This window comes from Campylobacter sp. RM9334, from assembly GCF_020138145.1.
In the GTDB taxonomy this organism is placed as follows: domain Bacteria; phylum Campylobacterota; class Campylobacteria; order Campylobacterales; family Campylobacteraceae; genus Campylobacter_E.
This window is the reverse complement of record NZ_JACGAX010000016.1, coordinates 1-43,240: the sequence shown is the minus strand read 5'-3', so window position 1 is coordinate 43,240 and position 43,240 is coordinate 1. Positions and strand designations below refer to the sequence as shown.

At 28.1% G+C, this 43,240-nt stretch carries 43 protein-coding genes, 1 pseudogene and 1 riboswitch; of the genes and pseudogenes, 31 read left to right on the top strand and 13 right to left on the bottom strand.

Annotated features, from left to right (window positions below; translation table 11 throughout):
• Positions 1–666 precede the first annotated feature (666 nt).
• Positions 667–1,068 carry a putative quinol monooxygenase gene (locus AVBRAN9334_RS07390; RefSeq protein ID WP_214150678.1) on the top strand — a complete coding sequence of 134 codons (402 nt, stop codon included), beginning with the start codon at positions 667–669 and terminating at the stop codon, positions 1,066–1,068.
• A 365-nt stretch (positions 1,069–1,433) separates the two neighbouring features.
• On the opposite strand, the gene AVBRAN9334_RS07385 is transcribed toward AVBRAN9334_RS07390, so the two are convergent.
• Positions 1,434–2,102, bottom strand: coding sequence for an HAD family hydrolase (locus tag AVBRAN9334_RS07385; RefSeq protein WP_336607425.1), 669 nt, complete (start codon positions 2,100–2,102; stop codon positions 1,434–1,436).
• Between the two features lie 112 nt (positions 2,103–2,214).
• Between AVBRAN9334_RS07385 and AVBRAN9334_RS07380 the strand changes: the two genes are divergently transcribed.
• The 7 genes from AVBRAN9334_RS07380 to hemH are packed head-to-tail and all read left to right on the top strand — an operon-like array spanning position 2,215 to position 8,090.
• Entirely contained in the window at positions 2,215–2,613 is a 399-nt protein-coding gene (locus AVBRAN9334_RS07380; protein ID WP_214118266.1) for a MarR family winged helix-turn-helix transcriptional regulator, read from the top strand.
• A gap of 9 nt (positions 2,614–2,622) precedes the next feature.
• Entirely contained in the window at positions 2,623–3,873 is a 1,251-nt protein-coding gene (locus AVBRAN9334_RS07375) for an MFS transporter (protein ID WP_214118268.1), read from the top strand.
• 8 nt (positions 3,874–3,881) lie between these two features.
• Entirely contained in the window at positions 3,882–4,625 is a 744-nt protein-coding gene (gene fabG / locus AVBRAN9334_RS07370; RefSeq protein ID WP_214118270.1) for a 3-oxoacyl-ACP reductase FabG, read from the top strand.
• Positions 4,626–4,680: 55 nt separating this feature from the next.
• Positions 4,681–4,914 carry an acyl carrier protein gene (gene acpP, locus AVBRAN9334_RS07365; protein WP_214118272.1) on the top strand — a complete coding sequence of 78 codons (234 nt, stop codon included), beginning with the start codon at positions 4,681–4,683 and terminating at the stop codon, positions 4,912–4,914.
• A 9-nt stretch (positions 4,915–4,923) separates the two neighbouring features.
• Positions 4,924–6,177 (top strand): beta-ketoacyl-ACP synthase II, encoded by a 1,254-nt coding sequence (locus tag AVBRAN9334_RS07360; protein ID WP_336607424.1) that lies wholly within the window; start codon positions 4,924–4,926, stop codon positions 6,175–6,177.
• A 5-nt stretch (positions 6,178–6,182) separates the two neighbouring features.
• Positions 6,183–7,118 (top strand): acetyl-CoA carboxylase carboxyltransferase subunit alpha, encoded by a 936-nt coding sequence (locus tag AVBRAN9334_RS07355; RefSeq protein WP_214118277.1) that lies wholly within the window; start codon positions 6,183–6,185, stop codon positions 7,116–7,118.
• 42 nt (positions 7,119–7,160) lie between these two features.
• Complete coding sequence (gene hemH, locus AVBRAN9334_RS07350; protein WP_336607423.1) at positions 7,161–8,090, top strand: ferrochelatase; 930 nt, start codon at positions 7,161–7,163, stop codon at positions 8,088–8,090.
• Positions 8,091–9,507: 1,417 nt separating this feature from the next.
• Here the strand turns inward: hemH and AVBRAN9334_RS07345 are convergent.
• The 3 genes from AVBRAN9334_RS07345 to nrfH all read right to left on the bottom strand — a co-directional run bounded on the left by AVBRAN9334_RS07345 (position 9,508) and on the right by nrfH (position 12,309).
• Positions 9,508–9,966: a hypothetical protein gene (locus AVBRAN9334_RS07345; protein WP_336607422.1), complete on the bottom strand. Its 459-nt coding sequence runs from the start codon at positions 9,964–9,966 to the stop codon at positions 9,508–9,510.
• A gap of 184 nt (positions 9,967–10,150) precedes the next feature.
• A complete protein-coding gene (locus AVBRAN9334_RS07340) occupies positions 10,151–11,830 on the bottom strand; it encodes an ammonia-forming cytochrome c nitrite reductase subunit c552 (protein WP_336607421.1) in 1,680 nt (559 codons plus the stop codon).
• 11 nt (positions 11,831–11,841) lie between these two features.
• On the bottom strand, positions 11,842–12,309 hold the full coding sequence (gene nrfH, locus AVBRAN9334_RS07335; RefSeq protein WP_214118286.1) for a cytochrome c nitrite reductase small subunit: 468 nt from the start codon (positions 12,307–12,309) through the stop codon (positions 11,842–11,844).
• Between the two features lie 279 nt (positions 12,310–12,588).
• Here nrfH and napA point away from each other — a divergent pair, with 279 nt between their 5' ends.
• The 10 genes from napA to AVBRAN9334_RS07285 all read left to right on the top strand — a co-directional run bounded on the left by napA (position 12,589) and on the right by AVBRAN9334_RS07285 (position 21,983).
• Entirely contained in the window at positions 12,589–15,360 is a 2,772-nt protein-coding gene (napA, locus tag AVBRAN9334_RS07330) for a periplasmic nitrate reductase subunit alpha (RefSeq protein WP_336607420.1), read from the top strand.
• Positions 15,361–15,365: 5 nt separating this feature from the next.
• On the top strand, positions 15,366–16,118 hold the full coding sequence (gene napG / locus AVBRAN9334_RS07325; RefSeq protein WP_336607419.1) for a ferredoxin-type protein NapG: 753 nt from the start codon (positions 15,366–15,368) through the stop codon (positions 16,116–16,118).
• The gene (gene napH, locus AVBRAN9334_RS07320) at positions 16,118–16,921 is read left to right on the top strand and encodes a quinol dehydrogenase ferredoxin subunit NapH (RefSeq protein WP_336607418.1); all 804 of its coding nucleotides are present in this window, start codon (positions 16,118–16,120) and stop codon (positions 16,919–16,921) included. Before napG ends, napH begins: the two co-directional genes overlap by 1 nt.
• On the top strand, positions 16,918–17,439 hold the full coding sequence (locus AVBRAN9334_RS07315) for a nitrate reductase cytochrome c-type subunit (RefSeq protein ID WP_214118292.1): 522 nt from the start codon (positions 16,918–16,920) through the stop codon (positions 17,437–17,439). Before napH ends, AVBRAN9334_RS07315 begins: the two co-directional genes overlap by 4 nt.
• Positions 17,436–18,263, top strand: a complete 828-nt coding sequence (locus tag AVBRAN9334_RS07310; protein WP_214118300.1) for a hypothetical protein — start codon at positions 17,436–17,438, stop codon at positions 18,261–18,263. The genes AVBRAN9334_RS07315 and AVBRAN9334_RS07310 overlap by 4 nt, the downstream gene beginning before the upstream one ends.
• Complete coding sequence (locus tag AVBRAN9334_RS07305; RefSeq protein ID WP_214118302.1) at positions 18,263–18,574, top strand: chaperone NapD; 312 nt, start codon at positions 18,263–18,265, stop codon at positions 18,572–18,574. The genes AVBRAN9334_RS07310 and AVBRAN9334_RS07305 overlap by 1 nt, the downstream gene beginning before the upstream one ends.
• A 133-nt stretch (positions 18,575–18,707) precedes the next feature.
• Positions 18,708–20,792 carry a carbon starvation CstA family protein gene (locus tag AVBRAN9334_RS07300; RefSeq protein WP_214118304.1) on the top strand — a complete coding sequence of 695 codons (2,085 nt, stop codon included), beginning with the start codon at positions 18,708–18,710 and terminating at the stop codon, positions 20,790–20,792.
• Positions 20,773–20,931: a CstA-like transporter-associated (seleno)protein gene (locus AVBRAN9334_RS07295; protein WP_214118306.1), complete on the top strand. Its 159-nt coding sequence runs from the start codon at positions 20,773–20,775 to the stop codon at positions 20,929–20,931. Before AVBRAN9334_RS07300 ends, AVBRAN9334_RS07295 begins: the two co-directional genes overlap by 20 nt.
• A gap of 178 nt (positions 20,932–21,109) precedes the next feature.
• Positions 21,110–21,487 carry a TM2 domain-containing protein gene (locus AVBRAN9334_RS07290; RefSeq protein WP_336607417.1) on the top strand — a complete coding sequence of 126 codons (378 nt, stop codon included), beginning with the start codon at positions 21,110–21,112 and terminating at the stop codon, positions 21,485–21,487.
• 181 nt (positions 21,488–21,668) lie between these two features.
• A complete protein-coding gene (locus tag AVBRAN9334_RS07285; protein ID WP_336607416.1) occupies positions 21,669–21,983 on the top strand; it encodes a hypothetical protein in 315 nt (104 codons plus the stop codon).
• 180 nt (positions 21,984–22,163) lie between these two features.
• Here the strand turns inward: AVBRAN9334_RS07285 and AVBRAN9334_RS07280 are convergent, their stop codons facing one another.
• On the bottom strand, positions 22,164–22,772 hold the full coding sequence (locus AVBRAN9334_RS07280; RefSeq protein WP_336607415.1) for a LysE/ArgO family amino acid transporter: 609 nt from the start codon (positions 22,770–22,772) through the stop codon (positions 22,164–22,166).
• Between the two features lie 53 nt (positions 22,773–22,825).
• Here AVBRAN9334_RS07280 and AVBRAN9334_RS07275 point away from each other — a divergent pair, with 53 nt between their 5' ends.
• The 3 genes from AVBRAN9334_RS07275 to AVBRAN9334_RS07265 are packed head-to-tail and all read left to right on the top strand — an operon-like array spanning position 22,826 to position 23,735.
• Entirely contained in the window at positions 22,826–23,347 is a 522-nt protein-coding gene (locus AVBRAN9334_RS07275) for a thermonuclease family protein (RefSeq protein WP_250325170.1), read from the top strand.
• 54 nt (positions 23,348–23,401) lie between these two features.
• Positions 23,402–23,557: a CstA-like transporter-associated (seleno)protein gene (locus tag AVBRAN9334_RS07270; RefSeq protein ID WP_214118312.1), complete on the top strand. Its 156-nt coding sequence runs from the start codon at positions 23,402–23,404 to the stop codon at positions 23,555–23,557.
• 46 nt (positions 23,558–23,603) lie between these two features.
• Positions 23,604–23,735: a hypothetical protein gene (locus tag AVBRAN9334_RS07265; RefSeq protein ID WP_275591981.1), complete on the top strand. Its 132-nt coding sequence runs from the start codon at positions 23,604–23,606 to the stop codon at positions 23,733–23,735.
• A gap of 81 nt (positions 23,736–23,816) precedes the next feature.
• On the opposite strand, the gene AVBRAN9334_RS07260 is transcribed toward AVBRAN9334_RS07265, so the two are convergent.
• Positions 23,817–24,737, bottom strand: coding sequence for a bile acid:sodium symporter family protein (locus AVBRAN9334_RS07260; protein WP_336607414.1), 921 nt, complete (start codon positions 24,735–24,737; stop codon positions 23,817–23,819).
• 131 nt (positions 24,738–24,868) lie between these two features.
• On the opposite strand from AVBRAN9334_RS07260, the gene polA reads away from it, so the two are divergent.
• The 4 genes from polA to motB are packed head-to-tail and all read left to right on the top strand — an operon-like array spanning position 24,869 to position 30,169.
• The gene (polA, locus tag AVBRAN9334_RS07255; RefSeq protein ID WP_336607413.1) at positions 24,869–27,475 is read left to right on the top strand and encodes a DNA polymerase I; all 2,607 of its coding nucleotides are present in this window, start codon (positions 24,869–24,871) and stop codon (positions 27,473–27,475) included.
• Positions 27,476–27,486: 11 nt separating this feature from the next.
• Positions 27,487–28,629 (top strand): GGDEF domain-containing protein, encoded by a 1,143-nt coding sequence (locus AVBRAN9334_RS07250; RefSeq protein ID WP_336607412.1) that lies wholly within the window; start codon positions 27,487–27,489, stop codon positions 28,627–28,629.
• A gap of 35 nt (positions 28,630–28,664) precedes the next feature.
• Positions 28,665–29,438 carry a flagellar motor stator protein MotA gene (gene motA / locus AVBRAN9334_RS07245; RefSeq protein ID WP_214118320.1) on the top strand — a complete coding sequence of 258 codons (774 nt, stop codon included), beginning with the start codon at positions 28,665–28,667 and terminating at the stop codon, positions 29,436–29,438.
• Between the two features lie 2 nt (positions 29,439–29,440).
• Positions 29,441–30,169: a flagellar motor protein MotB gene (motB, locus tag AVBRAN9334_RS07240; protein WP_336607411.1), complete on the top strand. Its 729-nt coding sequence runs from the start codon at positions 29,441–29,443 to the stop codon at positions 30,167–30,169.
• Between the two features lie 287 nt (positions 30,170–30,456).
• Here motB and thiD read toward each other — a convergent pair whose 3' ends face one another.
• From thiD to AVBRAN9334_RS07215, 5 genes are read right to left on the bottom strand one after another with little or no spacing between them, the layout of a single operon-like run.
• Entirely contained in the window at positions 30,457–31,212 is a 756-nt protein-coding gene (gene thiD, locus AVBRAN9334_RS07235) for a bifunctional hydroxymethylpyrimidine kinase/phosphomethylpyrimidine kinase (RefSeq protein ID WP_214150600.1), read from the bottom strand.
• Positions 31,181–31,735 (bottom strand): hypothetical protein, encoded by a 555-nt coding sequence (locus tag AVBRAN9334_RS07230; RefSeq protein WP_336607410.1) that lies wholly within the window; start codon positions 31,733–31,735, stop codon positions 31,181–31,183. Before AVBRAN9334_RS07230 ends, thiD begins: the two co-directional genes overlap by 32 nt.
• Positions 31,711–32,328, bottom strand: a complete 618-nt coding sequence (thiE, locus tag AVBRAN9334_RS07225; RefSeq protein WP_336607409.1) for a thiamine phosphate synthase — start codon at positions 32,326–32,328, stop codon at positions 31,711–31,713. Before thiE ends, AVBRAN9334_RS07230 begins: the two co-directional genes overlap by 25 nt.
• Positions 32,312–33,091 carry a hydroxyethylthiazole kinase gene (gene thiM, locus AVBRAN9334_RS07220; RefSeq protein ID WP_336607408.1) on the bottom strand — a complete coding sequence of 260 codons (780 nt, stop codon included), beginning with the start codon at positions 33,089–33,091 and terminating at the stop codon, positions 32,312–32,314. Before thiM ends, thiE begins: the two co-directional genes overlap by 17 nt.
• Positions 33,069–34,202, bottom strand: a complete 1,134-nt coding sequence (locus AVBRAN9334_RS07215) for a cytosine permease (RefSeq protein WP_336607407.1) — start codon at positions 34,200–34,202, stop codon at positions 33,069–33,071. The genes thiM and AVBRAN9334_RS07215 overlap by 23 nt, the downstream gene beginning before the upstream one ends.
• A gap of 43 nt (positions 34,203–34,245) precedes the next feature.
• A riboswitch (TPP riboswitch) is annotated at positions 34,246–34,346 on the bottom strand.
• Positions 34,347–34,562: 216 nt separating this feature from the next.
• Between AVBRAN9334_RS07215 and AVBRAN9334_RS07210 the strand changes: the two are divergent.
• From AVBRAN9334_RS07210 to AVBRAN9334_RS07190, 5 genes and pseudogenes are all read left to right on the top strand, one after another.
• Positions 34,563–35,339: pseudogene (locus tag AVBRAN9334_RS07210) on the top strand (putative hydro-lyase); the annotation flags it as partial.
• 29 nt (positions 35,340–35,368) lie between these two features.
• Positions 35,369–36,028, top strand: coding sequence for a 5-oxoprolinase subunit PxpB (gene pxpB, locus AVBRAN9334_RS07205; RefSeq protein WP_214120413.1), 660 nt, complete (start codon positions 35,369–35,371; stop codon positions 36,026–36,028).
• A complete protein-coding gene (locus AVBRAN9334_RS07200; RefSeq protein ID WP_214120412.1) occupies positions 36,025–36,948 on the top strand; it encodes a biotin-dependent carboxyltransferase family protein in 924 nt (307 codons plus the stop codon). The genes pxpB and AVBRAN9334_RS07200 overlap by 4 nt, the downstream gene beginning before the upstream one ends.
• Positions 36,938–37,675 carry a 5-oxoprolinase subunit PxpA gene (locus AVBRAN9334_RS07195; protein WP_336607406.1) on the top strand — a complete coding sequence of 246 codons (738 nt, stop codon included), beginning with the start codon at positions 36,938–36,940 and terminating at the stop codon, positions 37,673–37,675. Before AVBRAN9334_RS07200 ends, AVBRAN9334_RS07195 begins: the two co-directional genes overlap by 11 nt.
• Positions 37,675–38,847 carry an NRAMP family divalent metal transporter gene (locus AVBRAN9334_RS07190; protein WP_336607405.1) on the top strand — a complete coding sequence of 391 codons (1,173 nt, stop codon included), beginning with the start codon at positions 37,675–37,677 and terminating at the stop codon, positions 38,845–38,847. Before AVBRAN9334_RS07195 ends, AVBRAN9334_RS07190 begins: the two co-directional genes overlap by 1 nt.
• Before the next feature lie 49 nt (positions 38,848–38,896).
• On the opposite strand, the gene AVBRAN9334_RS07185 is transcribed toward AVBRAN9334_RS07190, so the two are convergent.
• Together AVBRAN9334_RS07185 and ppsR are read right to left on the bottom strand one after the other, a co-directional pair.
• Positions 38,897–39,874: a catalase gene (locus AVBRAN9334_RS07185; RefSeq protein WP_336607404.1), complete on the bottom strand. Its 978-nt coding sequence runs from the start codon at positions 39,872–39,874 to the stop codon at positions 38,897–38,899.
• A 76-nt stretch (positions 39,875–39,950) separates the two neighbouring features.
• Complete coding sequence (gene ppsR, locus AVBRAN9334_RS07180; RefSeq protein WP_214120410.1) at positions 39,951–40,769, bottom strand: posphoenolpyruvate synthetase regulatory kinase/phosphorylase PpsR; 819 nt, start codon at positions 40,767–40,769, stop codon at positions 39,951–39,953.
• 55 nt (positions 40,770–40,824) lie between these two features.
• Here ppsR and ppsA point away from each other — a divergent pair, with 55 nt between their 5' ends.
• A complete protein-coding gene (ppsA, locus tag AVBRAN9334_RS07175) occupies positions 40,825–43,185 on the top strand; it encodes a phosphoenolpyruvate synthase (RefSeq protein WP_336607403.1) in 2,361 nt (786 codons plus the stop codon).
• Positions 43,186–43,240: the final 55 nt, after the last annotated feature.

Genomic DNA, 43,240 nt, shown 5'->3' with positions numbered 1-43,240 from the left:
AAATTGTTTTTTTAAATTATTTTTTTAAATCTTTTTAATATATGTAATTTTAGTATGATTTTATGTTTTACTTGTGTATTTATTTTAGATTGAAACTTATAAATAATATTTATATTTTTAATGATATTTGAATTTATTTAGGAATACTTATTTTTACTTATTTAGCTTGTAGTTATGTTTAAAGCTATTTTTATATAAATTATAATACTTATTGAAGTGGTGTGATATTTGATAGCATATATATTATCTTTTTAAAATAACTCTTATAGTAATAAGTAATTTAAATTATAAGTGATAATTATGTTTTTACTATTAAATAAAATATTAGTTGTATTTTTAATAGTTAATATAATTAATGTTTTTTATAAAGTATTTATAAGTTTTAAATTCTTTTAATAAAAATAGCTTTTATGTTTAGTGATTATGTTTGAGATTGTTTTATTATGGTGTATTTTTAATTGTTTTTAGTAGATAGTGAAGGTTATTTTAGAATGAAATTTTAATTGCTTTTTAGTTTTTAGTTTAAAGTATTGTTTGTGTTGTTTAGAGTGGTTGGGGGGGGGTTAATGGTGTTTTTAGTATTTAATGGATTAGTGGTTTATGGTGGGGGAATAGTTTATGTATTTATAGTATATTGTTTGGTTTAAAAAATTGAAAGGTTGAAAAATGAAAAAAATATTAGCTTTAATTTTATCGCTATTTGGATTATCTTCTAATATTTATGCTGATGATAATATTAATAATAAAATGTTGGTTAGAATTTCTGTTGTTGAAGTTTATCCAGAGTATCTTGATGAATACCTTGTTATTGCAAAAGAAGTTGCTGAAGCTTCAATTGAAAAAGAAAAGGGTGTAATATCTATTTATCCAATGATGCTTGTAAAAAATAATAATATAATTAATATTTTAGAAATTTATAAAGACCAAGAATCTTATAATAAACATATTAATTCCGAACATTTTCAAAAATATAAAAAAGGCACATTGCATATGGTAAAATCTCTTGAATTACTTGATTCTTATCAATTAAGCGATAAAAATTTTAAAGCAATTTTTAAAAGACAATAATTTATATATGTTTTTTAATTAAAAGTATTAAATAGATTGTGTGTTTTATAGACAAGGAGTATAATAATTTATTTTAATATCAATTAATTTAATTAGTAATTATTATCTTAATTAATTATAGCAGTAATTTTTATAGTATTTTTAATGTATGTATGGATACTTAATTGCACTAAAATATATTATAAATATCAAAATATTATATTTTATACATATATAATAGTCCCCATTAAAAAATAGGTTTAATTAAGTGGTAATAATGAATATTTTATATAGCTAAAATTAAAATAAATTTTTCAAATTTCATTCTAATTTATTGATATAAGTAAAACTAATTTTTTTATTAAATTAGTTTTACTTTATAATATTTATTTTTTTAAAATATCTTGAACGCATTCAAGTGGGGTTGTAAATATTTTATCACAACTTTGCTTGAGAGTATTCATATCTGTGTATTCAAATAAAGTTACATAAGCATTCACTTCAGCAGCTTTAGCAGCTTCTGTATCGTTTAAAGTATCTCCTATCATATAAATTTTACTAAAGTCAAATTCTTTTTTAAGTTCGTTAATTGCAAGCATTTCAGAGCCTTTTAAACGACTTAGTGCTTTATAAATTGGTTCTGGATTTGGTTTGCAGTATTTTACTTCATCACCACCCACAACTACGCTAAAATCATCTAAAATATCAAAATCTTTTAAAATTTCTTTAGCAAAATAAACAGATTTTGTAGTTACTAATCCTACTTTAGCATTTTTACTAGCAAGTTTTACTGCTTCTTTTGCCCCATTTAAAAGACTAGTTCCATCTTTATAATATATTTTATAATTTTGTCTATATAATTTAACTATATCAGCAACTTGCTCTTTTGGCACTCCTATTGTTTCAAACATTCCTTCAGTAGACATTCCAATTAATGTTTTTATATATTCATCACTTAAATTAAAATTATAACTTTCTAAGGCTTTTCTAAGACTAGTAATTATTGGCTGGGTAGAATCGATTAAAGTTCCATCTAAATCAAAAAATATAATCATTTGTATCCTTTTTTTTATTTTAAGCTTAGCAAAATAAAGCTAATTTATTGACAATTTACAAATTTAATTATAAAATCTAATTTAATTGACTTTATCAACTATTAGGAATAACATGTTTTTTAAAAAAATTACCTATGCAAATAGAAAAATCATCAGTAAAGTAAATGAAATTTTAAAGCCATTTAATATCAACGCTACTGATTGGAGAGTGTTTTATTATCTTAGCTCAACAAAAAGTGCTAGTTTAAGTGAGATTTGCGAGTTTTATCAGATGGATAAGGCTATTGCGTCTAGGATTTGTAAGAAACTAGAAAAAGCAAATTATTTAGAAATTTCAAGCTCAAATGATAAAAGAGAAAAAATCATTTCACTTAGTTTAAAAGGCAAGGAATTGTTTTTTGATGCAAATATTTTAATTTCTAATTACGAAAAGCAAATTTGTGATGATTTAGACTATGCTGAATTTGGATTGTTCATTAATATGCTTGATAAAATCAATAAAAAATTATAAGGAGTTTTTATGGGATTATCCAAAAAGTATAATATTTGGAATAAGAATTTTATTTGTGTTTTTATTATTAATTTTGTTATTTGTTTAGTGTTTTTTATCACTACGATTGCTTCTACAGATTTTGCAAAAACTATATTACAATCTAGCACAGCAATAGCAGGTCTTGCTAATGGTATTTTTGTAATTGGAGCACTATTATCAAGACTTTATTTTGGCTCAATTATTGATAATATAAACATAAAAAAAGTTATGATTATTAGTTTAGTTTTGTATTTTATACCTAATTTATATTACTTGTTTTTATCAACTAATTTTGAATTAATATTATCAAGATTGCTTGCTGGTATGTGTTATGGTGCATGCTCTTGTGCTTGTGGTGCTGCAGTAGCTAGACTAGTGCCTAGCAATAAAAGAGGAATTGGTATAGGATATTATGCGGTTAGTGTTGTATTAAGTTCTGCTATTGGACCATTTTTAGCAGTATATTTAGTGGGTAAAAATAATTTTAATTTATGTTTTATAATTTCTTTAATTAGTATATTAATAGCATTAATTTCAAGTGTAGTAATAAAAGTTAAAAGATTTAGAAAACATAAGATAAATCACGTTAAAAAATCTTTTTCAATTTTTAATTACATTGAAAAATCGGTTTTGGGTGTTGCTTATGTTGTATTTTGTATGGGTTTTGTTTATGGAGCAATTATTGCTTTTATAAGTTCTTATTCAAAAGAGCTTAATTTAATTGAAGCAGGTTCATTATTTTTTGTATTTTATGCTTGTATTAGTGTGTTTTCAAGACCAATTTCAGGTAAAGTATTTGATAAAATAGGTGCAGATTATGTAATAGTTCCTTCTATTTTGTTTTATGTAGCAAGTTTAATAATTTTAGCTTATACAAACAATTCTTTAATGATGTATTTATCAGCTATTTTTTGTGCTTTAGGATATGGAAACGCTACTTCAAGTCTTCAATCACTTGCTATAAAATTATCTCCTAAAGAGAAAATGGGCTTAGCAAATTCAACATTTTTTATAGCTTTAGATGTTGGAATGGGTATTAGTCCTTATTTGTTAGGTTTGATTGAGCCTAGTTACGGGCATTCTAGGATTTATGAAATATGTGCGGGGATAATTTTGTTTTCTTTAATATTGTATTATGCCTTTGTTATGAGAAAATCAAAAGATTTTAAAAAAGATTTAAAAGATTATGAAGATAATTTTTTAGAAAAAAATCACTCGGATATTATCATTAAAGACTAGGAGAAAATATGAAATTTAGTGGAAAAAATGTATTAATTACAGGTGCATCTAAAGGCATTGGTGCTGAAATAGCTAGAGTTTTAGCAGGATTTGGTCTAAAAGTATGGATTAATTATCGTTCAAAACCTGAACTTGCAGAGAATTTAAAACAAGAAATTGAAAAAAATGGTGGTAAAGCAGCAATTATTTGTTTTGATGCAAGTTGTGAAAGTGATTTTACAAATGCTATTAAAACAATAATTGATTGCGATGGAGAATTAAGTTATTTAGTAAATAATGCAGGAATTACAAAAGACAAATTAGTTTTAAGAATGAGCGAAGCTGATTTTGATGATGTTATAAAGGCTAATTTAAATTCAACTTTTATAGGTTGTAAAGAAGCATTTAAAGTGATGAGTAAAAAGCGTTTTGGTAGTGTTGTAAATATTAGTTCAGTTGTTGGTGAGATGGGAAATGCAGGTCAAGTAAATTATTCTGCTAGTAAAGGTGGGGTTATTGCTATGACTAAGTCTTTTGCTAAAGAAGCAGCTAGTAGAGAAGTTCGTTATAACGCAATTACTCCAGGATTTATAGAAAGTGATATGACAGATGTATTAAGTGATGAAATTAAACAAACTTATTATAAAGCAATTCCACTTGCTAGATTTGGTAAACCTAGCGAAGTTGCAAATGCAGTTGCGTTTTTATTAAGTGATTATTCTAGTTATATTACAGGTGAGATTTTAAAAGTTAATGGCGGAATGTATGTGTAATTTATTTACACTTTTTTGTAAGAATACGAGTTTAATTTTATTTTAGGAGAAAAAAATGTCTATTTTTGAAGATGTTAAAAAAGTTATTGTAGAAGAATTAGGAGCTGATGAAGCTAGTATTACACCTGATGCTAAAATTATTGAAGATTTAGGTGCAGATTCACTTGATGTAGTTGAATTAATTATGGCTTTAGAAGAAAAATTTGATATTTCTATTCCTGATGAAGATGGTCAAAAAATCGCAACAGTTAATGATATAGTAAAATACATAGAAGCAAAAAAACAATAAGGATTTAAATTGAGAAGAGTAGTAGTAACTGGCATTGGAATGATAAATGCCCTTGGGCTTGATAAAGAAAGTTCGTTTAAGGCGATTTGTGATGGAAAAAGCGGTGTTGGAGAAATTACTCTTTTTGATACCAGTGATTTAAGTGTTAAAATTGCCGCAGAAGTTAAGGATTTCGATCCTTTAACAGTATTAAACGCAAAAGATGTTAAAAAAGCTGATAGATTTATTCAACTTGGATTACACGCTGCAAAAGAAGCTATAAGTGATGCTAATTTTAAAATGGTTGATGGCGTGATTAGTGAAGTTGATTTAGATGAATTTGGAGTAGTAAGTGCAGCAGGAATTGGTGGCTTACCTAATATTGAGAAAAATTCTAATGTATGTTTGCAAAAGGGCGCAAGCAGGATTTCGCCTTTTTTCATACCTTCAGCTCTAGTTAATATGCTAGGGGGAATGGCTTCAATTGATTATAAATTGAAAGGTCCAAATTTATCTTGTGTAACTGCTTGTGCAGCAGGAACTCACGCAATTGGCGAAGCTTATAAAACAATAGTTTGCAATCAAGCAAATAAAATGTTAGTAATTGGAGCTGAATCAGCTATTTGTGCAGTAGGTATAGGTGGATTTGCTTCAATGAAAGCTTTATCTACTAAAAATGATACTCCAGAAACAGCTAGTAGTCCATTTGATGCTAGTAGAGATGGCTTTGTTATGGGAGAAGGTGCAGCTGCTCTTGTCTTAGAAGATTATGAAGATGCTAAAAAAAGAGGTGCTAGAATATATGCTGAAGTTATAGGGTTTGGTGAAAGTGCAGATGCAAATCATATAACTTCTCCAGCTTTAGATGGTCCATTAAGAGCTATGAAAAAAGCTTTATGTATGGCAAAGGGATTTGATTGCTCTGCTAATAAAATTAAAATTGATTATATTAACGCACACGGAACATCAACTCCAGCTAATGATAAAAATGAAACAGCAGCAATGAAAGAATTGTTTAAAGATGATATGCCTTTAGTAAGTTCTACAAAAGGTCAAACAGGACATTGTTTAGGTGCTGCTGGTGCTATTGAAGCAGTAATTTGTCTAATGGCTATGAGAGATAGTATAGTTCCACCTACAATAAATTATAAAAACCCTGACCCTGATTGTGATTTAGATTATGTGCCTAATATGGCTAGAAAGCATACAATTAAAACAGCTATGAGTAATTCGTTTGGTTTTGGTGGAACGAATGCTTCAGTGATTTTTAGAAAATTGGATTAATTAAGATGGCAGCTTATTTAGATTTTGAGAAAAATATTCAACAATTAGATGAAGATATTATTAATGCTAATATTAAAGGCGATATAGAAGCAGTTAAGATTTTAAAAAAGAATTTAGAAAAAGAATTAACAAAAACCTATAAAAACTTAAGTGATTTTCAAAAACTACAGCTAGCAAGACATCCTGATAGACCATATTCTCTTGATTATGTGAGAATAATTTTAAAAAATGCCCATGAATTACATGGAGATAGAGCATTTAGAGATGACCCTGCTATAGTTTGTTTTGCTGGTTATATTGGCGAGCAAAAAGTAATGTTAATAGGCGAACAAAAAGGTCGTGGAACAAAATATAAATTACATAGAAATTTCGGTATGCCACATCCAGAGGGTTATCGTAAGGTTTTAAGATTTGCTAAAATGGCTGAAAAATTTAAAATACCTATTGTATTTTTAGTAGATACTCCAGGTGCTTATCCTGGAGTAGGAGCTGAAGAGCGTGGTCAAAGTGAGGCAATTGCTACAAATTTATATGAATTAAGCGCTTTAAAAACAATAATTATTTCTATAGTAATTGGAGAAGGCGGAAGTGGTGGAGCTTTAGCTTTAGGTGTAGCTGATAAATTAGCTATGCTTAAAAATTCAGTGTTTTCTGTAATATCTCCTGAAGGTTGTGCTGCTATATTATGGAATGACCCAAGTAAAAGTGAAGCTGCAACAAAGGCTATGAAAATAAGTGCTGATGATTTATATGAGCAAGGATTAATAGATGATATTATAGAAGAAGGCATTGCTCATAGAAACAAAGAGATTACTGCAAATAATATACAAAATTATGTTTTAGAAAAAATAGAAGAACTAAAACCATTAAATCTTGATGAATTGGTTGCAAAAAGAATGCAAAAAATTCTCAAATTGGGTTCTTTTAATGAAGACAAATAATATTTATCCAAGTATCTTACTTGGATAATTTTAGGTTTGTATATGAAATATGTTTTTTTACTCAATATGGGTGGTGTAAATCAACTTGATGAATGTGAAGTATTTTTAAAAAATATGTTTAATGACCCAAATATTTTGGGAATAAAATCAGATTTTTTAAGAAGTCTTGTAGCATTTATGATAAGAAAATTTCGTATTAAATCTATGAAAGAAAATTATAATAAAATAGGTGGTAAAAGTCCTTTAACTAAAATCCAAAAATCTCTTTGTGATAAATTAAATTCTTTGCAAAAAGATTTTCATTTTGATTTTATATCAACTTATGTTCCGCCTTTTGCTAAAGAAGTCTTAGCTAAATATGATTTTAAAGATAATGATGAAATAATACTATTTCCTTTATATCCACATCATTCTATAACCACTACTACATCATCTTTGCAAGATTTTTATAAAAATTTTGATAAAAAAATCAGTATAAAAGAAATACCTTATTTTTACCAAGATGAGCTTTATAATAATATTATTTTAAATGAGATACAAAAATATAAAAATATTGATTGCTTGATAATATCAGCACATTCTTTACCGATAAAAACTATAGAAAAGGGTGATATTTACGAAGAGCATATAAAAGAACATTTTGCTATATTAAAGGATAAATTACAAAACGATTTTAAAGAAATTAAATTAGCTTATCAGTCAAAATTAGGACCTGTAAAATGGTTAGAACCTGCACTTAGTGATGAATTAGATAAATTAGGCAATAAAAGTGTTTTAATATATCCACTATCATTTTGTATTGATTGTTCTGAAACTATTTTAGAATTAGATATTGAATATAGACATCAGTATAAAGGTGATTATAATGTGTGTAAATGTCCAAATGATAGTGAAGATTTTGCTAAATATATCTTAAGCAAATTGGAATTTGCAAATACTAATTTAAATTATGAAAGTCAAAATAAAATTTAAGCTTAAAATGATTTTTTATAACTAATATAAATAACCTATCAAAAGAATTTCAATAATTTTACTTACTTATAATTGGTATCTTATTTATTCTTTACAATTTATATTAAGTTTTGAAATTCTTATTTTAATTTTTTAGATTTTATGGTATTTATAAATAGATTTATTTAGAGTATAAAATAGTAGTTTGGCTAAAATTAGATTTAAAAAATAAACTTTTATTTTAAATTCCATAGTTTTTAAGTTAAGATATATATTTTATTAAATTTTAAACTAATTTTAAAAATATAAAAGATTAGAGTTTTAAGTGTTTTTTATTAGCAAAGCAAATAAAATTATAATTAAAATTGTAAAAATAACATTAAAAAATGTAAGTAGTAAATATATATATCATATACAAAATGTGGCGAATTTTTAAAATACTTGATTGTAATATCGCTTAAAGTTTTATAATGGAATTTAAAGAGCTTTTAAAGTATAAAAACTAATGCACGAAATCATATACTTGTAATATGTATAATCGTTATTAAATTTTACAAAATAGATAAAATTAAATTAATCTTGTTAAGTCCTTAAAATCATATTGTAATGATATTTTATGTAGTTTGAGTTTTGCAAAAATAATATTAAGTCAAGCTTAAGCAATATATTCCATAAAAATTCATCTAACTTTAGCGAGTAAAAAAAGTTCTTGGCTTTAAATATTTTTATCTATAATTTAAAGCTAATAGTAAGTTTTTGTTATCACAATTTTAAAATGTTGCAATGGTTGAGAATGTGGATTTACAAGGCAAATATTTGCTTTGTAATTTTTTCTGTTTTCATTTAATAAATTTAAAAATTAATAGATTTTTTCTATTCAAAAACTTATTCTGATTTATTTTTACTTAGAAGGGGACGGATACAAACTTCATTTAGTTATTCTCGTATCCTTATTACATAATTAGTCATTATCTTTGTTTTAACATAATCTAGGTTTTTCTAACCTTTATACTTACTTATATTTATAAAAATCAAGGTAGGTTTCTTAACAGCAGTTTTTATATTCTAGTTGTTATTTCATTTATTTTAAGGTTAAATATTATGGAATTTAAAATAAGAATTTGGATTTGGAAATTTATAATTTAAATTCCATAATTTAATATGAAAAATCACTAATAAAAGCTATTTAAGATACTATTAATTGCGTATGTTTTAAATTCTAATATTTTAGATTTTACAAATAAGTTTAGTTTTAAAATTTAGAATTTAAAATGAGAATTTGATTTTTAATACAGATTATATTTATGTTACTTTTATTAGCTGTAATACCTTTAAAACTCTTAATAACTTAGATTTAAATTTTAAAGATTTTATCTATAATGCTAAAAACATTATAAAATATTTTATCATCTATGATTGAAACTTGTTTGTTAATGCCTTATGCGTTTAATAATTCTATGAATTTTTCTAAATCTTCTGGATTAAGCAATTCGGTGTTTATAATGCTGCTAAGGAATTTGTTTTTATAAGATAGATGTAAAATTTTGTGTGATGAAAATCTAATGTTTAAATATTCGAAATAATATTCTTTTAAATTATCATAATATATCCTTGTTTTACTAAAAAGCCTAATGATTTCAAAATACTCATCATAACAGATAATTTTTCTTATCATAAGTGGAAAAAGCATAAAACGAAAATGGTGAGGAAGGGCAAATAAAACAAATAGCAATATCACTAAATAACCATCATTAAAATACAAAATACAAGCAAAAATTATAATGATATACAAGCATATAAAAACATTAGGAAGTAATAAAAATAGTGATTTATATATAGAAAATAATAGGCTTTTTTTAAGATTTACTATCAGAATTATTTCTTTATCATTTTGCACAATATAAGCCTTTTTTTGATAATTTAAGATTACATTATTTTAGCAATTAAATTAGTTAGCTTTAACACTAATTAAAATATATTTAAACTAAATTCTTATTTTCAATTATATAATGTTTTAATTTTTATACTATTAAAATTGGGCTTTAATTAATGAGTAAATTGCGAGAAAATCTCGCAATTTTTTATTTAAAGTTTAGATTTTTTACATCCTCATCAACTTTTTTCATAGCTTCTGTTGGTAGAGAACCTGTTGGTGGTTTGTGATCTAGTTTTAGAGGTGCTGCTGGAATTGTTGCTGTTTTTGTTAATTCAATTTTAATTCCATAAGGAGCTAACGCATTTGCTAACTCTGCTTGTCCTTCTCTAGCTACTTCTTTACATTGACCTATAATTCTCATAAATTCTTGTGGTGAGTGGAAGCCATAGCTATTTTCACTAAATGATACGTCCCATCTAATATGTGCTTTTCTATGAGCATATTGTGCTTTTTCTATAACTTTTGAAATAGCATCATCTCTTGCTTTATCTTCAAGACTTGCAAATTCAGGAAGTTTTGCTAATTCTTCACGAGCTGTTTTTATATCAGCAATTAATGCTAATAAGTTATTTTCACAACCTCTAAGCTCATAAGCGTGGCGATTTTGAATAAAGCTAATTCTATCTTTTAATACTTGTTCGCTTTGTGGATGGCAAGTTTTACAAGCTGCATTTATATCAGCTAATGGAGATAGTATATTGTGATTAGTTACTTTGTTTGCTCCATCTCTTTTGTATGGCATATGGCAATCTGCACAAGTTACACCACTTCTATAATGTAAAGAGCTTGAATACATTTCAGCTTCTGGGTGTTGCATTTTAATTATTTTTGTTTTTGTATCTTTTTGAATGTAATCATATGGGAATTCACCATTTGCAAATTTTTCATCATAGTATTCATCAAAATTCTCTATTTTAAATGCTTCATCTTTTTTCCATTTTGTCCATGGGAATGTTAAAGTGCTATCTTTACCTTCAAAATAATACTCAACGTGGCATTGCATACAAACATAATTTCTCATTTCTTTTCTACTAGCTTTGATACCACTTTTAGCGTCTGCTTCATAGCCTCTTAAAACCATAGCATTAACAAAAGCAGGGCGAGTTACACGAAGGCTCATATCATCTGGGTTATGACAATCCGCACAGGTTGATCCCATATGAGAGCCGTGAATTCCATCTCCGTATTTTTCTTCTACTTTTTTCATAACATCAAAATAAGGCATTTTATTCATATTTGTCCAAGCTTCTTTCATAGCTTCGCCTTTTTCACCAAATACATCAAAAAATCCCATTTTCTTTGCACCCATTACTTCAGTTTTACCTAGCATAAAACTTGGGCTTAATTTATCACTTTTATAAATAGCAGTTAAGTAACCAGTATGGCAATTTACACAAGCACCAGGCTGACCTTTAAATGCAGGTAATCCGTGAGCATTTAGATATTCTTTATTGTTTCTTTTTGTTTCCATTTGGTCAATTTGTGAGTAATAGTGAGTTCTTGGTTTAGAATAATCAACCGCAAAAGCGTATCCATTCCAAAATGTTGTCGCAGCCGGCCAGCGAATAATCTTACTATAAGGTAAACTTCCACCAAATGGTGTTTCAATATACTCATCTTTCATTTGTAAATAACCATCTAATTGAGCTGGGAAATTTCTACCCCATTTTGCAAAATCTGGTTCTTCATCACTAATTTCAAAAGTTTTTAATGGTTGAGTTTTACTTTCACCTTTATGTTCTGCAATGTTTGTATTAAGTGCAAATAAGCCTGCACCACCTAAAGCAGCTACCACAATAGCCGCAACATAAACTGATTTTGACATATTTTCTCCTTTTAATTATGTAAATGACCTATTGTTCTATGACAGCTAAGGCAATCAAGTGGCTCGCTATTTAATTTTGTCGTTGCATTGATTGCATTATGTGCGTAGTCTTTATGACAAGTCGCACAATTGCGATTAACATCTTCGTGTGTCATTTCGGTAGGTTCTAAATTAGGTGGATTTCCTCCTACTGTAAAATAATAGCCGTGTTTTAATCCGTGATAAGCTTTTTTAGTCCAATAAGCTACCACATCACCTTGAGGTAAATGACAATCTACGCAACCTGCATTGCTTGAATGCTCACCTTTTGCCCAGCTATCATAAACATCTGTCATAATATGACATTTACTACAGGCTTCAGGTTTAGAAGTCATCATTAAAAAGCCATCTGCTATTATAAAAGTATAAATTCCACCACCAATAAAAATCCCAATTACTATGCAAAGGGCTAATAAAAGTTTGTTTGTTGGTTTTTTCATTTATACACCTTGTGAAAATTTGAAACACTACTTTAATATAAAAAAGCTTAAAAATAATTGATGGCAATTAATATATTTTTTTAAATTTAATTTAATTTTTAAATATTTTATATTATTTTATGAATGTTTTTTCAATTTTTATTGAATTAAGAATTTTAAGTTAATTTAATGTTGATAATATTTATGTGCTTTACTTTAAAAAAAATATTAATCTTAATCAATAAGATTTTAAAGCAAATAATCTAATCTATTTTTACATTATTATTATAAGGAGAATAAATGCAAAGACGAGATTTTTTAAAGAGCACAGCAGTTGCAAGTGCAGCAGCTTGCATAAATCCTACTATTGCTTTAGCAAAAGACGAAACAAGTGAATGGACTTGGGATAAAGCAGTTTGTAGATTTTGTGGAACTGGCTGTGGTATTATGGTTGCTACTAAAAATGGCAAAATTGTAGCTACTAAGGGCGACCCTGAAGCACCTGTAAATCGTGGTTTAAATTGTATTAAAGGATATTTTAATGCAAAAATTATGTATGGAGAAGATAGACTTGTAACGCCTTTATTAAGAGTAAATGCTAAGGGTGAATTTGATAAGAACGGAAAATTTGCTCCAGTATCTTGGAAAAGAGCTTTTGATGAGATGGAAAAACATATGAAAAAAGCTTTAAAAGAACAAGGTGTAAATGGTATAGGAATGTTTGCAAGTGGTCAGCATACTATTCAAGAAGGATATGCTGCTTCAAAATTATTTAAAGCTGGTTTTAGAAGCAATAATATAGACCCAAATGCTAGACATTGTATGGCAAGTGCTGTTATTGGTTTTATGCAAACATTTGGTATTGATGAGCCTGCAGGTTGCTATGATGATATTGAACTTACTGATACTATTATTTGTTGGGGTTCAAATATGGCTGAAATGCACCCAATTTTATGGAGCCGTGTAAGTGATAGAAAATTAAGAGACCCTGAAAAAGTAAAAATTGTAAATCTTTCAACCTATACAACAAGAACTAGCGACATTGCTGATATGGAACTTATATTTACTCCAAGTTCTGATATTGCAATATGGAATTATATTGCTAGAGAAATTGTATATAACAATCCAAAAGCAATTGATTGGGAATTTGTAAAAAATCATTGTGTATTTACAACAGGATTTGCTGATATTGGATATGGAATGAGAAATAATCCAAATCATCCAAGCTTTAGCGAAGCTGAAAAAGATACCGTTGCTAAAGAAAATGCAATCACTTTAGACAAAGATGAAGCAATAGCATTAAGTCATTTAGGTGTAAAAGATGGTGAAAAATTTGAAATGAAACATCAAGCTCAAGCAGCACTTAACTGGCAAATTCAATTTGAAGATTTCAAAAAAGCACTTGAACCTTATACATTAGATTATGTTGCAAGCGTAGCTAAAGGAAATCCTGATGAAGATATAGAAGAATTTAAGAAAAAATTAAAAGCATTAGCTGATTTATATATTGAAAAAAATAGAAAGGTAGTAAGCTTTTGGACTATGGGCTTTAACCAACATACTCGTGGTAGTTGGGTAAATGAACTTGCATACACTGTGCATTTATTAGTAGGAAAACAAGCAAAACCAGGTGATGGAGCATTCTCTTTAACAGGTCAGCCAAGTGCTTGTGGAACAGCAAGAGAAGTTGGAACTTTTGCACACCGCTTACCTGCTGATTGGGTTGTAGCAAATCCTAAACATAGAGCTAAAAGTGAAGAACTTTGGAAAGTTCCTGAAGGAACAATTAATGGTGTTCAAGGAAATCACTTTATGCAAATGATGAGAAATCTTGAAGATGGAAAACAAAAATTCGCATGGGTTATGGTAAATAATCCTTGGCAAAATACTGCAAATGCAAATCACTGGATAAAAGCTGCTAGAGAAAAAGATAATTTTATAGTAGTAAGTGATTGCTATCCTGGAATTAGTGCAAAAGTTGCGGATTTAATTTTACCTACAGCTATGATTTATGAAAAATGGGGAGCTTACGGAAACGCAGAAAGAAGAACTCAACATTGGAGACAACAAGTATTGCCAGTTGGTGAAGCTATGAGTGATTTATGGCAATTATTAGAGCTTAGCAAACGCTTTAAATTAAGCGAAGTTTGGAATGAAGTAAAAATTGATGAAAAGACAACATTACCAAGCGTATTAGAAAAAGCTAAAGAAATGGGATATAAAGAAGATGATACTTTATATGATGTTTTATTTGCTAATAAAGAATGTAAAGAAATTTCATTAGATGATAGTGAAAGCTTAAAAGATTGGTTAAATAGCGAAGTTAAAGGCGATAGTAGAAATGTAAAAGGTAGTGATGGCAATGTATTTAAAGGCTATAATTTCTTTATTCAAAAATATTTATGGGAAGAATATAGAAAATTCGGAGCTGGTCACGGACACGATTTAGCTAGTTTTGAAACTTATCATAAGGTAAGGGGCTTAAGATGGCCTGTTGTTGATGGTAAAGAAACTCAATGGAGATTTAATACAAAATACGATGTATATGCTAAAAAAGCAAATCCTGAAGGTGATTTTGCATTCTATGGGGATTTTGATAAATCAATTAAAAGTGGTGATTTAGTAAAACCAACAAGCGAAGAAGCAACAGCAATTACAAATAAAGCTAAGATTTTCTTTAGACCATTTATGAAAGCACCTGAAAGACCATCTAAAGAATATCCATTCTGGTTATGTACTGGTAGGGTTTTAGAGCATTGGCATAGTGGAACAATGACAATGAGAGTTCCTGAATTATTCCGTGCAGTTCCTGAAGCTATGTGTTATATTCACCCAGAAGATGCTAAAGCTTTAGGAGTTGAGCAAAGAGAATTAGTATGGATAGAATCTCGCCGTGGAAAAGTTAAAGCTCGTATTGATATGCGTGGAAGAAACAAACCACCAAGAGGTCTTGTTTATGTTCCTTGGTTTGATGAGAATGTTTATATTAATAAAGTTACATTAGATGCAACTTGTCCAATTTCAAAACAAACTGATTTTAAAAAGTGTGCAGTAAAAATAACTAAGGCGTAATATTTATGAGAAGGCAATTTTTTACAAATACTATAAAGATTTTAGCGGTTGGTGTTGGAACTTTTAGCATATTCAAACTAAACGATACACCAAAAAGTGAAAGCAAAATTGAACTTAAAAAGAGTTTTTTTCTACGCCCACCAGGAGTTGTTAGTGAAAAACATTTTTTGGCTAATTGCATTCGTTGTGCTAAATGTGTAAAAGCTTGCCCTTATAATACTTTAAGTTTAGCTAAGATAGGGGAATTTGCTAGTTTAGGAACTCCTAAATTTAGTGCAAATGAAATTCCTTGCTATTTATGCGATGATTTGCCTTGTATTAAGGCTTGTCCGACAGATGCGCTAGATAAAAGTATTAATAAAATTTCTTTAGTAAATATTGGTCGTGCAATAGTAGATGAAAGCTCTTGTGTAGCTCATTTTGGAATTCAATGTGATGCTTGCTATAGGGCGTGTCCTTTTATAGATAAAGCTTTAAAGCTTGAATATAAAAGAAATGAGCGAACTAAAAAACATGCAATGTTAGTGCCTAAGGTTGATTATGATTATTGTGTGGGTTGTGGTTTATGTGAAAAAGTTTGTATTACTAAAAAGCCAGCTATTGTTATTTTGCCTACTAGTTTTATATTGGGTGAGAGAAATGATAATTATGTTAAAGGCTGGATTAGTGGTGATGATGAAAGATTAAAACACATAGATACTAGCAAAAAACACGATGAGAAAAAAGCTATAAATTACCTAAATGATGGAGAATTTTAATGAAGATATTAAAAAATAAATATTTGATTTTAAGAAGATTTATCCAATTAGGACTTTTAGTTTTATTTCTATTACCTAGTGCTGATTTTATTTTAAAAGGAAATCTTAGCTCTTCGCTATTATTTAATAGTATTAGCTTAAGCGATCCTTTTGCATATTTGCAAATATTTTTAGCAACTTTTACTCTTAATGTGGGATTATTTATATCTGCATTTTTAGTTTTTATTATTTATGCTTTATTTTTGGGTCGCGCATTTTGTTCTTTTGTTTGTCCTGTTAATTTGATTACAAATTTAGCAGATTTTATCAAGCAAAACACAAGTTTTAAAAGCTCTAAGCTGACTAATTTTAAACAAAACACTAGATATTTTATATTATTTAGTATTTTGATTTTGTGTTTGATAGCAAATGAGCCAGTATTTGAAAAGTATTCTCATATAGGAATAATTACTAGGGGAATAATTTTTATGCAAACTTCGGCTATATTTGTTGCAATTATTATATTTTTACTTGATTTATTTGTGCAAAGGAATTTAGTTTGTTCGCATCTTTGTCCATTAGGTGCTTTTTATAGTTTAATTTCAAAATTTGCTATGTTAAAAGTAAGTTATGATTTAAATAAATGCACTAAATGTATGAAATGCAAAATGATTTGTCCAGAAGCTCAAGTATTATCACTTATTACAAAATATAGTGGTAATGTTAGCAATAGTGAGTGCATTAAGTGTGCTAGATGTATTGAAGTATGCGATGATGATGCACTTAATTTTAATTTAATTAATTTTTTGAAAGGAAAAAAATGAAAAAAATATTTTTAAGTTTAGCTGCTAGTAGTTTGTTGATTGCTGCTAGTGTGAGTGATACTGAAATTGGTTTAAGAAAACATTCACTAAACGATGAAACAAAATTAGAAATCAAGAATTTTACATACTCTGAAAAAGAAGCTGGAGAAGCAGAGCGTTTTGAAAGAGCTTATTTAAATGCTCCACCACAAATTCCACACAATGTAGAAGATTTTTTACCAATTACTCAAGATAATAATATGTGTCTTAGCTGTCATGATTTAGGTGCTGACAATGAGCGTGTAAAGCTTAGTATTGAAGAAGCAACTCCTATGCCAGCAAGCCATTATTATGATTTAAGAAATGAGAAAAAACTTGATTCTATATCTCAAGCAAGATATAACTGCGTTCAATGCCACGCACCACAAGCAAATATTGATAGTGGAATCAAAAACACATTTAAGCCTGATTTTAGAAATGATGAATTAGGCAAACATCGTTCAAATTTACTTGATGTAATAAATGAAGGATTAAAGTGAAAAAATTGCTATTATTTATAGCTAGTTTAGGTTTAGCAAGTGAGCTAAACCTAAATGAATTAGAATATTTAGAATATGATTGTTATATAAATTATATCAATAATGAATTTGTAGCGTGTGGCAATGATATTTATAAAAATAATGATAAGGTTTTAAGCCTTGATGATAATATTATTTTTATTGATGATTACGATAGTAGCATTTTAGCAATTAGTTCAAAAGATGGGTTAAAGACTTTAAACATTTATAAAGATAATAAATTATTGAAATTTAAAATCTCAAGCGATATTAATAAGGCATTTTTATATAAAGATAAAATAATTCTTACTTCTTTAGGAAGCGAACTAATCATAAGAGATTTATCATTTAACTTAATAAAAAAAGTTCATTTTTCAAACGCAAGCATAAATGCTGCAAGTATTAATAAAGAAAAGGCAAAAATTGCTTTAGGATTTGAAAGTGGAAAAATAGTTGTTTATGATTTAAATTCTAATGATTTTATAAGCAAGGAAGTTCATAAAGATAATATTTATAATGTAGATTATAAAAAAGATAATATTATCTCTTGCTCAACTGATAGAAAAGTTATAATTAATGATGATAAATTAAATGAAATTACTAATATAGAAAGTGATAATTTAGTTTATAATTGCGCTTTAAGTGATAATTTAAATTTTGCTTATTCTTGCGATTTAGAAAATAATATTTGTATAGGTAAGGATAAAATAAATATAGGTAATTTATATCTTAATTCAATATTATTTGATAAAAATACATTAAAGCTCAATGCTTATTCAAAAATTTTATACAAAAAGGATTTTTAATGATTTCATCTTTAGTAGTTATTGCAAATGAAGAATTTGAAAACGAAATAAAAAATATAAAAGATGCCAACATAGAGCAAGTAATTGATAAAAAATTTATCGTTTTAATTGAAGCTAGTGATTTTGACAATACTTTAGCAACTTTTAATGCCATTAAGCGATTAGATAGTGTTATAGATGTTAATATGGCTTTTAGTGAAGCTAGTGAATTTGATTTAGAAATTAACGCTCAAAAAATAGCAGATAAAGTAAATGCTTTAGGCAATGCAGAGAATATTGAGTATTATGGAAACATTTATAATAAATATTAATAATTTAACTCGTAATTTTTTTATATTTTTATCTTTTAATATAAAATTCTTATAAGTATTATAATTTTAGATTATAATACTTACTCACATTTTTAATTAGATTAAAAAATTAATTTATTTTTAAGGAGAAGCTATGAATAAGCTTTTATGGATAGTTGTTGCTATTCTTGGAGCATTTTGTATGGGCGTTATTGCTTTAAATAATGGCGAAACAATAAATGCTGCTTGGATAGTTGTAGCTGCTGTTTGTATTTATACAATCGGCTATAGATTTTATGCTTTGTTTATAGAAACTAAGCTTTGCGGCGTTGATGCTACTAAGATTACTCCTGCTGTAGCACTTAACGATGGAAAAGACTTTGTTCCTACAAACAAATATGTTTTATTTGGCCATCACTTTGCTGCAATTGCAGGTGCAGGACCACTTGTTGGACCAATCCTAGCAGCTCAAATGGGATATTTGCCTAGTGTATTATGGATATTAATTGGTGGTGTTTTGGTTGGTAGCGTGCATGATTTTGTTGTGCTTTTTGTATCAAGCAGACGCGGTGGAAAAAGTCTTGGCGAAATGATTAAAGACGAGATGGGGAATTTCGTTGGTGTTGTTTCTATGATAGGAATTTTTCTTATTATGCTAATTATCATTGCTATTTTAGCTATGGTTGTTGTAAAAGCTTTAGCACATTCTCCTTGGGGGACATTTACAATAGCTTCAACAATTCCTATTGCTATTTTTATGGGAATTTATATGAGATTTATTCGCCCAGGTGCAGTCGGAGAAGCTAGTATAATTGGCTTTGTTTTACTTATGATAGCTTTATATTTAGGAAAAGTTGTATCAAACGACCCTGATTTAGCAAGACATTTTGATTTTAGCGTTCTTGAACTTAGCTTTATAATGATGGGCTATGGAATGATAGCTGCGATTTTACCAGTTTGGTTTTTACTTGCACCAAGAGATTATCTTTCAACATTTTTAAAAATTGGTGTAATTTTGATAATGGCTATTTGTGTTGTTTTAGTTTCTCCTGAAATTAAAATGGCAAAAGTTACACATTTTATAGATGGCACAGGCCCTGTGTTTGCAGGTGGATTATTTCCATTTTTATTCATAAATATTGCTTGTGGGGCGATTTCAGGCTTTCACGCATTAATTTCTAGTGGAACAAGTCCAAAAATGCTAGAAAATGAAACACAAGCAAAAATGGTAGGCTATGGCTCAATGTTAATGGAGAGTGCAGTTGCTATTATGGCTTTAATTGCTGCTTGTATACTTCAACCTGGAGTATATTTTGCAATAAATTCAGCACCAGCAATTATAGGCACGACACTTGAGAGTGCGAGTGCAGCTATTAGTGCTTGGGGATTTAGCGTAACTCCTGCTGATATTCAAACACTTGCTAATGATATAGGTGAGAGCACTATATTAAGTAGAACAGGTGGAGCACCTACATTTGCAATAGGTTTATCATTAATTATTCACGAGCTAATCGGTGGAAAGGAAATGATGGCATTTTGGTATCACTTCGCTATTTTATTTGAAGCATTATTTATCTTAACAGCAGTTGATGCGGGAACTAGAACTTGTAGATTTATGGTTCAAGATATGTTAGGAAATGTTTATAAGCCACTTGCAAACACAAGTAATTTAGGAGCAAATATATTCGCTACTTTAATTTGTGTTGCTGGATGGGGCTGGTTCTTATATGGTGGTGCGATTGACCCACTTGGCGGAATTTATTCACTTTGGTCGCTTTTTGGCGTATCAAATCAACTTTTAGCAGTAGTTGCTATGTTTTTATGTGGCTCTGTATTTATTAAAATGGGAAAAAGAAAGTATATCTTAGCTATTGTTTTACCTGCGCTTTTTGTAATCTCAACTACATTTACAGCAGGTATTGCAAAGGTATTACCACAAAGTGAAAGCAAAATCGCAAACTCAATTTCTCACGTAGCAACAGCTCAAATTAATTTTGCTAAAGCTGATGAATTATTAGTAAAAATTAATGCAGGAGATAATAGTGAAGCGACTTTAAAAGAATTTAATAAAGCTAAACAAGTAGCACATTCTAATGTAGTAAATGCTATTTTAACGATTTTCTTCTTATTAGTTACCATAATAGTTGGAATTAAATTCGTTCTAATTTGGAAAGAAAGTTATTCTAATAGGTTTAGCATTCCACTTAAAGAAGTGGTTTATGAAAAAGCAGCTTCGTGAGTTTTTTTACGCAATGCTTGGAGCACCTGATTATGAAAAATATTTAGAGCATTTTAAGAAAATGCACCCTGATAAAACTCCTTTAACTAAAAAGGAGTTTTTCATAGAACAAACAAGCAAGCGTAAAACAAAATGCTGATAAATTTAAGTAGCTAGTTAGCTAATACAAATTATCTTTATTAGCAAATATTTTTATCTTTTTTTATAATTTTATTTTTAAAAATCTTGAATAATTATTAAATAATTTTAATCCATTAACTTCTTGTTAGCGGGGGGGGGTATTACAATAGCTCTTTTATTTAATCAAAGGAGTCATTATGGACAAAAGTTCTTATTTAATGTTGCTTGATAATAAAATATCAAGCGAGCAAAAGTTTATGCTAAGCAATAAACTTGACAGCTTAAGTGAAGAAAAATTTAAAAATCTTTCTTGTATTAATTACAAACACCCTATATTGGCAATGAATTTAGGGTTTTTCTTCGGGATATTAGGTATTGATAGGTTTTATCAAGGTAATAGGTCTTTAGGTTTTTTAAAATTAGGAATATTTTTAATAGGCTTAATTAGTATGCTTCTTTTTATAGGGATATTTATTTTATGGGCTTTATATATTTATGTTTTAATAGATATTTATTTTGTATATAAAGCAATTCAACAAAGTAATTACCAAAAAATTTTACAGGCTATAGGCTAAGTAATAATTGGTTGTCAATACCAAATAACGGCAAAATTAGTGCAAAAGATAATAGCATATAACAGAATTATTAAAAGCTAAATAATTTGTAAGATTAAATATTGCAAAGTTATTTTGCCTATATTTTGCCTTTAATCCATTTTAAATTTAAAAATAAAGAAAATAAAATTAAAGGAAAAAAATGAAAAAAATGAAAAATATCGGTATTGGTGTTATTGTAGGTTTAATAGCTGCTAGTTTATTTAGCACTAAGGTATTTGCTTTTATGTTGTATTTAAAGAATCCTAATAACCCTTATAACTCGTTGAAAAATATTGAAGCAACAATTAACTTAGTAAAAAGTGTAGGGGAATTTGATAAATTTATATCGCAAGAGCGTTTGGCATTAGAACTATATGCTTCTTATGGTTTAACTTTTATCTTAGGATTTGTAATAGCGTTAATAGCATTATATTTTGTACAAAAAGCTAAGAATAAAAATAAGACACAAAACTGATTTAATATTTTTATCTTAAAGTTATAAAAACATTAAGCTCTGTTATTTTTATAATAAAGCTTAATGTATAAATAAAAATTAAAATTATGATTAGACTAATTTTTTAAATACTAGAATTTAAAATCATCAAGAAGTTAAAATTAAAAAGCGTAAAATAATAACAAAAAAGCTATTTTATGGCTAATTGATTAAAATTTTTAATAAATCATAAGCTATATAAATCATTATTAAGCTAGTTAATATTTCTATAAAAAAATATATTTTTTTATTTAAAAGTATTTTACTAATTTTACTAACTCCTAATCCTAAAGAAAAAAACCACAAAAAAGAAGCACATACACCACCTAAGAAAAATAATATCCTTTCATTTTGTTGAATATTTATAGCGTTTGCTCCAACTAAAAATATGGTATCTAAATAAACATGTGGGTTTAGTAAAGTAATTGCTAAGGTTAAAATTATTGCTTTTTTTACACTTAATTTTTCATTATCATTGTGAAAATCACAATTAGTGTTCATAAAGGCTGATTTTAGTGAAATCATCGCATAAGTGATTAAAAATAATATACCTAAAATTGTAACTATTAAACTTATTGTTTCGTTTTTTAATAATACTTTACCAACTCCAAATACTCCACAAGTAAGTAAAATAGCATCGCAAATAAAACAAATACTGCATATTAAAATTATATGATTTTTTAATATTGCTTGTTTTATTACAAACATATTTTGAGCTCCGATAGCAACAATTAATGATAATATTAATATAAAACCTTTTATAAAAACCATTGTAAAATCCTTTTAAAAATAATATTATATAAAAAATAATTTTAAGGATTAATATGAAAAAACCAACAAAAGCACAAATGCAATTAATTAAAAAATTACCATTTAAATATCAAATAATTGCTTTAATTATTTTTTTAGTAGTTGCAAATTTTTCTTATTTTACTTCTTTTACTAAAGAGTATTCACTAGAAAAAGTAAGTGATGGAGATACTATAGTTTTGCTTAGCAAAGGAGAAAAAATCAAAGTGAGATTTTATGGTATAGACGCACCAGAAAGCGCTCAAGAATACGGGCAATTTTGTAAAAATATGCTAAGTGATTTTCTTAAAAATAAAGATATTAAGTTAGAGATTAAAGACAAAGATAAATATGGACGGGTTGTAGGTATTGTCTATGCTAATGGTGAAGATATAAATAAAGCAATGGTAAGAAATGGTTGTGCGTGGTCGTATCAAAACTATACGAAAAAATATTTAGATGATGAAAAATACGCAAGAGCCAATAAATTAGGATTATGGCAAGGTAAAAATCCACAAAATCCAAGAGAATTTAGATTAGAGCATAAAAGAGATTGATTAGCAAATCTTTTATGTTATCTTTAGATTTTATTTTAACTTAAGGAGAAAGCTATGGGATTTTTTGATAAACTCAAAGCAGCTTGTGGTATTCCTGATTATGAAGCTTATTTAAGAGAACATAAGGAAAAATACCCAAATGAAGAGCCTTTAAGCAAAGAAGAATTTTTAAAGCGTGAGAAAGAGCGTTTAAATTCTAATTGTGCTTGAGGTTAATTAAGAAGCAAGTTTGCTTATACAAGATTAAGGACAAGCAATGTTTAAAAAGCTTAAAGCATTTTTTAAAACAAAAACTCAAAGCTATGAAAAATACTTAGCTGAATGTGAAAAAACAGGCGAAAAGCCAAAAAGTGAAGAAGAATTTAAAACGATTAAAAAAAGTTGTTGATTATTTAAAAGAAGCTAGTTTAGTTTTACAAGTTAATTTAAAATAATTCCTATTTTAAAATTAAAATAGGAATTTCAAATATTAAAATCTTCTAAAAATTGTTGCTAAAATCCCACCTGAAATATTGTGCCATACGCTAAATAAAGCAGCCACAACAGCAGCTAAAGGATAAGCAGCAAAATGAGTAGTTGCTAATGAAGTAGCTAAGCCTGAGTTTTGCATTCCTACTTCTATTGCTAGAGTTTTTTGTTTTGCTAATTCTAATTTAAAGATTTTTCCCGCAAAAAAGCCTAAAAGATAGCCTAAGACATTATGAAGCATTACAACTATTAAAATAATGCCTAAATTATCTAAGATTTTTGTTGCATTTGCACCAACTACACTCATTACTATAGCTACAATTCCAAATGTTGAAATAAGTGGCAAAATATCTTGTAATTTTTCAGTAATTTTAGGTAAAAATTTATGAGCTAAAACACCTAATAAAATAGGAATAATAATCACTTGAATAATGCTAATAAACATTGAAATAGCGTTAATATCAATGCTTTTTCCAACTAATAAATAAGTAATAAATGGAGTAATTATCGGAGCTAAAATCGTAGTGCAACTTGTAATACTAACTGATAAAGCAACATCAGCTTTTGCTAGGTAGCTAATCACATTTGAGCTAGTGCCACCAGGACAAGCACCAACTAAGGCAACACCTATTGCTAAAGCACTATCAAGTTTGAAAACAAAAATCAAAACAAAAGCTATAAAAGGCATTATTATAAATTGTGCAAAAATACCTATAATCACATCTTTAGGTCTTAAAAATAACTCCTTAAAATCACTAGCTCTAACGCTAAGCCCCATTCCAAACATAATAATTCCAAGCAAATAATTAACATAACTTGTCTTAATAATATTAGAAATACTTGGATAAAACAAAGCAAAAGCAGTGCAAACTAAAACCAAAATAGCTAAATTTTTTGAAATAAAATCGCTAATTTTTTTCATAAAATCTCCTTTAAAAAACACGAAATTTATTAAATTAAACTTTAAAGTAAATTAAAAATGAAAATTAGTTTTTTATTAGTTTTATTAATTATTCTTTTGATAACATAAAGGCAAAATCAAAGGTAGAAAATATGAAAAAAATAATAGTAGTAGATACTTTAAACGTGCTATTTCGCTCTTATTATGCGATGAGGAATTTAAAAAGTGCAAAAGATGAAAAACCAATAGGAATGATATTTGGTTTATTAAATTTTATGTTAAAAATTGTTGAAGAAATTGAATGTGATTATGTAGTTTTTGCACTAGATAGCTCTGGTGGGTCATTTAGAAAAGAGCTTTTGCCTGATTATAAGGCTAATAGAAAAGAATTAGAACCTGAATTAAAAGAGCAAATTCCAGTATGTATCGAGCTTATTAAAAAATCAGGATTTTTATCAATAGAAATTCCTAATTATGAAGCTGATGATATTATTGCTAGTGTTAGCAAATTTGCTAAGCAACAAGGCTTATTTACTAGCATTTATTCAACCGATAAAGACCTTTATCAATTGCTTGATGATAATAATACCGAGCTAATTGGTAAGAATTATGAGATTATAAATGAGTTAGCTTGTATTGAGAAATTTGGAGTTAAGCCTTATCAAATGCTTGATTATTTAACCTTAGTAGGCGATAGTGCTGATAATTTTAAAGGCATTCCAGGTATTGGACCAGTTGCTGCTAAAAAACTATTAAACGAATACGATAGCCTTGATAATGTATATAAAAATCTAAATGTATTAGGTAATAAAAGTTCTCAAAAAAAATTAGCCGAACATAAAGATGATGCAGTTTTATCTAAAAAATTAGCAAAATTAGTTGATGATTTGCCTTTAGGAGATTTTCTAAGCAAGGCTAGTAAGCCAAGTATTAATATATTTAATAATATTGAAGATGAATTAAGAGAATTTGAATTATTTAAATTCTTAAAATTTATAGATAAACAAAACGAGATAAAAGAAGAAAAACAAGTAAGCTTAAAATATACAAAAACCTTATTAGATGATAAAGAAGAATTATTCAAGATTATAGATAATTTAGGTGATGAGGTTGGGTTTGATACTGAAACAACAGGGCTTAATTATGATGATAAGATAGTTGGATTTTCGTTTTGCAATCAAGATAAAAGCTATTATGTTCCAATACTACATGAAAATGCAAAAAATATTGCTAAAGAAGATGCTATAAAAGCTATAAATAAGATATTTGAAAAAGTAATAATAGGTCATAATTTAAAATTTGATTTAAAAATGCTGAAAAATGATTTAGGTATTTCGTATCCAAAGAAATTTAAAGATAGTATGATAGCTGCTTGGCTACTTGATTCAAGTTCTAAATACTCACTTGATTATCTTGCTAAGGAGTATTTTGATTATACTTGTTTAGCTTATGAAGAAGTAGTTAAAAAGGGCGAAAATTTTAGCGATATTGATACCAAATTAGCTTGTGAATATGCAAGCGAAGATGCGTTTATAACTAAAGCAATTTATGAACACGCTTTTAAAAACTTAGATGATGAACGCAAAAAAGAATTTGATTTTGAATGTGAGTTTATTAAAGTTTTAATTTCTTTAGAAAATAATGGAATTACACTAAATAAAGAAAAATTATTAAATCTTCAAAATATATTAGAGCTTAATTTAAAAGAATTAGAAAATCAGATATTTAATATGGTTGGCTTAAGCTTTAATTTAAATTCTCCAAAGCAACTTAAAGAGATTTTATATGATAAATTAAAACTACCTGATAATCATAAAGGCTCAACCAATGAAGCAGCCTTACAAAGCATAGAGCATCCTATTGCTGAATTGATTTTAGAATATAGAACCGCTAGCAAAGTCCTTAGCACCTATGTTTTACCATTGCTTGAGTTAAATGTAGATAATCAAGAGAATTTCAAAGTGCGTTCAAACTTTTTACAAACAGGCACAGCAACAGGAAGACTTAGCTCAAACAATCCAAATCTACAAAATATCCCTGCTAGAAGCAAATACGCAAGTTATTTAAAAGAAGCTTTTATCCCGCAAACTGGTTATTCATTTATTAGTCTTGATTATTCTCAAATTGAGCTTAGAATGTTGGCTCATTTTAGCCAAGATGAAAATTTATTAAAAGCATTTTTATTTGATGAAGACATTCATACAAGAACTGCTATTGAGATTTTTGGCACGAGCGATAAAGATAAAAGAAATTATGCAAAAAGCATAAATTTTGGTCTAATTTATGGAATGGGTGCTAGAAGACTTAGTGAAGAGTTAAAAATACCATATAGCGATGCTAGTGATTATATTAAAAAATATTTTGCTTCTTTTAGTTTGATTAAAGAATATTTTGAAAATACAAAAAAACAAACAAAAGACTTAGGTTATATCAAAACGCTTTTAGGTAGGAAAAGATTTTTCAAATATACAAATGATATTAAGATAAATAATGCAAACGATAGAGAATGTATAAATAGCATTTTGCAAGGTTCGGCAGCAGATTTAATTAAATTAGCTATGATTAAGATTTATCCATATTTGAGTGAAAATGCAAAATTGATATTGCAAATTCACGATGAATTAATTTTTGAAGTAAAAGATGAATATGTATTAGAATTTTCAAAAATAGCTCAAAATATAATGGAAAATGCTTATGGTTTAAAAGTTAAATTAAAAACGAGTTTGAGTGTTGGGAAAAGTTGGGATAAATTAAAATAAAGGGAAAGGTTATGGAAATAATATTTGCTTGGAATAAAGACTATGAAACAAATATTGATAATGTTGATAAGCAGCATTATTATTTAGTGCAATTAATAAATGAACTAGCTTTAAAATTAAGCGAAAAGAATTTAAATAAAAACGAATTAGATGAAGCTTTTACTGGTATTTTAAACTATGCTAAAGAGCATTTTTCAGAAGAAGAAATGCTAATGCAAAATGTAAATATTTATAGTGATTTTTTTCAAGAGCATAAATTAAGTCATAAAATGTTTATAGAACAAACTAAGCAATTATATGATGATGTTGGAGATGGCACTAATAAAGAAGCTGTTAAGAGTTTGCTAGAGTTTTTGATTTCTTGGCTTGCTTTTCATATTTTAGGGATTGACCAAAATATGGCAAAGCAAATAGAATTAATTAATCAAGGTCTTGAAGCTAAAGAAGCTTATGAGATAGTAGTTCAAAATGAAAATAAGCAAACAGCACCTTTAGTAAAAGCTCTTAGTAATCTTTTAAATGTTGTAGTTAAGAAAAATAGCGAATTATTAGAACTTAAAAGAAATCTTGAATTAAAAGTGAAAGAGAAAACAAGAGAATTAGCAGCAACAAATCAAACTTTAAGAAGTATAGCTTTAACAGATGTATTAACAAATTTACCAAATAGAAGACATTTATTTGAAGTTTTAGAAGTTATTTTAAATGAAGCTAAGGAAAATTCGTTAATTACAAGTGGTTTAATGATTGATTTAGATAATTTTAAAGAAGTAAATGACACTTATGGACACGAAATGGGCGATAAGGTATTAAGAGAATTTTCGCAAACAATCAAAGAAACTATCAGAACTGATGATGTTTTAGCAAGACTTGGTGGAGATGAGTTTTTTGTTTTACTACCAAATACAGATATTGATGGTGCTATGTTATTAGCAAAAACACTTTTAAATGTTACTAGAAGTTTAAATATTCAAGTAGGAAATAAGCTAGATGATAGATGGAAAAGTAGTATTAGTATAGGAGTGGCTACAATTTTACCTACTACTATTACAAATTCTAATGATTTTATGAAAAAAACCGATTTAGCAGTGTATGCTGCTAAAAATGCTGGCAAAAATTGCATAAAAGTATATAATGAAGAAATTTTAACTAAATGAATGTAATATTTTAAGATTTAAATAAAGGAAAAAATGTGGATTTAACAACGGTCTTAGGAATGGTTTTAGCTCTTACATCTATTTGCGTAGGGGATATTTTAGAAGGTGGTAACCCATTACACCTTATTCATATTTCATCGGTTTTAATCGTTTTACCAACAGCATTTTTCTCTACTATGGTTGGAACGAATAAATATTTTATAAAAGGAGCTTTTAAAGAGCTTAAAATAGTTTTTAAAGGTAGTGGGGTTAATTTTCAAGCAAGAACCGATCAGTTAATAGAATTTGCTTCTATTGCTAGAAAAGATGGGCTTTTAGCACTTGAACCAAAAGTAGCTGAAATAGATAATCACTACTTAAAATCAGCAATGATGATGATGGTTGATGGTAAAGATGTTGAAGAGATAAAAGAGAGTATGGAGCTTGATATTTCTCATTCAGAAACTTATTATGATGAGTGTAGGGAATTCTTTTGTCGTGTAGGTGAGTCTTGTCCTACATTCGGACTTGTTGGAGCGGTATGCGGTCTTATGCTAGCACTTCAATTACTTGATAATCCGCAAGCAATGGCGATGGGTATTGCGGGTGCATTTACGGCTACGGTTACAGGGATTTATTGTTGTTATGGAGTGTTTGTGCCTTGGGGAAACAAAATCAAAGGTAACGGACATGATTTAATAGTAGAAAAAGAGCTTATGATGGCTGGGGTAGTTGGTATAGCAGAAGGTGCAAATCCAAGAGATTTAGAGCAAAAGCTATTTTTATATTTCCCACATGGTTTAGTACCTAAATCACAATTTGGTGAATAATAATGTCTAAGAAAAAAAAGTGCCCACCAATACCAGCATGCGAGAAATGGGCTGTTCCTTTAGCAGACTTTTTCTCATTATTACTAGCGTTATTTATCGCACTTTACGCTATTGCTTCGGTAAATACTGATAAAGCAAAGGCTTTAACTAAAGAATTTGTAAAGATTTTTGATTTTCCAAGCACGCAGGTGGTAGAAAAAGAGAGTAAAACAGATGGCAAACATAGTCCATCAAATAACGAAGAATCTCGTGCTTTACAAGCTCAAAATATAAATCAGCAAGAAAGTATAGAAAAACTAAAAGCTATTTTAGATCAAAGAGAAAACCAATTTTATATGGAACTTCCTTCAATATTGTTTTTTAACAAAGACGAAACTAGAGTTGCAAATAGTGATGATATTTTATATCTTAAAAGAATTAAAATGATAATGCAAGGCTTAGGAGATGGGGTTCAGCTTGAAATTCGTGGATTTAGCGATAATGATGATAGTTATTTAACAAGTTTTGATTTAGCGACTGCAAGAGCTAGAGAAGTCCTTGAGATACTTATTAAAAGCGGGGTTGATTCATCAAAACTTAGTATCAAAAGCTATGGAGCAAACAATCCTAGATTTGATAATAATAGTTTAGAATCTGCAAAAAATAATAGAGTTGAATTATATTTTAAAACTGATATAAACGATATAAAATCTCAAAAAACAATACTTGATGCAGTAGAAAAAGTTAAATAATTTTATATATATTTAAAGTTTTAAGGAATTTCAAATTCTTTTAAAGCTTTAAATATTACATTTTTATTACTTTTATCTTTTATAAATTAATAATAAAAACCTTATACTTATTTTACATATAATTAATTGTGTAATTTTGTAACAATTTTAGTTAAGTTTTTATATTTTTACTTTTCTTCACATTTTTTCACACTACATTTTCAAAAAGGAGAAAAAATGAGACCAGAAGAGTTAAGAGCTTTAATTTCAAAAAACATATTTTAAAATTAAAGCTTAAAACTATAATGCTAAAAATGATTTAATAATTTTACTTTGTAATTAAAATTAAAGCTATTTTTTAAAGCATTACTTACATAATCTTTTGCATTTTTACAAGCTGTTTTAATATCTTCGTTTAAAGCTAAATTACAAGCAATTGCAGAGCTTAGAGTACAACCCGTGCCGTGAGTTACAATATTTTTTATTTTTTCGCCTTTAAAAATCGTAATTTCACCATTTTCGCTTAAAAAATCACTTGCTTTTAAATGTCCACCTTTTAACAAAACCTTACAATTTAGAGTTTTTTCTAGACTTTTTGCTGCATTTATTGCATCTTTTTCATTTGTGATTTTTTCGCCCAACAAAACTTCAGCTTCATATAAATTTGGAGTAATCAAATAAACATTTTTTGCAAAATCTTTTATAGCATTAATCGCCCTTTCATCAAGCAATCTTGCACCACTTGTAGATACCATTACTGGATCTAATACGATTTTACTATATCCATTTAGAGTATTTTTAACACAATTTATAATTTCTTCATCATAAAGCATTCCGATTTTTATAAAATCTATTTCGCATTCATCAAAACAAGCTTTTATTTGAGCTTTTATAAAATCTGTATCAACCCTTAAAACGCCAAAAACTCCGCTAGTATTTTGAGCAGTTAGAGCTGTAATTACACTCATTGCATACATTTTATGAGCTTGAATTGTCTTTATATCAGCTTGCAACCCAGCCCCACCAGATGGGTCACTTCCAGCTATACTTAATATCTTTTTCATTTAATTCTCCTATGTTTTTAATATTTATTGTTGCATTTTCGCAATTGATTCCAACGCTAAAAATGTCGTTTTTATTAGCTAAATCAATTATTTTAAAGCTATCATCAATTAAAATAAAATTATTAGTATTTAGCTTATTCATACAAGTTTTTAAAGCTATTTGAGTAGTTTTTAAATATTTTCTTTCATCTTGAATGAAAACAAATTCATCTAAAATATCAAATCTTTTTAAAACAAGTTTTGCAAATGGACTAGCTGTATAAATACACTTTTTATAAGCTTTAAATTTGGCTAAAAACTCATTTACACCTATACATAAATTAGCTTCTTTGCTATAAAAATCAATGCAAGTTTTAATAATTTTTTTACTTAATTTAGTTTTGTTTAATTCATCAATTTTTTTAAGCCCATCATAAAAACTTAAATCATCTAAATTATATCCATTAGCTAATTCTTGCCAAAAGCCAACGCTATCAATGATTACGCCATCAAGGTCAATTATAAAAGAGAAATCTTTTTCCATAATTTTTCGCAATTTGCTTTATAATTTTGATTTTCATAAATCGCACTTATACAAGCTATATTTTTTATTTTAAATTCTTTTAAATTGTCTATATTTTGATAATTTAATCCTCCTATTGCCACTTTAGGAATGTTTATTTCTTGCACTATTTTTATTAGGTCATTTTTGCTTAGCATTTTTGCATCTTTTTTAGTATTGCTCTCATAAATTGCTCCAATGCCTAGATAATTTGCTCCTAATTGTAAGCCTTTTAACGCTTCTTCATAATTACTTGCACTTATTCCTAAAAACATATTTTTTGGTATTTTTAGATTTTTGTTTATATCACTTTGTCCTAGATGAATACCATCAGCATTTAGCTTAATTGCAAGGTCTAAATCATCGTTTATTATTAAAGCTACTTTTTTTATTTCACAAAGATTTTTTAATTTTAAAAGTGTATTAAGGCTATAATTGTTCGCTTTATTTCTTACTTGAAAGCAAGTTACATGATTTGCAAATAAAATCTCACAAATATCTAATAATTCATCTTCTTTAGTGTATATATCATCACTAATTGCATAAAATCTTAAAATTTCATCTAAGTTTTTCAATTTTTATCCTTTCTTTTATGGTAGTTCCATCAATTTTGCTTAACTCATCAATTAAGTGCATTTTAAACGACATAGTGCCATTTGCTTTAGTTTCGGCTATTTCAGCACTTATGTTAAATGCACTTATACCTGTGATTACAGAATTTAATTTATCATCATTTGCCCCAACAAAAACGGCTAAGATATTGCCTAGCATACAACCTGCACCTGTGATTTTCGTCTGCATTGCCGAACCATTGCTTAGTATAAAAACATTCGTTTTGCTGATAATAAAATCATTTTTACCTGTGATTACCAAAATAGTTTTATGTTTTTTAGCAAAATCAATGTATTTTTCTAAATCATTTTGATTTATTTCATCACTACTATCGCAGCCACTTGTATTTAATGTCTTATTTACTAGATAATTTATCTCGCTTGCATTGCCTTTAATTACACAAAACTTTATATTTTGCATTAAATATTTACATAAATTATTTCTTGCATTACTAACTCCTGCTGCAACGGGGTCAAAAACAATAGGAATATTTAATTCATTTGCCTTTAAGGCTGCGTTTTTATGGGCTTTTATTAGATTTTCGTTTAACTGCCCGATATTTAGCAAAACCGCATTACTAATTGTAACAATTTCACCAACTTCTTCATAAAAATCTCCCATAATAGGTGAGCCACCAACAGCTAAAATAGCGTTAGCTGAGTCATTTATCGTTACATAATTTGTAATACTTTCTACTAAAGTTTTATGATTTCTTGTTTTTTGCATAATGTTTTGATACATATTCTCCTCCTAAGGTTAAAATTAAAATGATTAAAAAAGTTAAAATTGATGCTAAAAAATCAAAATAAATCAGTATTTGATAAATTAAAAATCCAATAAACCAAATTAAAAAATTTAATTTAGCTGAATTTTTTAGTTTAAAACAATATACACATACTATAACCGATGCCATAGGTAAAAATACTGAACTTAATGTATATAAAAAATTTTCATATAAAGAAAAAGGTATAAAAATAGCTATTAATAAAGCAATAAAGATTATTAATAAAATTGTAATTTTATTACCAAATTTATTATTTATATTTTTAATACTTTCATTAGCTGAAAAAATGTCTAAATATGTTGTTGTTATTGTTGAAAAAATAATCAAAAATATTATTAACATTGATAATTTTAAAGTGATTAAAAAACTAGAAAGGTCGCTATAGTATTTCATAGTTAAATATCCAATTATATACATAAGTGAACTTCCTAGAAAATACGCGACTGAAGCTACTAAACTATCTTTTATTGGATTTTTAAAATATTTTGTATAATCACCAACTAATGCAAGCCAAGAAATTGGCATAGCAATACTTAGTTCAATAGCATTTATCAAGTTTATTTTATTAACTTCTATTTGGTTTAAATTAAGATTAATTAAGTTATAAAAAATATAAATTACTATCAAAAAAAGTATGCAAACTATAAAATTATTTATTAACATTAATAAATTTTGTTTTAAGAATAGCCATATTATTAAAAGTGATGATAACAAAATTGCTACTAAGTTAAAATTTGTATTTGGATATAGTCCATTTAGTAGTATTGCTGCACTCATAATCATAACTGCACTCCAGCAAATTAAAGCTAGAAAATTGCAAAATGAAAAGAATATTTTGCCATTTTGTGAGTAAAAATATTTAAGACTACCCATAGCATTGTATTTTAGTTTAGTGCTAATATACATCATAGCAAAAAATAAAATTCCACCTAAAAAATGCCCAAAAAATATAGCAAATAAAGAATCACTTAAAATAAGACCTGAAAATAAACTACCGGCTTCAATTTCAGCTAGCGAAATACTAGCTCCAAGCCACAAGAAAAAATTACTCATACAACTCTCCATAAAATCAATTTATGGGAATGCTAAGAAAGGATTAGAAAATTTTGCATCTCCCTACGCTGGCATTACCCAAACAGGTTCAAAGGGTCAAGACTATTACGCCTACTCTCAGCTTTCGCTCCCCTAAAATTATTATTCTAATTAAAATTAGTTATGAAATAGATATATAAAATATTACAATAATTATTTGTTATATTGCAATAATTTCTTAATTTTTAATATAAATAATCAATATATTTAATACTTATTTTATATATAATTAATTGTGTAATTTTGTAACAATTTTAGTTAAGTTTTTTATATTTTTACTTTTCTTCACATTTTTTCACACTACAATTTCAAAAAGGAGAAAAAATGAGACCAGAAGAGTTAAGAGCTTTAATTTCTAAAAATGAATTCAATAAACCTACAGCAGGGGTTTGTAAAGGTTATGTTCAAGCTAATCTTGCGATTTTGCCTAAAAGTGATGCTTATGATTTTTTATTATTTTGTCAAAGAAACCCTAAACCTTGTCCTTTAATTGAAGTCTTAGACGCGGGAGAATATCTTACAAAAACAAGTGCAAATAATGCAGATATTAGAACGAGTATTCCTAAATATAGAATATATAAAAAAGGCGAATTAGTAGAAGAGACAAGCAATATTATTAATCATTTTAAAGATGATTATGTGAGTTTTTTAATAGGTTGTTCGTTTTCATTTGAAGCAGCTTTATTAAATCACAATATACCTTTAAGACATATTGATGAAGATCATAATGTGCCTATGTATATTACAAATATTGATTGTGCAAGTGCTGGTAAGTTTTATGGAAAAATGGTTGTTTCAATGCGACCAATTAAACATAAAGATTTAATCAAAGCTACAACCGCAACAGCTCTTTATCCTAGCGTGCATGGAGCACCTGTTCATATAGGAAATCCTAGTGTAATAGGTATTAAAGATATTAATAATCCTGATTTTGGAGACGCATCTACTATTTATCCTGATGAAGAATGTGTATTTTGGGCTTGTGGGGTAACTCCGCAAAGCATAGCACTTACTAGTAAGCCTGATATTATGATAACTCATTCTCCTGGATATATGTTTGTAACGGATAGAAAAGATAGCGAATATAGTGTGTTTTAGTATTAAAAAAATAAATTTAAAGGATGATTATGTATAACAAATTTAAAATTACAAGCGAAACTTCATTGCTTTTATATCTTGAGCCTCCAATAAGCATAGAAAAACAACGCCTATGCTATGCACTTAATTTAGTAATTAAAGATATGCCTTATATAAAAGAAGTAGTGGTTGGAATGAATACTCTTTATGTCTTAACAAGTGATTTAAATTATAAGGATTTATTAGATTTACAAAGTAAATTAAATGAGTTAATTACTAGCACTAAACCACTAGAGCTATCAGGAAGATTGATTGAAATTCCTGTTGATTATGGTGGGGATTTAGGACTTGATTTAAAGGTAATTGCAAAGGCTAAAGGTATGAGTATGAGTGAGTTTGCTAAATTACACGCCGAGCCTATTTATGATGTTTATTTTATAGGTTTTCAACCAGGATTTGCATATTTGGGTGGATTAAATGAGATTTTACACACTCCAAGGCTTAGCACTCCAAGACTTAAAATTCCAGCAGGTTCGGTTGGTATAGGCGGAGCTCAAACAGGAATATATCCTTATCAAAGTCCAGGTGGATGGAATATCATAGGAAATACAAAGGCAAAATTATTTGATGTAAATAGCGAAAATCCGAGCCTTTTAAAAGCAGGTGATAGATTAAAATTTGTAATCAATAGCATTAAGGAGAGATTATGAAAATTACAAAAATATCATCAATTGCAACTATTCAAGATTTAGGTAGGTTCTCGTATAAAGGTTATGGGGTAAATGAGAGTGGGGCTTTAGATAAATGGAGCTTTATGTTAGGTAATGCTTTATTAGGAAATGACTTAAATGCACCTGCAATTGAAGTGATTTTAGGTGGGATAGAAATATATTGCAATAAGGCAATGACTTTTTGTATCACAGGGGCAAATTATGAAGCATTCATAGATGAAAAGCCAATTCATAATAATTATAGAATTAGAATTGAAGCAGGAAAAACTCTTAGATTAATAAGAGCTATGTCAGGAATGTGTGCTTATATTTGTGCTTATGGTGGTTTTAGTGCTGATTTTGTTCTTAATTCTGCTTCTACAAATCTTAGCGCATCTTTTGGTGGATTTAATGGTAGAGCATTAAAAGTAGGTGATGAATTAAGCATAGGTTCAAGAATGAATTTATCTCAAATAGCAGTATCTAGGATAAAACCAAGAGATAAAATAAGAATAATTAAAGGTGCTGAATGGGAGCTTTTTAGCGATGAAGCAAAGCATAATTTATTAAATCAAGAATTTAATATATCAAGCTCAAGCAATAGAATGGGATATAGGCTAAATAGTGATTTTAAACTTAATTTAATCAATGAATTAAGCTTGCCATCTCACGGAGTTAGTGCAGGAACTATTCAAGTGCCAAGTAGTGGAGAGCCTATAGTTTTATTAAAAGACGCACAAACAACAGGCGGTTATCCAAAAATTGCTCAAGTAATTGAAGCTGATTTAGGACTTTTTGCTCAAAGTAGAATTAATTCTAAGATTAGTTTTGAATTAGTAAGCATTGAAGAAGCTCTAATGGCAAAAAAAGAAAGAATTTCACATATAAATCAAATAAAGGAGTATGCAAGTGAGAATTGATTTTAATTCAGATTTAGCTGAAGGTATGCAAAATGATGATGAGATATTAGCTTTAATAAGCTCTGTTAATGTATGCTGTGGGCTTCACGCTGGTGGATATAAAGAAATATATAATACTTTAATTAAAGCTAAAGAATATAAGCTAAGAATAGGAGCTCACCCAAGCTTTAATGATAGGGCAAATTTTGGAAGAACTAATGAGAATTTAAATAAAGAATTATTACAAGCACTACTTGCTTATCAATTTGGTGCGATTAAGCAAATGTGCGAATTAGTAGGGGTAAAATTAAGCTATGTTAAACCACACGGAGCTTTATATAATATGGCTTGTGTTGATTTAGACTTAGCAAAAAATATTGCAATAGAAGTTGCAAAATTAGGCAAAGATATAGCATTAATGGGGCTTAGCAATTCTTGTTTAATTAGTGCAGCAAATGATATAGGTATTAATAGTATTAGTGAAGTTTTTGCTGATAGAAGATATACAGATGATGGTTTATTAGTATCAAGAACTAAAGAAAATGCTTTAATTGAAAATGAAGATGAAGCAATAAATCAAGTATTAAATATGATAAAACATTCATATGTAATCAGTGAAAATGGTAAAAAAATTAATATAAAAGCTGATAGTTTATGCGTTCATGGAGATAGCAAAAAAGCACTTTTATTTGCACAAAAAATCAAAAAAACTTTAGAAGAAAACAATATAAGCATAAGGAGTAATTAATGAAAAATAATAAAGCTATATTAGGTGCTGCATTTTTAATGGCTACTTCAGCAGTTGGACCTGGATTTTTAACTCAAACTGCTAGCTTTACGCAAAGCTTAGGGGCTAGTTTTGCTTTTATTATTTTAATGTCGGTTTTAATGGATATTGGGGTTCAATTTAATGTATGGAGAATTATTGCAGTTAGTAAATTAAAAGCTCAAGATATTGCTAATAAGGTCTTTCCAGGTGTAGGATATTTATTATCATTTTTGATAATTTTAGGTGGACTTGCATTTAATATAGGTAATATTGCAGGTGCTGGACTTGGATTTGAGACTATTTTTGGGATAAATCCTATTTTAGGAGCTTGTATTAGTGCAGTAATTGCTATAGGTATTTTCATTAATAAAGACGCAGGTGCACACATGGATAGATTTGCTAAGATTTTAGGTGCTATATTAATACTTATAATAATTTATATTGTGTTTAAATCAAATCCACCTTTAAAAGAAGTGGCTATTGAGACATTTGCTCCATCAAAATTTGATGCTTTAAGCTTGGTTACTTTAATAGGCGGAACGGTTGGCGGATATATTACTTTTTCAGGTGCTCATCGCTTACTTGATGCGGGGATTTGTGGTGTTGAAAATCTAAAAGAAGTTAGTAAAAGTTCGGTTTCAGGAATAATTATAGCTAGTATTATTAGGGTATTTTTATTTTTAGCAGTTTTAGGGGTTATTTCTTTAGGCGTTAGTTTAAATCCTAACAATCCAGCTCTTACTCCTTTTGAATATATTTTGGGTAATTTTGGTAGTGTTGTTTTTGGTATTGTAATTTGGGCTGCTTCTATTACTTCAGTGGTTGGTTGTGCTTATACATCAGTTAGTTTTATATCAAGCTTTAGTCCTTGGCTTAAAAAGAATGAAAACAATATAATAATAGCTTTTATTATATTTTCTACTTTAGTATTTTCAACTATAGGAAAACCAACTGCAGTATTAATTTTAGTAGGGACTTTAAATGGTTTTATATTGCCTATTGCTTTATGTGTGATATTAATTGCAGCTTATAAGAAAAACATAGTAGGAGATTATAAACACTCTAAAATACTTGCTTTAATAGGTTGGTTAATTACAATTGCTATGGGGTATTTGTGCTATGTAACTTTAATGAAATATATAAACTCTTAAAATAATTAGAATTTGAAATTAATATTTCAAATTCTAAAACCCCTTTAGCTTATTGTCTATAACCAAAAGTTATTACATAAGCTTCGTTTCTTGGTATAAAAAGTTCATCTTTTGGCTCATATACTCCTTTTGCCATATCCCAAGGAAAATATACATCAAGATTGCAATCTAAGCCATTATATTGTGTAAGTTGCAAAGTCCCTGCGAAAATTTGCTTGTGTTCTCCTTGCCATAAAGCATTTGTTGAATACAATTCATCATTTTCATTTGGTAATGTAAAAAATAATTCATATTCAATAGGAGCATTTTTTATTTTTTCTTGAAAATCTTTTGCTAAATAATCATTACTTGTTGTTTTTATTTCTTCTTCGCTTAAAAATTTAACTCCATCTTTTGGTTTAAAAGTCCATCTAGCTGGAAATTTGTTATTGTTTTTATCATCAAAGAAAAAAGTATGAACGCTGTAAAATTGAGTATTAGCAACGCTTTTTGAAAACCCTATATTTTTAGTATATTCTGCAAAATTTTTAAAAGACTGAACTTCGCTAAAAGCTTGTTTTATTTTTTCTTTATTTACATTACCATTTTCATCAGGTAATTGCATTTCGTGAAAATATCCAAATTCTTTTAGAGTTTTTGCAAAATTAATTGGATTGCTTAGCATTACCATAGTCCAATTATCATTATCTCCTTCTAGCTTAATAGCTAAACCCCTTGCTTTACTTTTATCATTTAATTCACCACCACCTAAAGAAACTCTTCCATTTACAGGTATGCTTTTTTGTTTAAATAGCTCAATATTGAAATATTTATTAATATTACTATCTGGCTTAAAAACTCCACCTACGCAAAAACCCTTATGATGATTTGGTTTTTTGCTTTTATCTCCCATAACATTCAACTTTACAATAATATCTGCTAGTTTTTGAGCATCATATTCTTTTGCAGCAATTTCTTCATTTATATTGTTAGCATATAAACTAATTGAAAGGGTTGTTGCGACACTAATTTTTATAAGATTTTTCATTTTTATCTCCTTAATACAAATATAAAAAATCTTATAAGATAAATATTAATAACTAATAATTATTTTTAAGTAATAATTAATTATGTATATCAAATATATCTAATAAAGTAGAAGTTACTTCTTCTATGCTTTTATTTGTGATATTTAAAAATGGGATATTGTTTATCTTCATTAAAAATTCCGCATTTTTTACTTCATTTTTACAATTAATTATACTTGCGTATTCAGAATTAGGCAGCCTTTCGTTGCGTATTTCACTTAGGCGATATGGGTCTATGCTAAGACCAAAAAGCTTGTTTTTATAAGGCTTTAAAGCATTAGGCAAAGCACAAGCCTTAAAATCATCAGGAGTTAGTGGATAATTTGCTACCTTAATTCCATATTGCATAGCAAGATAAAGGCTAGTTGGTGTTTTTGCTGATCTTGAAACCCCTATTAAAATTATTTGAGCATTATCAAGCGCGTAGATGAATTGTCCATCATCGTGCTCTAAAGTAAAATTAATAGCTTCTATTCTATTTTGATAATTTTTATTATGAGTGTTTGAGTGAGATAGACCTTGTTTTATGCTAGGTTTTACATTTAATTTATTTGAAATTAAGCTAACAAAAGGCTCTAATAAATCTATAAAAACACAATTAGAATTCTTAATATGATTAGCAATATTTACATTAATTAAAGTGCTAAATGCTAGCGGAATATCGGTTTTTGCTAATTCATTAATTTTATTTGCAACCTTAATCGCCTTTTCTTCGGTATTTATAAAAGGCTCTCTAATTTGTGTGAAAACATATTCATCTTCAAATTGAGCTAATACCGAGTGAGCAAATGTTTCAGCGGTTATTCCTGTTCCATCACTTATAAAAAACACAATTTTTTTATTTAATTGTTTCATTTAAGTTATCCTTGCTTGTTAAAATAAAATAATTCTATCAAAAAGGAGTGTGAAAATGGAATATGTTTTAGCTTTTTCAAAACTTAGAATGAGCGATGTAGAAATAGTTGGTGGTAAAAACGCTAGTTTAGGCGAGATGATTTCAAATCTTGCTAGTAGTGGGGTTAGAGTGCCTGATGGTTTTGCAACTACAGCACAAGCTTTTAGAGATTTTTTAAAATACAATAATTTAGATGAAATAATTACTAATGAGTTAAAGAATTTAAATCCTGATGATTTAGATACACTTGCTAAGTGTGGTGCAAAAATTAGAAGCTTAATAACTAAAGCTAATTTTCAGCCTTTATTTTTAGAGCAAATCATTAAGTTTTATAAAGAATTAGATAGTGATGGATTAGGCACTTTTGCTGTTCGTTCATCAGCTACCGCAGAAGACTTGCCTGACGCTTCTTTTGCTGGTCAGCAAGAAACTTTTTTAAATGTTAGTGGTATTGATGATATATTGGATAAAATCCGTTTGGTTTTTGCATCGCTTTATAATGATAGGGCGATTTCTTATAGAGTGCATAAGGGTTTTTCACATTTTGAAGTATCGCTTAGTGCTGGTATTCAGCGTATGGTAAGAAGCGATAAAGGAAGTAGCGGGGTTATGTTTAGCCTTGATACTGAAAGTGGATTTAAAGATGTTGTATTTATCACTTCATCTTATGGATTAGGCGAATGTGTGGTTCAAGGCTCGGTGAATCCTGATGAGTTTTATGTATCAAAAACTTGCCTAAAAAACAATAATAAAGCAATAATTTCAAGAAAAATCGGCTCAAAGCTAATTAAAATGGAATTTAAAGAAGAAAGAAAAGCAGGAGAAAACGCTGTAAAAGTAGTAAATGTAGCTAAAAATATGCAAGATAAATTTAGCCTAAATGATGAGCAAATAAACGAACTTGCAAGATATGCCTTAATTATAGAAGAGCATTATCAAAGACCTATGGATATTGAATGGGGATTAGATGGATTAGATGGTAAGATTTATATACTTCAAGCAAGACCTGAAACCGTTCAATCTCAAAAGAAAAAAGATATAAGCTATAAATTAAAAGAAGAATCAAAAGTCCTAATAACAGGTAGAGCAATAGGACAAAAAATAAGCGTTGGGGTAGTTAAGGTTATAAATGATATTAGTGAGATTTCTCGTGTAAATGCTGGAGATGTAATAGTTACTGATATGACAGATCCAAACTGGGAGCCTGTTATGAAAAAAGCTGCAGCAATAGTTACAAATAGGGGTGGTAGGACTTGTCATGCAGCAATTATTGCAAGAGAGCTAGGAATTGGTGCAGTTGTTGGCACTAGTAATGCTACAACTATATTAAAAGATGGAGATTTAGTAAGCGTTAGTTGTGTTCATGGAGATGAAGGTAGGGTTTATGAAGGGGCATTAAAATACGAAGTAATTGAAAATGAAGAATTTGAAATGCAAAATTGCGGTGTAAAAATAATGATGAATGTGGGAAATCCTGCATTAGCATTCAAATTCGCACAAATGCCAAATGATGGTGTAGGACTTGCTAGACTTGAGTTTATTATAAATAATCACATAGGCATTCATCCTAATGCTATTTTAGATTACGACAATATAAATGATGATTTAAGAAATAAAATAAATGAAGCTAGTAAAGGCTATGCTAATGCAAGAGAATTTTTTGTATCAAAATTAGCCGAAGGTATAGCTACAATTGCAGCTGCTTTTTATCCTAAGCCTGTGATTATTAGACTTAGTGATTTTAAGACTAATGAATATAGAAAATTATTAGGCGGAGAATTTTACGAAATGCACGAAGAAAACCCCATGCTAGGATTTAGAGGTGCAAGTAGGTATTTAGCTCCTAGTTTTGCGGAATGCTTTAAGCTTGAATGTGAAGCTTTAAAAATAGCAAGAGATGAAATGGGGCTAAATAATATTGAAATTATGGTGCCTTTTGTAAGGACTTTATCACAAGCAAATTCAGTTATAAATCTATTAGCAAAAAATGGCTTAAAGCGTGGTGTAAACGGCTTAAGAGTGATTATGATGTGCGAAGTGCCTAGTAATGCTATTTTATGCGATGAGTTTTTAGAATATTTTGATGGTTTTAGTATAGGCAGCAATGATTTAACTCAGCTTACTTTAGGACTTGATAGAGATAGTGGAATGGATATTTTAGTGGCTGATTTTGATGAAAGAGATGAAGCGGTTTTATTTATGTTAGAAAGAGCAATTACAGCTTGTAAAAAAGCAAATAAATATGTAGGAATTTGTGGTCAAGGTCCAAGTGATCATATAGATTTAGCCGTTTGGCTAAAGCAAAAAGGCATTAGCTCAATGTCGCTTAATCCTGATAGCGTTATTAGCACTTCAAAACGCCTAGCTAGTATTTAAAAATAGTTAATTTACATTGCTAAAAACAAAAAAGCAATGTAAATTTATTTTTTTT

Bases quoted from the DNA above. Each gene is read 5' to 3' on its own strand.
- AVBRAN9334_RS07390 (WP_214150678.1), top strand. From the start codon at position 667: ATGAAAAAAATATTAGCTTTAATTTTATCGCTATTTGGATTATCTTCT.
- AVBRAN9334_RS07385 (WP_336607425.1), bottom strand. From the start codon at position 2,102: ATGATTATATTTTTTGATTTAGATGGAACTTTAATCGATTCTACCCAG.
- AVBRAN9334_RS07380 (WP_214118266.1), top strand. From the start codon at position 2,215: ATGTTTTTTAAAAAAATTACCTATGCAAATAGAAAAATCATCAGTAAA.
- AVBRAN9334_RS07375 (WP_214118268.1), top strand. From the start codon at position 2,623: ATGGGATTATCCAAAAAGTATAATATTTGGAATAAGAATTTTATTTGT.
- fabG (WP_214118270.1), top strand. From the start codon at position 3,882: ATGAAATTTAGTGGAAAAAATGTATTAATTACAGGTGCATCTAAAGGC.
- acpP (WP_214118272.1), top strand. From the start codon at position 4,681: ATGTCTATTTTTGAAGATGTTAAAAAAGTTATTGTAGAAGAATTAGGA.
- AVBRAN9334_RS07355 (WP_214118277.1), top strand. From the start codon at position 6,183: ATGGCAGCTTATTTAGATTTTGAGAAAAATATTCAACAATTAGATGAA.
- hemH (WP_336607423.1), top strand. From the start codon at position 7,161: ATGAAATATGTTTTTTTACTCAATATGGGTGGTGTAAATCAACTTGAT.
- AVBRAN9334_RS07340 (WP_336607421.1), bottom strand. From the start codon at position 11,830: ATGTCAAAATCAGTTTATGTTGCGGCTATTGTGGTAGCTGCTTTAGGT.
- nrfH (WP_214118286.1), bottom strand. From the start codon at position 12,309: ATGAAAAAACCAACAAACAAACTTTTATTAGCCCTTTGCATAGTAATT.
- napA (WP_336607420.1), top strand. From the start codon at position 12,589: ATGCAAAGACGAGATTTTTTAAAGAGCACAGCAGTTGCAAGTGCAGCA.
- napG (WP_336607419.1), top strand. From the start codon at position 15,366: ATGAGAAGGCAATTTTTTACAAATACTATAAAGATTTTAGCGGTTGGT.
- napH (WP_336607418.1), top strand. From the start codon at position 16,118: ATGAAGATATTAAAAAATAAATATTTGATTTTAAGAAGATTTATCCAA.
- AVBRAN9334_RS07315 (WP_214118292.1), top strand. From the start codon at position 16,918: ATGAAAAAAATATTTTTAAGTTTAGCTGCTAGTAGTTTGTTGATTGCT.
- AVBRAN9334_RS07305 (WP_214118302.1), top strand. From the start codon at position 18,263: ATGATTTCATCTTTAGTAGTTATTGCAAATGAAGAATTTGAAAACGAA.
- AVBRAN9334_RS07300 (WP_214118304.1), top strand. From the start codon at position 18,708: ATGAATAAGCTTTTATGGATAGTTGTTGCTATTCTTGGAGCATTTTGT.
- AVBRAN9334_RS07295 (WP_214118306.1), top strand. From the start codon at position 20,773: ATGAAAAAGCAGCTTCGTGAGTTTTTTTACGCAATGCTTGGAGCACCT.
- AVBRAN9334_RS07290 (WP_336607417.1), top strand. From the start codon at position 21,110: ATGGACAAAAGTTCTTATTTAATGTTGCTTGATAATAAAATATCAAGC.
- AVBRAN9334_RS07285 (WP_336607416.1), top strand. From the start codon at position 21,669: ATGAAAAAAATGAAAAATATCGGTATTGGTGTTATTGTAGGTTTAATA.
- AVBRAN9334_RS07280 (WP_336607415.1), bottom strand. From the start codon at position 22,772: ATGGTTTTTATAAAAGGTTTTATATTAATATTATCATTAATTGTTGCT.
- AVBRAN9334_RS07275 (WP_250325170.1), top strand. From the start codon at position 22,826: ATGAAAAAACCAACAAAAGCACAAATGCAATTAATTAAAAAATTACCA.
- AVBRAN9334_RS07270 (WP_214118312.1), top strand. From the start codon at position 23,402: ATGGGATTTTTTGATAAACTCAAAGCAGCTTGTGGTATTCCTGATTAT.
- AVBRAN9334_RS07265 (WP_275591981.1), top strand. From the start codon at position 23,604: ATGTTTAAAAAGCTTAAAGCATTTTTTAAAACAAAAACTCAAAGCTAT.
- AVBRAN9334_RS07260 (WP_336607414.1), bottom strand. From the start codon at position 24,737: ATGAAAAAAATTAGCGATTTTATTTCAAAAAATTTAGCTATTTTGGTT.
- polA (WP_336607413.1), top strand. From the start codon at position 24,869: ATGAAAAAAATAATAGTAGTAGATACTTTAAACGTGCTATTTCGCTCT.
- AVBRAN9334_RS07250 (WP_336607412.1), top strand. From the start codon at position 27,487: ATGGAAATAATATTTGCTTGGAATAAAGACTATGAAACAAATATTGAT.
- motB (WP_336607411.1), top strand. From the start codon at position 29,441: ATGTCTAAGAAAAAAAAGTGCCCACCAATACCAGCATGCGAGAAATGG.
- thiD (WP_214150600.1), bottom strand. From the start codon at position 31,212: ATGAAAAAGATATTAAGTATAGCTGGAAGTGACCCATCTGGTGGGGCT.
- AVBRAN9334_RS07230 (WP_336607410.1), bottom strand. From the start codon at position 31,735: ATGGAAAAAGATTTCTCTTTTATAATTGACCTTGATGGCGTAATCATT.
- thiM (WP_336607408.1), bottom strand. From the start codon at position 33,091: ATGCAAAAAACAAGAAATCATAAAACTTTAGTAGAAAGTATTACAAAT.
- AVBRAN9334_RS07215 (WP_336607407.1), bottom strand. From the start codon at position 34,202: ATGAGTAATTTTTTCTTGTGGCTTGGAGCTAGTATTTCGCTAGCTGAA.
- pxpB (WP_214120413.1), top strand. From the start codon at position 35,369: ATGTATAACAAATTTAAAATTACAAGCGAAACTTCATTGCTTTTATAT.
- AVBRAN9334_RS07200 (WP_214120412.1), top strand. From the start codon at position 36,025: ATGAAAATTACAAAAATATCATCAATTGCAACTATTCAAGATTTAGGT.
- AVBRAN9334_RS07190 (WP_336607405.1), top strand. From the start codon at position 37,675: ATGAAAAATAATAAAGCTATATTAGGTGCTGCATTTTTAATGGCTACT.
- AVBRAN9334_RS07185 (WP_336607404.1), bottom strand. From the start codon at position 39,874: ATGAAAAATCTTATAAAAATTAGTGTCGCAACAACCCTTTCAATTAGT.
- ppsR (WP_214120410.1), bottom strand. From the start codon at position 40,769: ATGAAACAATTAAATAAAAAAATTGTGTTTTTTATAAGTGATGGAACA.
- ppsA (WP_336607403.1), top strand. From the start codon at position 40,825: ATGGAATATGTTTTAGCTTTTTCAAAACTTAGAATGAGCGATGTAGAA.